Here is a 57,671-nt window from a genome sequence, read left to right as displayed (position 1 = left end):
CGGCAAGTGACCGCGGCTGCTTTTAAGAGAGATGACCCCATGATACATAAAATCCATGGCCTGTTTTGGCCCAAATCGCCCGATGAACTGTGCCCGTCCGAACCCATCCGCCGGGAGTTCCTGCGGGAATCGGTGCGAAAGAACAACTTCTCCCTGTGGATCATCTGCGCGATCATTTTTGCCGCGGAGATCTACAACATCATCCGAGTGGTGTTTCTGTCTTCGTCCGGCCTGGGGACACGGAACAATCGGATCTACTTCTCGATGTACTGTGCCCTGATCCTGATCGGGGTTTTGTGGCTGGCGCTGCGGCCCGCGCTGCGGCGGGCCGCCGTGCGCTTGCAGTGGGCCGCCCAGTGCGTTATGACAGCCCTGCTCTTTCTGTGGCACATGGGCCTCAACACGTACGACCTGTACCGCGACCCCGCCGCCCAGACCACGGTGCTCACAACGGCGCTGCTGGGGCTGGCCCTGCTGATCCAGTCGCCGCCGGCATACACAACGGCGATGTTTGCCGCGGGGTATCTGCTGTTCAGTATCGTTATGGCTCCGCTGCTGGAGGCGGGCGACAGGCTCAACCTGACCATCACCTTTGTGGTGGCTCTGGCCGTCTCCCTCACCCATGCCCATCACACCTTTGTGACGCTGAAGCAGCAGAAGCAGATCGTGGAGACAAACGCCAAACTGCAGGAACTGGTGCGGCTGGACCCCCTGACCGGGCTGCTCAACAAAACGACGGTGGAGTGCCGGGCGGAGCAGCTGCTTTGCGGCCTGGGGCCCGTCGGCGGCATGGATGGGCTGACCCTGTTCCTTGTGGACCTGGACGAATTCAAGGAGATCAACGACCGCTACGGTCATCCCTGCGGGGATCATGTGCTGGTGGAGACGGCGGAAGCCATGCGCCGTGTTTTTCCGGACGCGGCGGGCCTGGGGCGGATCGGCGGCGACGAGTTCGCGGTATTGTATGACCAGCCCTTGACGCCGGAACAGGCCATGGCCCTGAGCGAGAGACTGATGGCAGGGCTGGGGAATATCCGATGGCAGGGCAGCCCGCTGGAGGTCCACTGCAGCGTGGGCGTCTGCGTTTGCACCCGGCCCCGGTGCAGTTACCGGCAGCTGTACGCCGAGACCGACCGCGTGTTGTATCAGGCAAAGGAGGGCGGCAGAGGCCGCTGCTGTGTCTTGAAGCTGCAGCACGCGGAAAGCGCGATGGCTTGAGAAGCGTCTCACGGCCAAACGCGAGACCATACAAAACAAAGCCAATCCCCGCGGCCGACCGGGGCTTTCCCCGGGAATGGTTGCATTCCGCCCGCGGATCGGCACACAGGGTTTGAGTGTTCAGGAGGGTTTCATGAAAAAAACATACCACAGGATCGTGTCATTCCTGCTTGCGGTGATCGTGGCGGGTGCCGCTTGCTCTCCGGGAGTGTTTGCCCTTTCGGGCAGCGAGGGCCAGCCGACGGAAAGTGCGGGCAGCGTGCCCGCGTCGTTGAGCGACGGCGCGCAAACCTCGGGCGAAAGCGGGTCTGTCCCGGCGGCGACGCCCATCCCAACGGCCGCGCCAGCCCCGGAGGACACTCCCATCCCGACGGCGACGCCTGCCCCGGCGGCCACCTCTGTCCCGGCGGCCACCCCCATCCCGGAGGCGACGCCCGTCCCGGAGGCTGCCCCGGCTCCGGAGGCTGCCCCGATGCAGGATTCCCTGGAGGGGATGGAACACGACCTCAACGCGGGGTCCGACCCGGACCCTGCGCCGCTGAACCTGGAAATGCTGGTGGAAGAGCAGGGCTTCTCCGCGCTCCGCAGCGCCATGCTGCGCACCAGCGGCCTTCCCGGCAGTACCATCGTGGTGGGCGATGACAACGAGGACGGCGCCCACAGCGGCAAGCCCGACGGTGATATCGACATAATCATGAGCAACCGGTACGGGAACTGTTACCCCATCGAGGTGCGGCTGGACGTGGGGGAGCAGCTGCCGCGGGAGAGCGCCGTGCTTGCCATCAAGGCCTACGACGTGGACGAGGAATCCGGCGAGGAAGACGATGTCTTTTTCAACGGCGTGAAGATCGGCCGCCTGTCCGGCACCAACAACACCTGGAACACCACCATCCTCACGGTGCCCACGAGCCTTGTAAAAAGCGGCGCCAACTACCTGGAGATCACCATCAACACAGGTTGGGTGGTCAGGATAGACTGGGTACAGCTGCTGCTGGACGGCGGCGAAAAAAGCGGGGAGGTGGAATCCTTCGACCTGACGCTGGGCCAGGCCAGCCAAAGCTCGTCCTACACCGTTCTTCTGCCGGTGACGGTGGAGATCCAGTCCAGCGGGAGCGGGACCTACGACACAGAGTTCGCCCTGCTGGACGAGGCCGGAAACTCCGTGGCCGCCGCTTTCGGCACCGCGTCCGCCAGCGGGCAGAGCACCGTTCAGATGGCCGTTCCCACCGGCGGCATGACCACCGGCACCTACCGGGTGGTGGGGCTGCTCAAGGACCCGGACACGGAAACGATCCTCGCCCAGGACACGGTGGACTGGTATTACTACGCACCCGACCCCACCCTTCTGACTCCCACCCTGAAGGCCTCCGCCAGCCCTGCGGGCCAGGTGGCCCGGCAGGTGGATGTTACCATCACCGCCGAGCCCGCTGAGGGGATGGTCATTCAAAAACTCACCGCCGTGGAGATAGCCGGTCAGCCTGCCAGTACCACCGGCAGCCTGTCCTTCACCGTGGAGCAAAACATGATCTCCACGCAGGTAGAGGTGGAGTATACGCTGAATGGAGAGCAAAAGACGGCCACCATCCCCGCGTGGGTGAATGTGGACAACATCGACCTTGAGCCCCCGACCGTCACCCTGGGAAACGACAGGATGAAGGTGGACGCGGAGGCGACCGACGAATGGGTGCGCCAGCAGGTGCTGGAGCAGGCCACCGTTGCAGACGGGGTGTCCGAGAATGGCAATGATATGTACGCCGGCGTGGCCGACGTGCGCTGCGAGCTGAGCACCCAGAACATCGCTGTCAAAGGCGGCACTGCTACCGTTATCGCCACCGACTACGCCGGCAACGTGGCGGAAAAAGAGGTCAGCATCGAGCCCATCGCCCCGCCGCTGCAGATGGGGCAGCCCACCGCGACCCGAAATGGGCAGACCGCCAGTTTTGCCCTTGCCGCCGCGCTCCTCTCCACCGGCGGGATCGCCGCCGATGAGACCGGCTTTGTGTGGGGCACTATGCAAAATCCCACCCTCAGCCTGAACAACAGAAAATCTGTCTCCAGCCCCGCCGTGGGCGAGGGGGGAAACATCACCGCCACGGCCGAGATCGCGGACGGTGTGAATTACTATGCCCGGGCCTACGTCACAATAAAGAACGTCACCTATTACAGCCAGCAGGTGACGTTTTCCGTGGGCGCCAAAAACTATGGCACGGTGTCCATCCAAAACAACGGCAACAACACCTTCACCGTGAGCCGTAACGGCACCGACGGGGCGCAGACGGTGTATTACCGCACGGTGAACGGTTCGGCGGTGGGGGGCACTCACTTCACCCATCAGGCCGGCACAGTGACCCTGCAAGAAGGGCAGACCAGCGCCACCATCACCATCGCCGAGGCGGCCAACGGGGCCAACACCGCGTACGGCGGATATCCCGCCACCGCTTACAGCAACGCGGATCGCACCTATCAGGTGGAGATCTACCGGGTGGAGGGCGGCGCCACCATTGGCGGCGACAGCCGCGCCACCCGCACGCTGAACACCAGTCAAAGGGTGGGCCGCGCCCTGTTTGATGAATACACCGTGAACATAGACAACAAACAGCGGGGCGACTACGAAGATGACAACAAGCTTGGCTGGACCGAGGGCGAAACCGGCTCCGCCGCCCGGGAGACCGCGGAGGTAAAGCAGGAGGGGATAGAGTATTGGCGGCATACCGCCCAGAGCCTGCACTATTATCTGACTTTTCAGGCGCAGGAAGTCAACGACGGCTATCAGGCCATTCAGCTGCTGTCGGGCAACGCGCTGGATACAAGGGTCTACCCATACGAAGGAAACATTAAATTCCAAGACAACATCTCGTTGGACGCCTCTTCCGTTTATTACATTGCCCTCTTTGAACACGGAAAGAGTGGCAAAGAAGATGCGTGGTATTCCTATTCCTTTCCCACCGCCGGGACCGGTTTTCCCAGTGATTCCAAACTGACAGTGAGTCGTTACCGCAGTGGCCAGGCGGGGAGTTTCCTGACCTTCCCGCTGGACACTGCTTCCATCACCGCCGGCTTCGGCGCCAGCGGCAGCGGAAACGACAAGTGGAACACCCGGAACGCGCAGCACCACATCCAGGTCTACGACGCCAAAGAACCCGAATTGCTGGCCGTGGCCCCCATGGCGGCCGCCACCTATAAGCCCGGCGACACCGTGACCGTCTCGCTGGTGTTTGACGAGATCGTGGACGGCACGAACAGCTACCTCACCGAGGTGGCCATCAACACCAACTGGGGCCCCTTCACCTACGCTGGCGGCGCGGACACCAACGTCCTCTTCTTCACCGGCACCGTGCCGGAAAACGCCGGCGGAAAAGACCTGACGGTCACAAGCATCCTGAACCCGGACCGCATCAAGGATATGTGCGGGCCCGCAGGGGCCGCCCCTTCTTTTGATGTCAGCGGGGATACGGGTGTGGACGGGGACTTCACCGTGCCCTCCATCGCCATCTCTGCGCAGCCGGTGAGCGGCAGCACCGCCAGCGCCACGGTGACGGTGACAAAGGCCGATTCCATGCAATACGTCTGGACCCAAAGCGAGGCCATGCCGGTGAACGGCTGGCAGGATTTTGCCAGCGGGGCCACCCTCTCCACCCGGCAGCAGCCGGGCCAGACCTGGTATCTGCACATCCTGGCAGAATACACATCCACCGGCGCCGCCGCCCACAAGTTCGCAAAGTTCGTCTTCCCCAGCGGACAGACCGCCGCCCTGCCCACCCTGACCGCCACGGTGGACAACACCGGCTGGGCCCGGCAGCGCGATATCCAACTGACCTACACCCCCACCGGCGCCGCGGTGGCCGTGACCGGCCCGGACGGGACCACCTGGCCCCTCAACGGCAGCAAAACCGTCACTGCCACCGAAAACGGCTGGTACTCCTTCACCCTCACCTCCGACGGCGAGACCCTCACCCAGGCGGTGAAGGTGGAAAACATCGACGGCCAGGCTCCGGTGGCGGAGGAGTTGCGGGAACCCAGCGTGGCGGCCACCGTCTCTCCCAGCCTTTCCTTCAGCGCGGTCATCTCCGACGCGCTCTCCGGGCTGAAAACGGTGGAATACTGCTTCAGCGAGGCTCAGACCGCCCCTCAAACCGGGTGGACGATAGCAACCCCCAGCAACGGGCGCTATTTCTTTGCGTATACCGCGGACAGCGAAGAGAAAAAAACGGTGTATCTCCATCTGCGGGCCACCGACAACGTGGGCAATGTCTGGCAGCATACCTTCGGCGGATATCAGGTGCAGAAGCCGCCGACCGAGGCGCTGACCGTTTCCCTTGCCGCCTCCACCGGGATATGGACCGCCGGTGAAGTGAACCTGACCTGGAAACTCGGCGGCATGATTGCCGGCGAAACCATCACCCTTTATGGCGCCAGCAACGGGCCGGCAGTGCCCGTTTCGACCCAGATGGGCGCGTTCCCTGTGACCCAAAACGGCCTGTACACCGTGGTGGCCATGGACAGCCGCGGCCGCACCGGGGAGGCGTCCATCCCGGTGAACAACATCGACAAGGCGGCCCCCTTCGTCTCAAAGGTGGAGGTGGCTCCCGGCTGGACCAACCAGCCCAAGACCGTCACCCTCGTGGGCCTCAGCGACGATTCCACTCCCCAATACGACGCACAGGGAAATGTCACCGGTTACAGCGGCATCGGCGTTGCCTCGAAACAATACAAAATGGCCGCCGCCGGTGACGATGCGCTGACGGATATCACCGGCGACAGCTTCACCGTAGCGGAGAACGGAAAATATGCCCTGATCCTCACCGACAAACTGGGCAACAAGTCCACCCGGCTGTTCACCGTGGCGGGCATCGACACCGCCGCGCCCGCGGCTCGCCTTTCCTCCGTGCCGGCGGGCTGGCAGAACGCGCCGGTAAACGTCACCCTCACCTTCTCGGACGCGGACAGCGGCGTGGCCAGCGTGCAGACCGCCTTTGTGGAGAGCAATGCCGCTTCCCCGGTGGAGGGCGCCCTGCAAAGCCAGGACATCGGCGCCGGCCAAGTCTCCCTGACGGCGCAGCAGGGCCAGCACTACCTCTACTACAAGGTCACCGACAACGCCGGCAACGTCACCGACGGCTTTTCCGGCCTCATCCAGGTGGACGCGGCCGTCCCCACCCTCACCGTCACCCAGACGGCGCAGCAGGGAGCGGCCACGCTGGAGGTGCGCGTCAACGACAGCCTGTCCGGCGTGAAGGCCTGGTATTCCCGTGACGACGGCGCCTATCAGGAACTGACCTCCGACACCCTGACCCTGGACGCCCCCGGCACATACCGTTTCAAGGCCGTCAGCGGCGCGGGCCTGGAGAGCGCTGTGTATACCGCGGCCCTGCATCAGGTGCGTTTTGACACCCCCGAGGGTGTGGACGCCCCCACCCTTCAGCTGATCCTGGAGGGCGGCAGTGTGGCAAAGCCCGACGACCCTGCCCGCACCGGCTATGATTTCGCGGGCTGGCAGAGGGACGGCGCGGCCTGGGATTTTGACGCTCCTGTGGCCGCCTCCTTCACCCTCACCGCCGCCTGGACGCTGCACGCGCCCACCGTGGGCGTGACAGCGGCCTATCACGGCCAGAGCGGCGGCGATTTTACCTACGACGGGGGAGACCTGGTCTTCACCGCCGCCCCCGGCCATGAGGCCGGCGGGGTCAGCTACACCTATCAGTGGCAAGACGCGGGCGGTCAGCCGATCGCCGGCGCCACCGGCCCAAGCTACACCGTGAAGGCCGCGGCGGCGGGGACGCACCAGTATTCCTGCGCCGTCACCGCCATCGACGGCAGCCTTGTCTCCGCCCCCGTCACCATGGCGGCCAGCGCCACGATCCAAAAACAGATCGTGCCCGCCCCCGCACAGGACGACACGGCCTTTGTCTACAACGGCAAGGCGCAGACCTACACGGTGGCGGCCGACAGCCGCTACACCGTCAGCGGCGACGAGCAGACAAACGCGGGCGGCCATACCGTCACCGTCGCACTCGTCGACAAGGCCAACTACCGGTGGAACAGCGGCGGCAGCGAGGACCTGACCTATCCCTTCACCATCGCCAAAGCGCCGGTGCGTTTCTCCGCCACGGACACGTCCCATAACTATGATGGGTCTGAAAAGGCCGCCGTCGTGACCCCGCAGACCGATGTGGCGGACCTTGCGGTGGCAGCCGGCGATTACACCGTTCACTGCGAGCAAAACGGCCAGGCCGCCCGGCCGATGAATGTGGGCGATTATGATATCATCGTCACCCTGCGCAACGACAACCTGGCCTTTGACGGGCAGGCGGCCGATCTGCGGCAGATGCGGGTGGGCGTCCTCACCATCAACGGCGTGCGATTCCCGGCGGCTGACACCATGACCTGGCCCGCGGCCGCTCCGCTGGCCTACGGTCAGACCCTGGCGGAGAGCGTCCTCACCGGCGGCGACCAGCAGGACGCGGGCAGCTACGCCTGGAAAACGCCGGATGCCATCCCCACGGTGGGCAACGGCGGCTGCACGGTGGTGTTCACCCCTAACGACAAAAACTACAGCCCGGTGGAGCACACCGTGGCGGTGGAGGTGGCCCCCAAGGGGCTGGCTGTCGCCGGCGTGACCGCCGAAACGCGGCCCTACGACCCGGCCGGCACCGCCGTGACCCTTTCGGGCGGCAGCCTGGAAGGGGAGATCGTGCGCCGGAACGGTGAGCCGGACGATGTGACGCTGGTCGTCACCGGCGCGGCGGGCAGCGTGAAAACGCCGGACGCGGGGCAGGATAAGCCGGTCACGGTCAGCGGCTACGCCCTCGCGGGCGCGGACGCGGCCAACTACACCCTCACGCAGCCGGGCTATGTCACCGTGACCATCACCCCCGCCGAGGGCGCGGCCTCCCTCACCATGGAAAGCTGGGCCTACGGCGAAACCCCCGCCCGGCCCAAGGCGGCCTCGGCCACCAACGGCACCGATGCCGTGACCTGGCGCTACGCCGGCACCCTGGCGGACGGCAGTCCCTACGATTCCGACGTGCCGCCCACCGACGCGGGCAGCTACACGGTGCAGGCCGTATTTGCCGCCACCAACAACTACCGGCAGGTGACGAAGCAGGCGGGGTTCACCGTTGAAAAACGCGGCATCACCGTCACCTGGAACCGGCTGGACGCCGTTTACAACGGCGCCGCCCAGGCCCCGGAGATCGCGGGGCTGGTGGGCGTGCTGGCCGCGGACGCGGGCCGGGTGGAGGCGTCCGCCGCCCACGGAGCCCAGACGGCGGCGGGGACCTACTCTGCCTCGGCGCGGCTCACAGGCGAGCGGGCACATAACTACGTCCTCCAAAACGGCGCCGCCACCTTTGCCATACGGCCGGCCCCGGTGACCTTCCGGGTGGAGGGCAGCAGTGTCCTTTACGACGGCCAGAGCCACACCGCCGCCATCACGGCGCAGGCGCTGGGCCAGCCCTTTGACGGTTTTGCCATCCGCTATCAGACCATGGACGGCGCGGAGGTGACGGCGCCCCAGGAGGCGGGCCGCTATCGCATCTTGGCCGAGATCACCGACCCGAACTATCGCCACGGCGACGGCGCGGACGGCAGCGCGCAGCAGATCGGCGTGCTGGAGATTTATCAGGCCGCCGCGCCCGCCGCCTATTCCGTCACCTTCCTGCCGGGGGCGGAGGACGCCGCCGGCGCGGCGCCGACCCTGCCTGCGAGCCTTGCGGGCGGTATCCTCATCCTGCCGGGCCCGGGCGGCCTGGAGCGGGCGGGCTACCGGTTCGCCGGTTGGCAATACGAGGGCAGGGTCTATTCCGCCGGGTCTTCCTTTGTGATGCCGGCGGAAAATGTGACCTTTACCGCGGCTTGGGACGAGACCTCCTATGCCATCGACGGTTCTGTCATCTGGGAGGGCACGGAGGGCGAAAACGCCCCGCAGCCCGTGGAGAAAGTGCTCGTCACCCTCACCCGGGGCAACGAACAGATCGCCCAGACCCAGACCGGGCCGGACGGCAGCTTTTCCTTCCAGCAGGTGAGCGCCGGGCTGTACAACCTGGTGGCCACCTATGGCGGCATCGTGCAGACCCAAAAGGTGGAACTGGTCGACCGTGACCAGAACCAGTGCGTCATCCGGCTGCCCCGGGGAAACACCAACTCGGTGCTGAAGGTGCTGGACGGCGCGCCGCCGGTGGTGGTGGGCAACCTGGACAATGTGTTTACCCCACAGCCCGACGAAGTGTACACCGCGGGGGACCGCAAGCTGGTGGAAAGCGGCGGCACGGTGGAGGTGCGCATGACGGTGGCCGACGCGAGCCCCGTGCCGGACAGCCCGCTGGCCGAGGCGCTGGAAAGCGTGTCCCAGGGGTTCCGGGAGGGCCTCACGCTGGACCTGACCATGGGCAAAACGCGGCTGGATGCCGACGGTTCTTCTCTGAGCCGGGAGCCCATCGCCCAATCCAACCTGCTCATTGAGATCGTGATCCCGCTGAACGGCGCGCTGCAAAACTGCCGCAGCTACCGGGTGCTGCGGGAGCACGAGGGCGCGGTGGATGAGATCGGCGCCCAGGCCAATGCCCAGGGCGAGTATTTCGTGCTGAACGAGAGCCGCACCGCCCTGACGATCTTCGCAAAGCAGTTCTCCCTTTACTCGGTGCTCTACTCCAACGCCCTGCCGGAGGAGGGCGGCGAATCGCCCCAGATCCGGCCGGCGGAGCCGACCCCCGCGCCGCAGCCGGCCGCCCCGGCGACCGCGAAGCCGGCGGACCAGGCGGAAAAGCCGGCAGACCAGGGGGAGGAGCATGCCCCGGCGCCGGCGGCCACGCCCGAGCCGCCCCGCTCCACGCCGCCGCCGCAGCAGGAAAGTGGTGAAGCGGCGCAGGACCCCGCCGGCGCCCAGCCCGGCGGCAGGCCCTTCGCACTGCTGAACGTGGCCGCGTCGCTGCTGGGCGTGCTGCTGGCGGTCTTCGCCAGCAGCCGGGGAAAAGCGCGGCTGCTCAGTGCCGCCTGCGCGGCCGGCGCGCTGGTGCTCACGCTCCTCACCGCCGGCTGGAACGGGTTCGTCTTGGCCGATGCCTGGACGCTCCCCGTGGCGGCGCTGGCGCTGCTGGCGGCGTATTTCTCCCGCCGGGCGCAGACGCCGGTGAGTGGGGACGACCGGTAAGCGTCCTCGGAACGGCCCCTGATGGGCCAGGCAGACAAAAAGCCCGCGAAGCCTTTGTTTGTAAAGGCTTCGCGGGCTTTTCTGTGATAAAGGGGGGCTTGAATTGTCTTTGGAGTATGATGCCGCGTGATCGGTTTCGCTTGCGGCCCGCGCAGAAGAAAGCACTCCCTCGAAAGGGCGCCGCAGCAAGTGCCCGGGGCACTGCCCGGCGCTCACCGGGAAAGAGCGGGCAGAGGCGCGCCGTCCAGCACATAGCGCTGCAAAACGATGCGGGCGCCGTCCTCCTGCACAAAGGGCGCGCGGTACTTTGCCGCCGCAATGGCGGCAGGGGAGGCGTTTCCCATGGCAAAGGAGACCCCCGCCGCCCGCAAGATCTCCGCGTCGTTGTCGCCGTCGCCCACGGCCATGACCTCCTCCGGCTTGCAGCCCAGGCTTTCCGCCACCAGGGAAAGGCCGGAACCCTTGGTCACGCCCCGGTTGGTGATCTCCAGGGCAAACCAGAACGAGCGGGTCAACGTCACCGCTGCGGCAAACGGCCCCCGGGTCCAGTAGCGGCTGAGAGACGCGGCCTTTTTTCGGCTGTCCACCACAATGGTGATCTTGCTGATGGGCGCGGCGCGCACGGCGGAGTACTCCTCCTTCGACCGCAGGATGCGCAGGTAATCGTCGGTGCCCACCTTGGGAAAGGTCGGGCCTGCGTAGCCGGGGGCGATAAAGGTGTACATGACATCACGGCCGGAAAACTCAATGTACCCCCGTTCCCGCAGTACCCGCTCCCAGGCGGCGTCCACCACCTCACGGGGGAGAAGACTCTCAAAGAGGCAGGCCCCGTCCTTTACAAGGTAGGCGCCCCCGTTGCAGATAAAGGGGCCGGTGAAGCCGATGGGCCGCATCTGCGACATCATGTGCCCGTAATTCCTGCCTGTGGCGATGCCGATCGCGATGCCGCGCGCCGCCACGTCGCGGATCGTTTGCGCCAACTCCGGGGTCACCGCGCTGTGCCGGGGAGAATCCACAATGGTGCCGTCGATGTCCAGCATCACAAGGCGGATGGGGTTGCCGTTCATTCTGCTTCCTCCATGCTGTGCTGCGCGAAACGGCAGAGGAATTCCTTCGCTTGCTTCGCGGATGGGAGGTTTACCGCCGTGCGGGCTGCTTCCTCACAGTCCTGCCGGTTGAGCCGGCGCACCAGGTAGCGCAGGCGCGGCAGCGCGGACGCCGCAACGCTCAGCTCTTCCACCCCGCAGCCCACGAGGAAGGGCACCATGGCCGTGCTGGAGGCGGTCTCGCCGCAAACGCCGAGGGCTACGCCGTGCTGGCGGGCGACGGTGCCGATGTGGCGCAGCGCGCGCAGCACGGAGATCTGAAAGGAATCGTACAGGCCCTGCACCTGCGGGTTGCCCCGATCGGCGGCCATGAGGTACTGCACCAGATCGTTGGTGCCGACACTGAAAAATTCCACATGAGGGGCAAGCTGGTCCAGCACCAGAACAGCGGCCGGCGTTTCCACCATGATGCCCACAGGAATGTCCTTCCGATAGGGGGCACCCTCCGCGTCCAGCTGGCTGCGGGCTTCGTCCAGGGCGGCGCGGCAGCGCAACAATTCCTCCAGGCAGGTGATCATGGGGAACATGATCTGCACCGCGCCGTAGGCCGAGGCGCGCAGCAGCGCCCGCAGCTGGGTGCGAAACAGGGCGGGCCTGTCCAGACAGATGCGCACCGCCCGGTAGCCCAGGAAGGGGTTCTCCTCCCGCGGCAGCTGCATATAACCCAGCGCCTTGTCGCCGCCGATGTCCAGCGTGCGGAAGATGAAGGGCTTTCCCGCCATCCGCACCACCGCCGCGCGGTAGGCGTTGAAGAGCGTTTCTTCGTCGGGATAGTCCTCCTCCTTCATATAAATGAACTCGGTGCGGAAGAGTCCCACGCCGTCGCAGACGGCCGGAGAGAGCGCGTCCGCCGTGTCGGAATCGCCGGAGTTCACCGCCAGCAGGATGCGGGTGCCGTCTTTCGTAAAGGCGGGGCCGGGAGCCTCCTTTTCATAGCGCTCTTTTCCGCGGCGATATTCCGCTGCGGCAAGATCGAACGCGGCCTTTTCCCGCTCACCGGGGCTGAGGAGCACCGTGCCGTCGCCGCCGTTGATGCAGATCGTCTCGCCGGTTTTTGCAATGCCGGTGATATCTTGTACCCCCACCACGGCGGGGATGCCCAGGGTGCGCGCCAGGATCACCGCGTGGGAGGTGGTGCCGCCCGCTTCGGTCACAAAACCGCGGAGGAATTTCTTGTCGAGGTTCACGGTGTCCACCGGGGTGAGGGCGTCGGCCACCACGATCGTGGGTCCCCGCAGTTCCACCCCGCTGAGCGCCCCGCTGACACCGCAGCACAGGGCGATCAGTTCATGGGCCACTGCCTCAATGTCGGCGTATCGCTCCCGCAGATAGACGTCCTCCATGGCGTCAAAAACGGACTTTTCCTGTTCCAGCATCTGCCGCACGGCGGCGGGTGCGCTGAGTCCGTCGCGGATCTTCGCGCGGATGCGGTCAAACAGGGGCTGATCCATGGCGATCATCTGGTAGGATTCGATGAGTTCCGCCGCCTCCTCGCCGGATTCGGACAGAGTCTTGTCGTAGAGTGCCTCCAGGCGCTCGTCCAGCGCGCGACGGCTGTCCTCCAGCCGCTGCAGTTCTTCCTCAGCTGTTTTGGCCGGGCGTTCCAGCTGTTCCGGCCGGATCGAACGTTTGACCAATACGCTGCCTTCCGAAAAACCTTCGGAACAACCGATCCCGTGTAATGTGTGCATACGCGCCTCCTTTGCCGAAGCCGGCCCGCGGGCCGGCGGTTATCTGCGAAAAGGGGCGGCGGCGAAACCCACCCCGTTTCGCCAAACCGCCCGGCATGCTCTGTTTGCTGTTTGCCCGGTTCACATCGCCCCGGCAAAGAACTCGCCCAGAGCGGTGATATCCTCGTCCTCCTGGGGGCCTTCGGCCCGCAGGGTGATCTCGTCTCCGCACAGGATGCATGCGCCCAGCACGGCGGTGATGCTGTTTGCGGGAACGAATGCGCCGCCCTTCGACAAGGTGATTTGAGAACTCATCTTGTTCACCAGCTTGATGAGTTTTACAGCGGGACGGGCGTGCAGCCCCTCTTTGAATTTGACGGTTACGGTGATTTCCTTCATCGCGGTTCGCCCCTTATGCGTTGTTTTGATCGAGTTTCGCTTCCACCACGCTGCGCAGCATATCGTGCTCGGAGGTGGAGACCATGGTCATGTCCATCGCGTGCAGCAGCAGCATGGAGAAGGGGATCTCGGTGCCGCTGTTCTGCGGGCCCATCAGCTGTTCGAACTGGATCTTGTGGGCTTCGGCCAGAAGGGCCTGCGCTTCGTCCAGCCGTGCCGCGGCGGTTTTGTAGTCGCCCTTGTTCACGGAATCCAGTGCCTCAAACACCTTGCTGCGCCCTTCACCTGCGTTGGAAATCATTTCCATGCAGATCCCGTTGAGTTCCTCCATCGTCATTTTCATGGCATATCTCCTTGTTTGTGACAGAACGGTTTGAACACCCGATGCCCGGCCGGGCGCGGCGCCTCACTGCGGGGCCTTTTCGAGTTCTTTCAGCATCAGTTTCAGGATCGCGTCGCCCTTGGCAAGGCCGTATTCCCGCATGGGGATCAGCAGGAAGGGAAGCTGATCGTGCCCTTTCTCGGCGGCAAACTTGCGGATATCCTCCACCTGGCCCTTCACCTGAGGAGCAATGAGAACGATGTCCACGCTGCCGAAATCAAAGGTGCGGTAGCGCAGGCTGGCGGAACAGTTGACCGTCAGATCTACGCCCTGGTCATGGGCTGCTTTGCGAAGCGCCTCCACGATGATGCTGGAGCTCATGGCCGAGGCGCAAAGGATGATCGCGTTGATCTTTCTCATAGTTTCCTCTTTTCCCGGTGTGCCGCAGCCCGCCGCCCGGCGGGCTGCGGCGTACCGAATGTAATGGGGTTCGGCCTGTTTTCAGTATAACAGGCGGCAAAGGATGATACAAGCGCCGGCGGGGATCAGCCTTCCTCTTCCGTGGCGGTTTCCTCGGCGATGCAGCGCTTCTCGTAGTATTTCGCGAACGGATACCAGATAAAGAACATCAGCACGATCAGGATGGCCTGGGCGACCACATTGCGCCAGTCGCCGCCGGTGGAGAGGTAGGGCTGCAGCAGGGGAGGCGTGGTCCAGGGGATCTGGACGAAAGCCGGGCTGATCCATCCCAGCGCGGTGAGGATGTAGCCGTACATGGTGCCCAACAGAGAGGTGAGGAACACAAACGGCAGGAACATCAGGGGATTCAGCACGATGGGCACGCCGAACATGACGGGCTCATTCACGCAGAAGATGCCGGGCAGGAAGGACAGACGGGCCACCTCCCGCAGGTGCGCGGAGCGGGAGCGGAACCAGATGACGCAGAGCACGAGGGTCATGCCCACGCCGCCGATCATGGTCCAGCTGTAAAAGAACGGCTCGGTGATGATGTGGGGCATGGCTTTGCCGGCAGCGGCGGCTTCGGCGTTTTCCGCGATATTGGTGAGCAGGAAGGGGTACATCACGCCCCACACGGTGAAGGAACCGCCGTGGATGCCCACGAACCAGAGCAGCTGCAGCAGCAGCGCGCAGATGAAGGCGGCGTACCAGGTGTCGGACACCGACAGCAGCGGGCTGACGATGACGTTCAGCGCGGCGTTCAGATCGAAGCCGATGACCACGCGCAGCAGCCAGAAGAAGGTCAGCAGAATGGCCATGGGCAGCAGGGAAGCAAAACTTTGGGCAATGCCGGCGGGCACGGACTTCGGCAGGTGGATGACGATGCCGTGGGTGTAGGCAAAGTGCATGAACTCCACCACCACGATGGACACCACGAACAGGGTGAACATTCCCTTTGCCGAGAAGCCGGTCACATTCAGCGTGCCGGTGGCAAGATCCACAGGCGCGACGGTGATGACGTAGCAGGCCACCGTCACGATGGAAACGATGGTGGGGTCCTGCTCTTCGTACATGCGGGCCAGCTCGCTGCCCAGCGAGATGGCGAGGTACAGCACCATGAAGTTCATGGTCATGGTGTAGAGCACGTTCAGTTTGTCGGCGTGGGGCGCCATGGCCGCGGCCAGCGACGCCACCGGCAGGTTTGTCAGGATCAGTGGGAGGGAGCCAACGATGATCAGGGGGATGGTGCGGATCAGCGCGGCGCGGATGGCGGCAAAGTGGCGCTGGTTGCCCATCCTGACAAGGGGCGGCGCGAGATATTGCTCGATCCAGACGCCGAATTTGTCCATTAAGCTTTCGAACTTGCTGGTCTTCATTTCTTTTCCTCCTCGTGATTTATTTTCGTGCGCGCAGTGAAAACGCGGCGAACACCGGCTCCGTCACCGCAGGGCGGCCGTTCCTTGCTATACGCGGGTGTGAACGACCTGGGTGAAGTCGTTGTGGGCGTCCCGGTTGGGGTCGAAGCCCTGCTCCTCCGGCCCGTATACCGACAACACCTGGATGGCGCGGGTGAAAAGCAGCAGCGACTGCGTCAGGGGATGGGCGGGCAGCAGGATACGGTCCGGCTCCTCCGGCATGTCTCCCGCCGCGTCCAGCAAAAGGGCGTTTTGCGTGATGCCCCGGAGATAACGGAACGTCTTTTCGGTGAGCGTGGCAAGGGGATGGGAGGCGCGCAGCAGCACCACTGTGCTCCTCTCCGTAATGGAACGGTGCATCCCGTGGGAAAACTCTCCGATGTCGTTGAACATGGTGGGGATGCAGGCGGTCTCCATCAGCTTCAGCTGGCCTTCCAGGGCGGTGCCGAAATTCATGCCGCTGCCCAGAATGTAAAAATCCCGCAGCGCGGTGCCGAAGCGTCGGTCCTCGCACCAGCGGAGCACGCGCTCCTGCACGAGGGCGAGTTCCTCCACCTGGCCGGAAAGTTCCCGAAATATGTTCTGCGCCTCCGCCTCTCCCAGGCTGCCCCGCGCGCGGCCCAGCCGCAGCCCCAGAAGTATCAGCGCCAGCAGTGTCGCGCTGTACCCTTTGGTCTTGGCGTTGCTGTCCTCCTCGCCGCAGCGCAGGAATAGCACCCGGTCCGGCCGAACGGCCATGGGCGACTGCTCCGTGTCCGTGACGCCCAGTGTCGCAACGCCGAGGCGCTGCACCTCGGCCAGCGCCTCCAGTGCGCCGCTGCTGGTGCCCGTCTGGCTGATGAGGGCCACCAGAACTTTTTTGGGGTCCCGGCCGAGGGCGCCGGCGCTGTTATAGAGAAAGTTCGCGGGGGTGAACACCTGGACCCGGAGGCCGGCGGCGCGGGCGATCAGGTCGGCGGTGGCCACGGCGGCGTTGTAGGAGCTGCCGTGGGCGACAAAACAGATGCTCTCCAGTCCCGGCGGCAGCGCCGCGGCAACGGCGCCGATGTCCGGGTCGGCCAGCAGCCGGCGCAGCACGGCCTCCTCCTGGGCCATATAGGTCCACATGATGCTGTCGTGTTTCATCCTGCTCACAGCCTCAACATTTTTTGCGCGTTGCCGCCGAGCATCATAGCGAGATGTTCGGGGTTGCTGCAGATGTGGCGGATCTTCGACATCTCCTGGATCTCGTCGCCAAAGGGCGCGTCGGAGGAGAAGAGGATCTTTTCCGGGCCGGCGATCTCGTATGCCATCTTGATGACCGGCACATAGGCCCCGGCGGTGCTGAGGTAGAAGTTCGGGATGTCCCGGGCGAGTTCGCATGCGCGCTCATACATCAGCGGCACGCCGATGTGGAAGAGCACCACCGGCACGTCGGGGAAGGATTTGGCCATCTCCGCCCACTTGTCGGGAATGGAGAACATATCAGACTGCCCGTGCACCACCACGCATTTGTGGTATTTGCGGCAGAGCTCAAAGTAGGAGTCCATGACGCTGTGCCGGTCGGCGCTGTAGCCGAAGCGGATGGCGTTCAGCTTCAGCCCGTAGAATCCGTACTCCCGGAAACAGCGCTCCAGCTGCTCCTCGCCGTCCACATCCCAGGGATTGATGACGGCGAACCCGATCGTTTTGTCGGGATACTTCACACAGCACTCGTGGATGTATTCGTTGTTGATCGTTTCCAGCTGGGAACAGATCATGCACTTGTCAACGCCGGAGGCGTTCATGATCTCAAAGAGCGACTCGACCTTGTAATCCTCGCCTTTTTTCACGCCGATGTGGGCCAGCATATCAATGATCATGGCTTCTCACCTCTCTTTCACGCCGAACAGCCGCGCGGCGTTCGCGCCCAGCACCAGTTCCTCGGCGCCGGGGAAGTCTTTTGCCGCATTGCGGACTTTCTCGATCTCCAGGGGATAATAGCCCGCCTCCGGGGTGCCGGTGCCCAGGAGGACCTGTGCGGCGCCGGCGGTTTTGATCGCCCGATGGGCGTTGAAATCCATGCTGGAAGAGGTTTCGAGATAGATGTTTTTGTGGCTTTTCGCAACGGCCACGGCGCTGGCGTTGTCGTACTGAAGGCCCATGCGGCCCATAATGATGTTCACGTCGGGATAGTCTTCCGCGATGCACCCAAAGAAGACGGGGCTGGAAAAGACTTCCGCCGCGCCGTAGCACCAGACGGGCACGCCGTACTTTTTGCAGACGTCCAGCAGGGGATAAAAGACCTGGTGTTCGCAAAGAATGTAACCGTGCCGCAGGGGGTTCATGTACAGCCCGCGGAAGCCGCGGTTTTTCAGAGCGTCTTCCAGTTCCGCGGGCGCGTCCTCCCGCCAGGGGTTCACGGTGTAAAGGCCGATGAACCGATCGGGGTGAAGGCGGCAGGCCTCCTCCACGGAGGCGTTGTCCAGGCTTTCGGCGTAACAGTTGATGACCGCCATGTCCACGCCGGCGGCGTCCATCTGGGGCAGCAGGCTTTCGGCCTTGATCTCCGGCTTGAAGCGATGCTTGCCGACGGTGTTGGAAACGTCAATGATCAATGCGAATCACTCCTTTTCATATGCTTCGGCCGCAAAAACAGCGGCTCAGTGATCCTTTACCCAGGCGGGGCCAAACAGCATGCCCAGCATGGTCTCGGCACAAACACTTTCCAGCAGCGGCATCAGGCTGCGGCGCAGCAGCGGAAGTTTAACCACATACACGTTCTCCCGGGCGGGCAGATCGGAAGAGGTGAAAACCATCACGCGGCCGCCCTTTTCCAGAATGAAGCTGAACATCTTCAACTCCTTGGAGTTCTCCTTGAGAACAGGGAAAAACATCTGGGCCAGATACCGGTTTGCCATCTTGGCGCTGTGATACTGGCCATGGGCATAGTCCGCACACTCCCAGACAGCGGTGCAGTTGTGCAGGCCCTCCCGGTAGGCCAGCGAAAGCTGGCGGGCGGTGGCAAGGGAACTGTCGTTGGCCAGCAGGTCGAACAGTTCAATACCCTGGGCAAAATCATACATGGGGCGGGAATTCGCTTCCCAGTCGGCAAGCCAGCCCGTGATCCAGTCCACGGCTTCGTCCACCTCACCCCAGAAGCCGCCGTCCAACTCGCCGGTCAGGCTGTGCGCGATCACGTTCAGGATCAGCATGGTGATCTCGTAAGTCTTGCTTGTGATGGAAACCTCCTTGTTCGCCAGGATGGGAAGTTTGATATCCGCCATCTGGCTCAGCAGGCTTCCCTCGTTGTTGTAGATCCCCACCACCGTGGTGACCTGCCTTGCCTTTTCCACCAGCTCCACCACCTCGGCGCTGTTGCCCGACTGGGACACCGCGATGAGAAGGGTGTGCTCGTCCAGCTGGCCAAACTGAAAGCGGGACAGCTCAAAGGAACTGAAGCTGAGGCAGGGGATACCGTGCCCGGTGAGATAGCTGCGCACGCTGTCCATCGCGTAAAGAGAACTGCCCATACCGGAAAGGATCACCCGATGCATCCCCTTCGCCCGATATTCCGCCTTGATCCTCTGGATGAGGGCCTTGCCGTCTCCTTCTCGGTAATACGCGGCGGCTTGCCCCAGCAGTTCACCCTGTGTGGCAACTTCCTGTATGAATCCGTTCATTTTAACGACTCCTTTTTCTCAAATTTGGGATATGCGGGTGATGAGATGTTTAAAAATGTTCGTTTATGTTTATATAATAGCATGGCCACAGTTCTCGGTCAATGAAATCTGGGCGAATTTTCACGCAATATGTGGAAAAAAACCGGCGACATTTTTGTGTACTTCATCAGAAAGATACAGAAAATCTACTGTTTTAAGGAAAAAAGTTTGTTTTTGTGCTTTTTGTGTTGTAATTTACTCCCTGCTGTGGTACATTTAACATAACGAACCAAATAAAACCTTGGAGGGTACAACCTATGCTTCAGAACAAGCGTCTTAAGCAGATCATGGAGTTGCTGCAAAAGGAGCAGATGGCCGACATCCACCAGCTGAGTACGCTTCTGAATGTCACACCCAAAACCGTGCGCCTGGATCTGGAAAAGCTGGAAAGGATGGGGCTGCTTCAACGTGTGCACGGCGGGGCGGTCCTGTCCAAGCAGCCGCCTTCCTCTTACCCGACCGCGACCCATCGCCAGCGAAACCTGCCGGAAAAATCCAGCATTGCGCACAAGGCATTGTCTCTGCTCAACGAGAATGAGGTGATCTTGCTGGATGATGGAAGCACCTCGCTGGAACTGGCCAAACTGCTGGGGGATTTTCGCATCACCGTTCTCACAAACGACATCTTCATCATCAACGAACTGCTGTATAAAGATAACGTGAAATTGTATGTCATCGGTGGTTCATTAAAGCGGGACGGGGAATCCTATGTCATCAATGGGGAGGACGCGATCCAGTTTATCAAGAAGTACCGGGTGAGCAAGCTTTTTCTGGGCACCAGCACCATTGATCTTGACAACGGCCTGATGATTTTTTATTACGGAGACCGCTCCACCAAACGGGCCTTTATGGCCGCCGCGGACCAGATCATCTGCATGATAGATTCCTCCAAGTTCGGCCACACCGCCTTTACCCGGATCGCCAGTGTGCAGGAGATCAACACCATCATTACCGACCCGGCCCTGCCAAACAGTGTCGCGGAAAAGTACCGCGAGCAGGGGGTGCAGGTCATTTACGCCGACTGAGTTTACCTTTATAACAACTATAACAACAAACACCGGCAGCGGGCGGTCGTAGAACACGACCGCCCGCTGCCGGTGTCTGTTGGCGGCAGGAGGGATGCCGCCAGGAGGGAAACCCGTTTATTTGATGCGCTGCTTTTTGCAGCGCTCATCGCAGTCCATACCCAGCATGCCGGAGAGCAGCCAGCCCGCAATGCCCATGTACGCCATGGTGACAAAGGGACTGGTTGTGATCAGGCAGCCCCCGGTGGAACAGCCCACCAGGCAGTAGTATGCAAGGCCCGCCAGCGCGCCCGCCAGGGCAAACAGCGCCGGGCGCATCCATTTTTTCAACGCTTCTTCCATCTCAGTCACCTCCGGCCAGATATTCCTCCGCCATCTGCACGGCCACGGCTCCGTCCGCCACCGCCGTCACCACCTGGCGCAGGGGTTTGGTGCGCACGTCTCCCACGGCAAAAACGCCGGGCAGGCTGGTCTTCGTCGTCTCATCCGCCAGGATATACCCGCCGTCGTCCAGCGCCAGCTGCCCTTTCACCAGTTCGGTGGCGGGCTTTCTGCCGATGCTGACGAACAGGCCGTCGCAGGAAAGTTCGGTGGTTTCCCCTGTGCGCACATCCCGCAGCCGCACGCCGGTCAGCTTGTCCCCGTGCAGCAGCCCGTCAACGGCGCTGTTCCAGCGAAATTCCACGTTCTGCGCGCGCATCAGCGGGTCGTGGTATACCTTTGTGGCGCGCAGCGTGTCCCTGCGGTGGATGAGGATGACCTTCTTCGCCACGCGGCTCAACAGCAGCGCGTCCTCGGCGGCGGAGTTGCCGCCGCCCACCACGGCGACGGTCTTGCCCTTGTAAAACATCCCGTCGCAGGCGGCGCAGTAGGCCACGCCCCGCCCCACCAGGGCCGCCTCATCCGCAAGGCCCAGTTCCCGGGGATTGGCGCCGGTGGCCAGCACAACGACCCGGGCGCGGAATATGCCCTCGCTGGTCGTGAGTTCTTTCGGCGCGGCGGAGAGGTCCAGCCGCTCCACCTCGGCGTACACGGTTTTTGCGCCGAAGCGCTCGGCCTGCCGCTGCATCTTTTCCGCCAGGTCGAATCCGTTGACGCCGTCCTCAAAGCCGGGGTAGTTGTCGATCTCCTGGGTCAGCGCCATCTGGCCGCCCGCCGAGAGCTTTTCCAGCACCAGCGTGTCCAGCCCGGCCCGCACGGCGTAAAGGGCGGTAGTGTATCCCGCCGGCCCGCCGCCCACCACGATCATATCGTAAACATGCGTCTCGCTCATTTCAATCTCCTCACTGGCCCAGGGTCTCACGGATGAATTTGTCGATCGCCGCCTTGGAGGCCGGCGCCACGACGGAACCAAGGGCCTTGCCGCCGCGGTAGAGCACCAGGGTGGGGATCACCTCGATGCCCTCCGCGCTGGCCAGCGCGCCCTCTTCGTCGATGTTCACCTTCGCCGCCACCAGACGGCCGGCGTATTCCTCCGCGATCTGCTCGTATGCCGGGCCGATCCGGCGGCAGTAGCCGCACCAGGGCGCCCAGAAGTCCACCAGCACCGGCAGGTCCCCGCCGCGCAGTTGCCCGAATTCTTCCTTATTTATATTTACAGCCGCCATAGTAGGATCAGCTCCTTTCCGTTCTTTCAAAGTTAGTATATCCAAAACGCCGCCGCCTTTCGGTGACCACGTCACCCAAAGATCGAGAAATTTCCGGGTGAGGTGACAAAAACGCCGACTGAAAGTCCTTTCAGTGGGATGTATCACCTGCTATACTGAAAAAGTAAACAAGGTGACCGGCAAAGCCGGCGCGCAGGGTGCTGCCGGGCTATCCTCGCGTTGGTTTGGCCGGGCCTTGCCCGGCGAACGGGCCCGCACGAAAAAGGCGTTCCGTCGTGCGGAAAAGCAAACAATATATTGACTTTTTGCCGCGATAGCAATACTATATATAGTGTGTCGCGCAAATATTTCTTGGGAGGAGATCGCAATGAACGTACGCAAGCGCAGCGGCAAGGTCGTGCCCTTTGACGCTGAATTTATACGCCGTGCCATCACCCTGGCCGCCGCCGCGGCAGGGGAACACGACCCGGAAGGGGTGGATCGGGTCACCGAGGCGGTGGAGGCCAAACTGGCGGCCACCGGCCAGGAGATCGTGGACATCGAGCGCATCCAGGACGCGGTGGAGGAGACGCTGTTCGAGCAGCAGTTCTACCGCACCGCCAAGACCTATATCCTCTACCGCGTGCAAAAGGAGAAGGAGCGCGCAAGCGGCGAGTGGCAGGAGGGCATCCTGACCCGGGAGTTCCTCAGCCCCTACAAGCACGCCCCCAACCCCATGGAGCAGCTGGGCGCCTTCGTTTATACCCGCACCTATTCCCGTTACCTGCCCCAGCAGGGCCGGCGGGAATTCTGGTGGGAGACGGTGCGCCGCGCGGTGGAATACAACACTTCGCTGGCGGCCACCTCCCGGGAAGAGGCGGAAAAACTCTATGACAACATCTACAACCTGCGGCAGTTTTTGTCCGGCCGCACCCTGTGGGTGGGCGGCACGCCGGTGGCGGAAAAGTACCCCATGGCCAACTACAACTGCGCCTTCACCGTCATCAACGATTTTGTGGCCTACCACGACCTGTTCTACCTGCTGATGGTGGGCAGCGGCGTGGGGGTGCGGGTGCTGAAATCCGACGCCGACCAGCTGCCGCCGGTGCGCACCGACCTGGAGATCCTGCACAAGTCCTACGACCCGGTGCCGGCAAATGAACGGCTGGAATACACCAACCTTACCTTCCAGCGTGAGACCGCCACCCTCGCCATCGGCGACTCCAAGGAGGGCTGGGCCCAGGCGCTCACCCGGTATTTTGAACTCATCACCAACCGGGAGTACGAGGGCGTTACCACCCTGGTGGTGAACTACGATTCCATCCGGCCGAAGGGCGAGCGGCTCAAGACCTTCGGCGGCACCGCCAGCGGTTCTGGTTCCATGATGACCATGCTGGACAAGATTCACAAGGTGGTCACGGCCGCCGGCGCCCGGGATGGCGCGGCGAGCACCCAGCTGCGGCCCATCGACCTTCTGGACATTGCCAACATCATCGGCGAGAACGTGGTCTCGGGCGGCGTGCGCCGCACCTCCGAGATCGGCCTGGTGGACGCGGACGACGAGACCTGCATCCAGGCCAAGTCCAACCTTTACCGCCAGGTGAACGGGCATTGGGAGATCGACAAGAGCATCGCCCACCGGCAGATGAGCAACAACTCCATCTTCTACCGCAAAAAGCCCACTCGGGAAAAGCTGCACTGGCATTTGCAGCAGATGCGCTATTCCGGCGAGCCGGGCTGGATCAACGAGGAGGCGGGCCTCAAGCGCCGGCCAAATTTCTGCGGCTGCAACCCCTGCGGCGAGATTTTGCTGGATTCCAACGGCCTGTGCAACCTGACCACCGTGAACGTGATGGCCTTTGTGCAGCCGGACGGCAGCCTGGACCGGGCGGGCCTGCTGGAGGCACAGCGTCTGTCCGCCCGGGCGGGCTACCGCATGACCTGCCGGGAACTGGAGATGTACCGGTGGGACCGGGTGCAGAAGCGGGACCGTCTGCTGGGCTGCTCCCTCACCGGCTGGCAGGACATGGTCAACGCCACCGGCATTGACCGGGCCGAACAGGCGGAACTGCTGGATGCCCTGCGCGCCGAGGCCCGCAAAGCCGCCGATGAAATGGCCGACCAGCTGGGCGGCAACCGCCCGCTGCTGGTGACCACCCTGAAGCCGGAGGGCACCCTGTCGCTGCTGCCCACCGTGTCCAGCGGCGTGCACTATTCCCACTCGCCCTACTACATCCGCCGGGTGCGCATCACCGCCACCGACCCCCTGTGCCGCGTCTGCGAGGAGTTGGGCTATCCGGTGCTGCCCGAGGTGGGCCAGGATCCGGAAGACCCCACCACCAAGGTGCTGGAGTTCCCGGTCAAGGCGCCTGCCGGCCGTGTGAAGGGTGATGTGACCGCCATCGAGCAGCTGGAGAACTACAAGATGTTCATGGAGCACTATGTGGACCACAACTGCTCCATCACGGTGCATGTGCGGGACAACGAGTGGGACGACGTGGAGCAGTGGGTCTGGGATCACTGGGATGATGTGGTGGCCCTCTCCTTCCTGAGCTACGACGACAGCTTCTACGAACTGCTGCCCTATGAGGAGATCGAACAGGCGGAGTACGAGCGCCGCAAGGCGGAGATGCGCCCCTTCAACCCGGCGCTGCTCTGCCGCTACGAGCACGAGGAGACGGAACTGGACATCGGCGCCTCCGACTGCGTGAACGGCGTGTGCCCCATCCGCTGAGTTTTTGCAAAGATGAACGAAGCCCCGGCAGGCGGCTGGCCATATTCTTGGCGAGTTGCCCGCCGGGGCTTTCATCGTGCCCTGGGGGCGCTGACGAAAATTTCACATTTTTTCCGCGTTTTTCGGAAGAGTTTTACTTGACGCGCGGCGGGGGAAACGATAAACTGATAATAAATTTATAATAATAAAATGGGGGGGATACGATGGGAGAGATCAAGATCTTCGACTCGGAACTTCTGTTGATGGAATATCTGTGGGAGCACGGGTCCTGCCTGGCGGCGGACCTGGCCGACGCGTTTCTCAAGAAGTACAACTGGAAGAAAAGCACTACCTACATTGTTCTCAAGCGGCTGGAGGGCAAGGGAGCCATCTCCCGGGAGTATCCCAAGTACATCGTAACGCCCCTTGTCACACGGCAGCAGGTGCAAAGCGCCGAGACCACCACTCTGGTGGACAAGATGTTCGGCGGCAGCTTCGCCAGCCTTTTCGCGAATTTTTTGAACTCCGACCAGTTGTCGGACAACACGCTGGATGAACTGCAAGCCATGATCGACGAAAAACGCAAGGAGAAGTAAAGAGTGGAGCGCTGAATCGACCATGAACCGGCTCCTTGCGGTACGGAACACGGATCGTATTTTCTGCTCTCTGAAACGGCCGGGGCGCCCTTGTCAAAAGGGCGCCCCGGTTTTTCTATGGGCCGCGGCGCAAGGGCAGCAGCGGCGCCGCTGTGGCGAACGGGGGGTGCGCCCGGCAAAGGGGAGAGAGACGCAAAAAGGCCCCGCCGGCGCGAGACCGGCGGGGGAGGAGAGGAGCGTTCAGCGTCCGGCGGGCAGTTCCAGACAGAAGGCGGCCCCGCCGCCGGGGGCGTCCTCCACCCACAGCCTTCCGCTGTGGAGCGCGGCCAGTTCGGCGGCCACCGTCAGGCCCAGGCCGTAGTGCCGGGCCCCGTCCTCGGCTTCATGGCCGCGGGCAAAGCGCCGGAAAATGCGCTGCTTGTCCCTGTCCGGCACACCGGGGCCGTGGTCGGTCACCCAAAAACGCACCCGGCGCCCCTTTTCCGTGAGTCGAAGTTCCACCGCGCTGCCCGCAGGGGCAAAGCGCAGGGCGTTGTCCAGCAGGATGGTGAGCAGCTGGCGCAGCCGGTAGCCGTCGGCCTGTACAGGCGGCGGAGCTTCGCGCGGCAGGCACACCCGCAGCTCCCGGCCCTTTTCCCGGGCAAGCGGCTCCATGCCCTCGGCAAAATCCAGCAGGAAGGTGTCCGGCTCCAGCCGTTCCGGCCGCAGCCGGGCGCGGGCGCTGGCCCCGGCGGAGAGCAACAGCAGTTCGTCCACCAGCGCGCCCATCCGCTGCGCCTCGCCGTCGATCACCGAGAGATAGGTCTGGGCCTGATCCGGGCGATGCAGGGCGGCGCCGGCGTTGGCCCGGATCACCGCCAGGGGGGTGCGCAACTCGTGGCTGGCAGCGCTCAAAAATCGTTGCTGCTCGTCCATGGCCCGGCCCACCGGGCGCACCGCCCGGCCCGCCACAAACCAGCCTGCCAGCGCGAGGCCGCCCCCGCCCACGGCGGCCGCCAGCCCGAAGAGCGCCGCCAGCCGCAGGGTGTAGACTTGTTCCGGCGCGAGGGACTGCACCGCCACAAGGCTCGTCCACCGTCCGCCGGCGGTGCCCTCCATCCGCACCGCACAGCGGTAATCCCCGCCCTTTTCCGAATTCCGAATAGGTAAAATCCGCGTTCTGGCTTCCCGTGAGAGGCGGTGTGCCGATGTCCAGTCCGCGCTGTTCGGCGGCCCGCCGGGCCGCGGCAAAAAGGACCCGCGTGTCCTCATCCGCCCGCAGGGTGTGGAGCAGGGGCTGCCCGTTTTCCGTCAGCAGCAGCCTCATGCCGGTCTGCGCCTCCAGCTGTGCCAGCCAGTCGCCTTCCAGCCGGTCGTAGCGATCCCACTGGTATTGCAGCTGGGCCACTGCCTCCGCGAATGCTGCACGGCGGTTGTCCAGGTATTGCCGCCGGGTCACGGTGAAGGCGAACAGCAGTGTGCAGACCAGCACCCCGCCGGTGAGCAGCGCCGCCAGCAGGGTGATGCGGATCCGCAGCCGCCTCAGCATGGGATCGCCTCCAGCCGGTAGCCCGCGCCCCGGCAGGTGACCAGTTCCATCCTGCTGCCCACCAGCCGAAGCCGCCGGCGTACCAGATGGATGTAGTTGTCGATGTTGCCGCTCTCCACCTCACTGTCCGGGCCCCACACGTTCAGCAGGATGCGCTCCCGAGGCAGGGTGACGCCGGGGCTGCGCAGAAACAGTTCCAGCAGTTCGCACTCCCGGTGGGAGAGGGTGCAGACGCCTGCCGGGCCGGTGAGCAACCGACCGACAGGCTGCAGCACCAGGTCGCCCCGGCGCAGCTGGCGGCTGTCCTCCCACTGGGCGGGGCGGCGGCCCAGCGCCCGCACCCGGGCCAGCAGTTCTTCGGTGGCGAAGGGCTTGGGCAGATAGTCATCCGCGCCGGCGTCCAGCCCCGCCACCCGGTCGCCCACCGCGTCCAGGGCGGTGAGCATCAGCACCGGCGTGCGCACCCCCGCCTGCCGCGCCTGGCGCAGCACCGAGAGCCCGTCCATCCCCGGCAGCATCCGGTCCAGCAGCACCAGGTCGTAGCTGCCGGCGCAGAGGGCGTCCAGCGCGTCCGGGCCGGTGCCGCAGCAGTCCACCGTGTAGCCGGCGGCGGCCAGTGTGTCCCGCACGGCCCGGCACAACGCTTTTTCATCTTCCACCAGTAAAATTCTCACAGTGCCACCCGGCCTTTCCTCAGAGTGATACAATTATACTACCACGCCGAGGCTCTAAACAATCTCTAAAACTTTTAGAGAGTGCTTAGAGGCAGCGCTGGTAGAATGACGGCAATGCCAAACCGAAAGGAGAACCCGTCATGAAAAATCTTCGCAGGGCCGCGTCCGCTGCCCTTGCCGCCCTGTTGGCCGGCGCGCTGCTGGCCGGCTGCGCCGCCGACGAGAGCGGCGCCGGCCCATCCGCCACCCCCGCCGCCCAGACCACCGGCGGCTATGTGGAGGAGGACATCACCCCCGACCACAACTACAATGTGGGCCTTTTCGTGGTGGACGGCGTGCTGAACGCCTTCACGGTGGAGAATCCCGCCACGCCCCTTTCTCAGCAGACGGCCCACTGGTACGCCATGGGGCAGGACGGCAGCTGGCAGGAGGTCACTTTGCGGGACGGGTACGGCGTGCCCTACGAGGTGGCGGGCGAAACAGGGGAGCACTTCGTCATCCCGCTGGGGGAGAGCCTGCGCACCGCGAAGGTGGTGGGCCCCGCCGGCCTGGAGGAGACCACGTCCTACTACGCCACCGACTTCTACCTGATGGAAAAATCGGATTATTACGCCGGTGTCGACCGTCGCGCCCCGCTGGAATGAATGCCGTTGCGAAAAAGCGCTGCCCGTGTTAAGATGGAACAGGTCCCCGGCAAAATACGCAAAGCAAAGGGAGGCGCACCCCATGATCACACGGGAGCCGACGAAGGAGATGCTCGCGGAATGGCGGGCGATCTGGTCCTGCTACAAAGATCGGATCAGGCCAAACCGAAAAACCGGCGCACAGGTGCTGGAGTATCTGCAAGCAAGGTATCCCCTCACCGAGATCTTCGACCCGGAGGCGAGGCAGGTCATTGCCGACAACGTGACCATGAACGAATTCCTGGCGCAGAAGCTGCCGGCGGGCGCAGCACCCGACCCGCGGGCGTTTTACCTTGAGAACGCGGGGGAGGGGAGCCGATTTTATCTTCCCCAAAACCGGGACGATGCGTCGCTCTGGGGCGACGATGTCCAGAGGATCTTTGTGGGGGTCGACCTCGCCAGCGGCTTTTATCTGGTGGAGGGCAGCACGCTGCTGTGGGACGAACTGTGCGCGTTCCAGGGCGTGGATGAAAAGGACCTGCAAAAATGTGTCATCGTCGCCCAATACATCGGCGCGCTGCGCCGTTTGAACGCGATGGACCGGATCGGTGGGCAGTGACCCGCCGGCGCAAAACCTTTGCGCAAAAAAGGGCAGGTGTGCTATAATAAAGGCCGATGCGGCCGGGCCGCCAAACAGACAAAAGGACGTGGACAAAATTCAAACGACGGCAAATCAGAAGGTAAAAAATATCGCCCTCGCGGGCCTTTGCACCGCCTTTATGGCGGTGGTGGCCCCGCTGAGCATTCCCATCGGGCCTGTCAGCCTGACCCTGAGCGTGTTTGGCGTGTTCTTCGCGGGGGCCATGCTGGCCCCCGGCTGGGCGGCGGCTTCCATCCTGGCCTATATCTGCATTGGCGCGGTGGGGCTGCCGGTGTTTGCCAACATGGCCGCCGGCGTACAGGTGCTCACCGGCATGACCGCCGGCTTTTTGTGGGCCTACCCGCTGATGGCGGCGCTGCTGAGCGCGGTCTGCCGTGTCAGCAGCCGCCTGGCACTGCGCCTGGCGGGGGTGCTGGCGGCGCAGCTTATCTGCTACGCCCTTGGCACCGCCTGGTTCATGTTTGTCAGCGGCATGGGGCTTGGGGCCAGCCTGTCGGTGTGTGTGCTGCCCTTCATCCTGCCGGATTTTCTGAAGGGCCTGGGCGCGCTGGCGCTGGCCGGCACCATCCGCCGCCGCTTGCAACTGTGAAACATAAAAAAGCAGGGCCGCCCCCCCACGGGGCGGCCCTGCTTTTTTGTATGGTTCAGAAGGTGTAGGGAAAACGGGGGCTGTGGAACTCGTCCATCCGCCAGCCTTCAGCGGAGTTCACCAGCCGAATGGAAAATTCCATCGTGCTGTCGAAGGCGCCGCCGGCGCGGCGGGTGAGAAAATCCGTGTCCGTTTCCTCCGGCTGCTGCTGGATGTAATGGCCGATGAGGGTGAAGATCACGGCGTCGTCGTCCGCGCTTTCCAGGCGGTAGGTGTCGGGGCACTCGGCATAGTCAATGGCGCCGCCCACGCCGCCCACCAGCGCCGCCAGCTGCCCGTCACGGGAACGAAAGCGCGCGTCGAAGTCGAGCTGTTCCAGGCAGCGCTCGGTGAAGATGGTGCGCATCCGGGCGCGAAAGTCCTGGTAGTTTTCGTCCTGCCCGGTGATGAGCAGGTAGCTGCGCCCCTCCAGCAGCACCTCGCCGCCGGAGTCGTTGCCCGTCTGAAAGGCGAGGTTGGACGGGTCGGCCAGGTAGATCACCGTCTCCTGCGCCCGGGAAAAGACGTCCTGCTGCTCTTGCGAGAGGAACGCAAGGTCCGGCGAAGGCTCTGTGGCCTCCGGATCCGCGGGCGCGGGGGAGGGGGCGCTCTCCGGCTGGCCCGGCAAAGGAGCCACGCCGCTGTGCCCCGCCTGGACGGAGGAGTCGATCTCCAGTTCCGGCAGTTCCACCGTGGCCAGGGAATAGAGAAAAAACGCGGCCGCGGCGGCCGCGGCCTCGATCACTGCCAACAGGATCTTTTTCATCGTTTGTCGGGCTCCCTTCCGCGGGTGACCTCCCGCACGAAAAGTATAACACGGGCCGGGGTGTCTTTCATCCTCTGCGGGGCAAATAAGTTGTATCAATCCTGCAAACAAAACAGCGGGGCCGGGTCAAAAGACCCGGCCCCGTTGCCGCGGGAATCCGCCGAAAATGAAAAGCGGTTTGACTTTACACGCCGCTGTCGCCGTAGTTCGCCAGCACCCGGGCGCTGGGGTCGTCCACACGGCAGCCCTCCCAGTTGGGATTGGGCATCCAAAAGCCGGGGATCATCCGCGCGCCGCCAGGATAGAACTGTTCGAACAGTTCCCGGTAGAGCAGGCTCTCCTTGGTGAAGGGGGTGCAGTAATCGTATTTTGCCCGCCGCGCCTGGAATTCCTCGTCGGTATAAAGGCCCTCGGCGTACTCCTTCAGATCGTCCACCATGCTGTGCCCAACCGCGTCGCTGAAGGCCGCCTTCTCCCGCCACAAAATGTGTTCGGGCAGCAGGCCCTCGCCCTCAAAGGCCTTGCGCAGCAGGTATTTGCCCTTGCCGTACACGTTCATCTTGCGCGCGGGGTCGATGGCCATCACATAGCGCACAAAGTCCAGGTCGCCGAAGGGCACCCGCGCCTCCAGGCTGTTGGCGGCGAGGCACCGGTCCGCCCGCAGCACGTCGTAGCAGTAGAGTTCCCGCAGGCGTTTGGCCGCCTCCTTTTGAAACTCGGCGGCGTTGGGGGCATAGTCGGTGTATTTGTAGCCGAACAACTCGTCCGAGATCTCGCCGGTGAGCAGCACCTTCAGGTCGGTGGTCTCATGGATGGCCTTGCAGACGAGGTACATCCCCACGCTGGCCCGGATGGTGGTGATGTCCCAGGTGCCCAGCGCTTTCACCACCTCCGGCAGGACTTCCAGCACCTGCTGGCGGGTCATGATGACCTCGGTGTGCTCCGCACCGATGAACTCCGCCACATCCCGGGCGTATTTCAGGTCGATGGCGTCCACGTCCATGCCCACGGCAAAGGTGCGCACAGGGGTCTGCAGCTGTTTCGCGGCGATGGCGCAGACCAGACTCGAGTCCAGCCCGCCGGAGAGCAGAAAGCCCAGCGGCGCGTCGGCGTCCAGCCGTTTTTTCACGCCGGCGACCAGCTTTTCGCGGATGTTTTTGCAAAGTTCCTCCAGCGGCGCGTGGATGTAGCCGCGCACGGCGGCAATGTCCTCGTACTGCACAAAGCGCCCGTCCCGGTAATAATAGCCGGGCGGGAAGGGCCGGATCTCGTCCACCCAGCCCTCCAGTTCAGCGGCCTCGCTGGCAAAGGCGATGGTGCCGCCGGCGGTGGGATAGCCGTAGAACAGCGGCCGGATTCCGATGGGGTCCCGGGCGGCGATCAGGCTGCCGGTCTCCCCGTCGTAGATAACGCAGGCAAACTCCGCATCCAGATGGGCGAACATCTCGCGGCCGTACTCCCGCCACAGGGGCAGCAGCACCTCGCAGTCCGACCCGCTTTTGAACGTATAGCCCCGTTCGGTCAGTTCTTCCTTCAAACGTCGGAATCCGTATACCTCGCCGTTGCACACCACCCAGCTGCCGTCCTGCTCAAAGGGCTGCATCCCTTCCGGGGAAAGGCCCATGATGGCAAGGCGGGCAAAACCCAGATACCCGAACGGTGTTTGCACCACCCGGTAATCGTCCGGGCCGCGTCGGCGGCTGCGCAGCAGATAGTCCTGCAGGATGTTCGGCCCGATATCATGGCCGGCATAGCACAGGATCGTACACATACTTTCTCCCCCTTTATTTCCAATGCCGACGGGTCACAGGTTGCTGTAGCCCATCAGCGAGGCGTCCACCGCGCGGGCGGCGCCCATGCCCTCGGCGATGGCCCACACCACCAGCGAGGGGCCGCGGCGCACATCGCCCGCGGCAAACACCCGGCTCACGCTGGCGGCGTATTGTCCTTCGTCCGCCGCCACCACGCCCCGCGCGGTCAGCGCCGCGCCAAAGCTGGCAGGCAGATATGCTTCACACCCGGTGAAGCCGGCTGCGATGAGCACCAGCTCCGCCGGCAGCGTCTCCACAGCGCCCTCCACCGGCACCATCATCGTGCGGCCGGTGGCCTCGTCCCGCCGGGGGGTGAGCTGCTGCACCACCGCACCGCTCACCCGGCCGCGCTTATCCGTCTTGAAGGCCGACACGGTGCACTGGTAGCGCCGGGGATCATGGCCGAACAGGAAGATCGCCTCCTGCTGGCCGTAGTCGGTCTTGCGCACCCGGGGCCACTCGGGCCAGGGGTTGTTGGCGGCCCGCTCGTCGGGCGGCGCCGGCATCATCTCCAGCTGGGTCACGCTCTTCGCGCCCAGGCGCAGGGCGGTGGCCACGCAGTCGTTGCCGGTGTCGCCGCCGCCCACCACCAGCACGTTTTTCCCTTCCGCCAGCTTGCGGGGCGGCTTTTCGAAGTCGCTGTCCAGCAGGGTCTTGGTGACAAGACCGAGGAAATCCACCGCGAAGAGGATACCCTTGGCGTCCCGTCCGGGCACCGCCAGGTCCCGGGGCTGGCCTGCGCCGCCGGCCAGCACAACGCGGTCGAACCGGGCCAGCAGTTCCTCGCCGGTCACGTCGCGGCCCACGTCCACATTGCACTCAAAGCGGATGCCGGCCTGCTCCATGGCGCGGATGCGCCGGTCCAGCGCGGCTTTGTCCAGCTTCATGTTGGGGATGCCGTAGCGAAGCAGGCCGCCCGGACGGTCCGATTTTTCATACACCGTGACCAGGTGGCCGCGGCGGTTCAGCTGCCAGGCGGCGGCCAGGCCGGCGGGGCCGCTGCCCACCACCGCCACCGTCTTTCCGGTGCGCACGGCGGGGGGATCAGCGTCCACGAGCCCGTGGGCGAAGGCGTACTCCGCCACCTGCAATTCGTTCTCATGGGTGCAGACCGCGCCGTCCTGCCTTGCGCAGGTGCAGGCGGCCTCGCACAGGGCGGGGCACACCCGGCCGGTAAACTCCGGCAGGCAGTTGGTGCGCTCCAGCCGCCGCCACGCCTGCTCCCAGTTGCCGTGGAAAACAAGATCGTTCATCTCGGGGATGAGGTTGTGCAGCGGGCAGCCGGCAGTCATGCCGGCCAGCGTCACGCCCGCCTGGCAGAAGGGCACGCCGCAATCCATACAGCGGGCGGCCTGCAGCGCCTGGGCGGCAGGGGAGAGGGGACGATGAAATTCCTTGAAATCGCCCAAACGGATTTCGGGCGGGATCACCGGCCCCTCCTGACGGGGATATTCCAAAAAACCGGTAGGTTTTCCCATAACCGAGCCTCCTTTTTATCGGGTGGCCAGACTGGCGTAGAACGCCTCGATCTGTGCCTGTTCGGGTGCCACGCCCTGCTCCTCGAACTGGGAGGCGAGCTGGACCAGCCGCTTGTAATCGTTGGGGATGATCTTCTTGAACCGGGGCAGATAGTCGTCAAAGGCGGCCAGGATGCGCTGGCCCTTGGGCGAGCCGGTGTGCTGCACATGGTCGTCGATCAGCCGGTAAAGTTCTTCCCGGTCGAACTTGCTCTCCACCTTTTCCATGCTGACCATGGCCTTGTTCAGGTTGCGGTAGAGGGTGCTGTCCTCGTCCAGCACATAGGCGATGCCGCCGCTCATGCCGGCGGCGAAGTTCTTGCCGGTGGGGCCCAGCACCACCACCCGGCCGCCGGTCATATACTCACAGCCGTGTTCGCCCACGCCTTCCACCACGGCCACCGCGCCGGAGTTGCGCACGCAGAAGCGCTCGCCGGCCACACCGTTGATGTAGGCCGCGCCGGCGGTGGCGCCGTAGAGGGCCACGTTGCCCACGATGATGTTTTCCTCGGCGGCGTAGCGGGCCTTCGGGTCGGGGCGCACCACCAGCTTGCCGCCGGACAGGCCCTTGCCGAAGTAGTCGTTGCTGTCGCCGGTGAGGGAGAGGGTGAGACCCTTGGGGATGAATGCCCCAAAACTCTGGCCGCCCGCGCCGGTGCAGTCCAGGATGACGGTGTCCTCCGTCCAGCCGTCGGGGCTGTGGCGGGTGATCTCGGCCCCCAGCAGGGCGCCAAAGGCCCGGTCGGTGTTGCGCACATGCACGCTCAGGCGGCAGGGCTTGCCGGTGTTGAGCGCCTGGCGCACGTCCTCCCGCGCCATGAGCGAGCGGTCCAGCGTCTTTTCCAGGCCGAAGTCGTAGACGTCGGCCGGATTGAACACGGTGCTCTGGCCGGCCGCGTCGGTGTGGGCCAGCACCCGGCTGAGGTCCACTTCGGCGGCGCGGCCCGTGTCCCTGTGCGCCTGGCGCAGCAGGTCGGTGCGGCCCACCATCTCATTCACGGTGCGCACGCCCAGCTTTGCCATGTATTCCCGCAGCTGGCGGGCGATGAAGCGCATGAAGGTCTCCACATATTCCGGTTTGCCGCAAAAACGCTTGCGCAGTTCCGGGTTCTGGGTGGCGATGCCCATGGGGCAGGTGTCCAGATTGCACACCCGCATCATGGTGCAGCCCAGGGTCACCAGCGGAGCGGTGGCAAAGCCGAACTCCTCCGCGCCCAGCAGCGCGGCCACCGCCACGTCCCGCCCGGTCATCAGCTTGCCGTCGGTCTCCAGCCGCACCCGGCCCCGCAGCCCCGAGCGGAGCAGCGTCTGGTGGGTCTCGGCCAGGCCCAGTTCCCAGGGCAGGCCGGCGTGGTGGATGGAACTGATGGGGGCCGCGCCGGTGCCGCCGTCGCAGCCGGAGATGAGGATGACCTGGGCGCCGGCCTTGGCCACGCCTGCGGCCACGGTGCCCACGCCCGCCTCGCTCACCAGCTTCACCGAGATGCAGGCCTGGTCGTTGGCGCTCTTCAGGTCGTAGATCAATTGGGCCAGGTCCTCGATGGAGTAGATGTCGTGGTGGGGCGGGGGACTGATGAGGCTCACGCCCGGGGTGGAGTGACGGGTCTTGGCAACCCAGGGATACACCTTGGCGGCGGGCAGGTGACCGCCCTCGCCGGGCTTCGCGCCCTGGGCCATTTTGATCTGGATCTCCTTCGCGCTCACCAGGTAGCGGCTGGTGACGCCAAAGCGTCCGCTGGCCACCTGCTTGATGGCGCTGGAGCGATCCTGTTCGGTGCCGGCGCTGTCCAGCCGCTCGTCGCTCTCGCCGCCCTCGCCGCTGTTGGACTTGCCGTGCAGATGGTTCATTGCCAGCGCCAGGGCCTCGTGAGCCTCCTGGGAGATGGAGCCGTAGGACATGGCGCCGGTCTTGAAGCGGCGCACGATGGAATCCTCGCTCTCCACCTCCTCCAGGGGCACCCCCTGTGCGGGATAGTTGAACTCCAGCAGGCTGCGCAGCAGGCCGTTGCGCTCGGCGTCCGCTGCCTGGGTGTAGCGGCGGAACAGATCGTAGTTCCCCGTTCGCGCGGACTGCTGCAGCAGGTGGATGGTCTCGGGGGAATAGCGGTGGGTCTCGCCCTGGCTGCGGAACTTGTGCTGGCCCAGAGAGGGCAGGCTCAGGTCGATGGCCAGCCCCAGCGGGTCGAAGGCCCGGGAGTGCTGGGCGTCGGTCTGATCGGCGATGTCCTGCAGGGTGATGCCGCCGATGCGGCTCACGGTGCCGGTAAAATAGGCGTCGATGACCTCCTGGCTGATGCCCATGGCCTCAAAGATCTGGCTGCCCTGGTAACTCTGCAGGGTGGAGATGCCCATCTTGGAGGCGATCTTCACAATGCCCTGCAGCACCGCGTTGTCGTAGTCGTCCACAGCGGCGTAGTAGTCCTTGTTCAAAAGGCCGTCCCGCACCAGCTGCGCCAGGGAGGCGTGGGCCAGGTAGGGGTTCACCGCGCAGGCGCCGTAGCCCAGCAGGGTGGCAAAGTGGTGCACCTCCCGGGGCTCGCCGGATTCCAGAATGATGGACAGGGCCGTGCACTTCTTGGTCTTCACCAGGTGCTTGTGCACCGCCGACACCGCCAGCAACGAGGGAATGGCCACATGGTTTTCGTCCACTCCCCGGTCGGTGAGGATCAGGATGTTGGCGCCCTCCCGGTAAGCCTTGTCCACCGCCACGAACAGATGCTCCAGCACCCGGTCCATCGGGGTGCTCTTGTAGAAGAGGATGGGCACCACCGCCACCTTGAAGCCGGGGCGGTTCATCGCCTTGATCTTGAGCAGGTCAAGATCGGTGAGGATGGGGTTGTTGATCTTCAGCACATGGCAGTTGTCCGGGCTCTCCCGCAGCAGATTGCCGTTCTTGCCCACATACACCGCGGTGGAGGTGACGATCTTCTCCCGCAGCGCGTCGATGGGAGGGTTGGTGACCTGGGCGAACATCTGCCGGAAGTAGGAGAACAGCGGCTGATACTGCCCGGAGAGCGCCGCCACCGGCGTGTCGGCGCCCATCGACCCGATGGGCTCGGAGCCGCTCAGCGCCATGGCGCACACCGAGTTGCGGTATTCCTCCCAGGTGTAACCAAAGGCTTTTTGCAGCCGGGCACACTGCTCGTCGGAGAGGGCGGGCACCTTCTGGTTGGGCACATGCAGGTCGCTCAGATGCAGCAGATTGGAGTCCAGCCATTCGCCGTAGGGCTCCTTGCCGGCGTAGCGCTCCTTCACCTCGTCGTCGCTGAGCACCGCGCCCTTTTCCAGGTCCACCAGCAGCATCTTGCCGGGGTGCAGCCGCTCCTTTTTAAGAATGTGTTCCTCGGCCAGATCCAGCACGCCCACCTCGGAGGAGAGGATCAGCCGCCCGTCGTCGGTGATCGCATACCGGCTGGGACGCAGGCCGTTGCGGTCCAGCACCGCGCCCATCACGTCGCCGTCGCTGAACAGGATGGAGGCGGGGCCGTCCCAGGGCTCCATCATGGTGGCGTAATACTGGTAGAAATCCCGCCGCTGCTGGGAGATGGTGTCGTTGTGGCTCCAGGGCTCAGGGATGGTGACCATCACCGCCAGGGGCAGCTCCATGCCGCTCATCACCAGAAATTCCAGGGTGTTGTCCAGCATGGCGGAGTCCGAACCGGCGGTGTTCACCACCGGCAGCACCCGGGTGATGTCGTCGGCGCTGAGGGCGGGGGAACTCATGGTCTCCTCCCGGGCCAGCATCTTGTCGGCGTTGCCACGGATGGTGTTGATCTCGCCGTTGTGCACGATGAAGCGGTTGGGATGGGCCCGCTCCCAGCTGGGGTCGGTGTTGGTGGAGAAGCGGGAGTGGACGATGGCGATGGCGGACTCGTAGTCCTCGTCCCGCAGATCGTCGAAGAAGGTGCGCAGCTGCCCCACCAGGAACATGCCCTTATACACGATGGTCCGGCTGGACAGGCTCACAACGTAGGTGTTGTCGTTGCTCTGCTCAAAGACCCGCCGCACGATGTACAGCTTGCGGTCAAAAGCGAGACCCGCAGGCAGGTCGTCGGGCTTTTTCACAAACCCCTGGCAGATCACCGGCATGCAGTCCCGGGCTTTGTGGCCCAGCACATCGGGCCGGACCGGCACCGTGCGCCAGCCCAAAAAGGCGAGGCCTTCCTTTTCCACAATGACCTCGAACATCTTCTGCGCCTGCCGGCGGGCCAGCTCGCTCTGGGGCAGAAAGAACATGCCCACGCCATACTCCCGCTCGCCGCCGATGTCAAACCCGGCCTCGGAGCACACCCGCCGGAAGAACTTGTGGGGCACCTGGGTCAGAATGCCCACGCCGTCGCCGGTCTTTCCCTCGGCGTCCTTGCCCGCGCGGTGTTCCAGATGTTCCACAATGGTCAGCGCGTCGGCCACGGTGGCGTGGCTCTTGCGGCCGTGAATATCCACAACGGCGCCGATGCCGCAGTTATCGTGTTCAAGCTGTGGGCAGTAAAGGCCCTGGCTGCCGGGTGTTTTCATGGCAGTACCTCCCGTTTTGCAAAATAAAAAAAGACAAAAACACCAAAGCCCCTCGAAAGGGGCCTTTGACGCCTTTGTCGTGTTTCATCATACGCTCTTTGCCCGCGGTTTGTAAAGCAAATTTTGTGAGAATCGGCATTTTGCGAAAAAACAGGCCCGTAAAAAGGTGAGGCTTTAGCAATTTGCGGCAGTAAAGTGCGGGAAAACGGAATAAAATACATTATAGGGCCGTGGGAAGGGGATGTCCGTACATTTTGCCCTCCGCCCAAAAAGGGTGTTGACAAGGCGAAAAAAAGGAGTATACTTTCACCCATAGAAAGCAACGGCGCTTTCGGATGTTTCATCCGGGGGCGCCGTTTTTTCGTGCCCGACGGCATGCCGGCGGGGCGCGAACTGGAAAGGAGAGCTGTTTTATGTCAAAGAATGTGCCTGAACTGTACGGCAGCCTCGTGTTTGGCGACCGGGTGATGCGGGAAAAGCTGCCCAAGGACGTCTATAAGGCCCTGCGCAAGACCATCGACGAGAATCTGCCCCTGGAGCGCAGTGTGGCCAACGCGGTGGCGGTGGCCATGAAGGAGTGGGCTGTGGAGCACGGCGCCACCCATTTCACCCACTGGTTCCAGCCCATGACCGGCTTCACCGCCGAAAAGCACGACAGCTTCATCTCCCCGGTGGGCAACGGCGAGGTCATCATGGACTTCTCCGGCAAGGAGCTCATCAAGGGCGAGCCGGATGCCTCCAGCTTCCCCTCCGGCGGCCTGCGCGCCACCTTTGAGGCCCGGGGCTACACCGCCTGGGACCCCACCAGCCCCGCCTTCATCAAGGACGGCACCCTCTACATCCCCACCGCCTTCTGCTCCTACAGCGGCGAAGCGCTGGACAAAAAGACCCCGCTGCTGCGTTCGATGGAGACCCTGAGCCACGAGGCGGTGCGCATCCTGCACCTGCTGGGCGACGAGGCGGTGACCGGCGTGTCCACCACCATCGGGCCGGAGCAGGAGTATTTCCTGGTGGATAAGGCGATGTACGAAAAGCGCAAGGATCTGGTGTTCACCGGCCGCACCCTGCTGGGCGCTCCCGCGCCCAAGGGGCAGGAGATGGAAGATCACTACTTTGGCGCGCTGCGTCCCCGTGTGGCCGCCTTCATGCACGACCTGGACGAGGAACTGTGGAAGCTGGGCGTGCCCGCCAAGACCAAACACAACGAGGTGGCCCCGGCCCAGCACGAGTTGGCCCCGGTCTTTGACACCGCCAACATCGCCGTGGATCACAACCAGCTGACCATGGAGATGATGAAGCTGGTGGCCGACCGCCACGGCCTGACCTGCCTGCTGCACGAAAAACCCTTTGACGGCATCAACGGCTCCGGCAAGCACAACAACTGGTCGCTGATCACCAACACCGGCTCCAACCTGCTGTATCCGGGCCGCACCCCCGCCGAGAACACCAAGTTCCTGGTGTTCCTGATGGCGGTGATCAAGGCGGTGGACGAGTACGCCGACCTGCTGCGGGTATCGGTGGCCAGCGCGGGCAACGATCACCGCCTGGGTGCCAACGAGGCGCCTCCGGCTATCGTGTCCGTCTTTTTGGGCGACGAACTCACCGCCGTGCTGAAGTCCATCGAGAACGACGAGTACTTCGGCAAGCAGGAGAAGGTGGCCATGCAGATGGGCACCTCGGTGATCCCCCAGTTCTTCAAGGACACCACCGACCGCAACCGCACCAGCCCCTTCGCCTTCACCGGCAACAAGTTCGAGTTCCGTATGCCCGGCTCCTCTCTGTCGGTGTCCGGCCCCAACGTGGTGCTGAACACCGCCGTGGCCCAGGCCCTGCGGGAGTTCTACGACGAGCTGAAGGACGCCGCCCCCGACCAGATGGATTCTGCCGTGCATGAACTGGTGAAGCGTGCCATCAAGAAGCACAAGAAGGTCATCTTCAACGGCAACGGCTACACCGACGAGTGGGTGGCCGAGGCGGAAAAGCGGGGCCTGTACAACCTGCGCTCCACCCCCGAGGCGCTGCCGCAGATGGTGGCGGAGAAGAACATCCGCCTGTTCACCTCTCACAACATCTTCACGGAGGGAGAAGTCCGTTCCCGCTACACCATCCTGCTGGAGAACTACTGCAAGACCCTGCATGTGGAGGCAAAGACCATGGGCATGATGGTCCGTCAGCAGTTCCTGCCCGCGGTGCTGTCCACCATGAACAGCCTTGCCGGCGACATCGCCGCCTGCAAAGCGGTGGCGGCCACGGTGCCCTGCGGGGCCCAGCAGGGCGAACTGGAAACGCTGGCCGGCTACTATCAGGAGATCACCGCCGCCCAGAAGAAGCTGGAGAAGGATCTGGCCCAGGCCGAGGAACTGGGCAACGGCCAGGAGGCTGCCTGCTTCTACCGCGACACGATCCTGCCGGACATGGACGCTGTGCGCAAGGGCGCCGACGCCGCCGAGGCGTATCTGCCCGCCGGTTCGCTGCCCTACCCCGATTACACCGAACTGCTGTTTTCTGTGTGATTTTGGTTGACAAATCCCCATCGCAAGCTTTATAATATTTCCTCGTTAGGACAAGGGAGTCCATCGTTCCGCCTCGCTCGGCGGGGCGGTGGATTCCCTCACTTTTTTTGCAAAATCGCAGCGAACAGGGGAGTGCATCATCATGGCAAAACACATATTTGTGACCGGCGGCGTGGTGTCTGGCCTGGGCAAGGGCATCAGCGCGGCCAGCCTGGGCCGGTTGCTCAAACAGCGAGGGCTCAAGGTGGCCGCGCAGAAGCTGGATCCGTACATCAACGTGGACCCGGGCACCATGAGCCCGTACCAGCACGGCGAGGTCTTCGTCACCGAGGACGGGGTGGAGACCGACCTGGACCTGGGGCACTATGAGCGGTTCATCGATGAGGACCTGAACAAGCTGTCCAACCTCACCAGCGGCCGGGTGTACTGGAACGTGCTGCACAAGGAGCGGGCGGGCGAGTACCTGGGCCGCACCGTGCAGACCATCCCCCACATCACCGGCGAGATCAAACAATTCGTCTACGGCCTGGGCGATTACACCGGTGCCGACGTGGTGATCACCGAGATCGGCGGCACCATCGGCGACATCGAAAGCCAGCCCTTCCTGGAGGCGCTGCGCCAGATCAGCCGGGAAAAGGGCCGGGAAAACTGCATGTTCCTTCATGTGGTGCTGGTGCCCTGGCTCAAGTGCTCCGGCGAGCACAAAACAAAACCCGCCCAGCACTCGGTGCGGGAGCTGCAGAGCATGGGCATCATGCCGGACGTCATCATCGCCCGGTGCGACGAACCGCTGGAGGAGGGCATCCTGCAGAAGCTGGCGGCTTTCTGCAACGTGGAGCCGGACTGTGTCATTGAGAACCGCACCCTGGGCAGCCTCTACGAGGTGCCGCTGATGCTGCACGCCGCCGGGCTGGACGACCTGGTCTGCAAGCGGCTGGGCTTCGATACGGCGGAGCCCGATCTTTCCAAGTGGTCGGCGCTGTGCCAGCGCATCGGCAGCCTGGAAAAGAAGGTCAACATCGCCATTGTGGGCAAGTATGTGGAACTGCACGATGCCTATCTCTCGGTGGTGGAGGCTCTCAACCATGCGGGCTACGCCAACGACGCCGCCGTAAAGCTGGACTGGGTGGATTCCGAGCAGCTCACCCCGGAAACGGTGGACGCCCGCCTCGCCCATGCGGACGGCATCCTGGTGCCCGGCGGCTTTGGCGAGCGGGGCATCGAGGGCATGGTGCTGGCGGCGGACTTTGCCCGCCGGAACAAGGTGCCCTACTTTGGCATCTGCCTCGGGATGCAGATCGCGGTGATCGACGCGGCCCGCGCCCTGGCCAGCCTGCCGCGGGCAAATTCCCGGGAATTTGATCCCGAGGGCAATGCCTGCGTCATCGACCTGATGCCGGACCAGCAGGGCAACCTGCCCAAGGGCGGCACCATGCGGCTGGGCGCCTACCCGTGTGTGGTACAGCCCGGCACTCTGCTGTATCGCATCTATAACCAGAACATCATCAGCGAGCGCCATCGCCACCGCTATGAGGTGAGCAATGAGTTCCGCGCCACCCTGAGCGAGGCGGGGGTGGTATTCAGCGGCCTGTCGCCCGACGGCCGGCTGGTGGAGGCCATGGAACTGCCCGATCACCCCTTCTTCGTGGGCGTGCAGTATCATCCGGAGTTCAAGAGCCGGCCGGACCGGCCCCAGCCCATCTTCCGCGAGTTTGTGGCGGCGAGCCTTGCCCATCAAAAGTAACAGAAACAGCGCCCCGCGGACAGGCCGCGGGGCGCTGTTTTACCCGTGGTGCAAAGAAGCAGAAAAGACGAGGCCCCCGGCGTCTGCCGGGGGCCTTGTTTGCAACGTCGGCCTTACAGGCTCCGCAGCCAGGCGGTCATCTGCTCCATGGCGACGCGGGCGTTCTCCTCGCCGGAGAAGGCGGACAGGCGGAAATAGCCCTCGCCGTTCTCGCCAAAACCGCTGCCCGGCGTGCCGATGACGCCGGCCTTTTCCAGAAGGGCGTCAAAGAACTGCCAGGAGTCCATCCCCTTGGGGCACTCCAGCCAGATGTAAGGGGAGTTTTTGCCGCCGCAGTACCAGATGCCCAGTTCGTCCATGGCGGCGGCCACGATGCCGGCGGCCCGCAGATAGGCGGCGATGTCCTCTTTGCAGGCGGCCATTCCCTCGGGGGTGAACACCGCCTCGGCAGCCCGCTGGATGGGATAGGCCACGCCGTTCATCTTGGTGCACTGGCGCCGCAGCCACAGATCGTGCAGGTTCATGCCCTCCCGCGCCAGCGTGTGCGGCACCACCGTGTAACCGCAGCGCATCCCGGTGAAACCGGCGGTCTTGCTCAGGCTGCACACCTCGATGGCGCAATCCTTCGCGCCCTCCACCTCGTAGATGCTGTGGGGCAGGTCGTCCCGGATGAAGCACTCATACGCCGCGTCGTAGAGGATGACCGCGTCGTTCGCAAGGGCCCAGTCCACCCAGACCTTCAGCTGCTCGCGGGTGTAGGCCGAGCCGGTGGGGTTGGACGGGCTGCACAGATACACCAGATCGGCGTGGAGGCTGTCGTCCGGCAGCGGCGCAAAGCCGTTGGCGCGGGTGGCGGCGATGTAGGCCACATCCCGGCCGGCCATCAGGTTGGAATCCCGGTAAACGGGGTAGACCGGGTCGGGCAGCAGCACTTTGCACTGATCGCTGAACAGGTCCGGCAGGTTGCCCAGATCGCTTTTGGCGCCGTCGCTGATGAAGATGTCCGCCAGGTCCAGCGTCACTCCGAATCCGGCGTAGTGGCGCAGCACCGTCTGGCGCAGGAAGTCGTAGCCCTGTTCGGGGCCGTACCCGTGGAAGGTTTCGGCATGGGTCTGCTCCTCGGCGGCTTTTTCCAGCGCGTCGATCACCGGCCGGCGCAGGGGACGCGTCACGTCGCCGATGCCCATGGGGATCAGTTTTCGGTCGGGATGGGCTTCGCGGAAGGCCGCCACCCGCCGGGCCACCTCGCTGAAGAGATAGCTTTTCGGGATCGCGTCAAAGGAATGATTGATGATTTGTCTCATGGTCTCTGTCCTTTCGCCCCGGGGGCATAAAATAGGCAAACGACGCCCGCTGCCGACCCGCGGGGCGGGACAGCCGGAACGCCGTTGTTCCTTTTTAGAATAGCATTCCGCCGGCCGGTTGTCAATCGCGCCGCCTGCGCCGGGGCACACAAAAACATCGCCGGCTCCCCTTGACGCGGCGGCCGCGGACGGGTATAATACCATTGATCGAAACAGCAAAGGCGCTGCGTTCTCCCCCAAGGGCAACGCAGCGCTTTTTGCAATTTTCACCGCTTTTAAAGGAGGGGGATCTTCATGACCCACACCCTTGACCAACTCCTCCGGTTCGTGGAGGAAAACGACATCAAATTCATCCGTCTGGCATTCTGCGACATGTTCGGCGTGCAGAAAAACATCGCCATCATGTCCAGCCAGCTGCGCCACGCCGCGGAGCAGGGGGTGTCGTTTGACGCCTCCGCCATCCCCGGGTTTGCCAATGTGGCGGAGTCCGATCTGTTCCTCACGCCGGACCTGGACACCTTCGCCCTGCTGCCCTGGCGGCCCAGCGAAGGCTGTGTGGGACGGCTGTTCTGCGACGTGCGCTACCCCGACGGCCGCCCCTTTGAGGGCGACGGCCGGGCGCTGCTGCGCCGCACCGAACAGGCCGCGGCCCAGGCCGGCTACAGCTTTCTGGTGGGGCCGGAGTGTGAGTTTTATCTCTTCGAGACCGACGAGCACGGCCAGCCCACCCGCATTCCCTTTGACCAGGGCGGCTATTTTGATCTGGCCCCCATCGACCGGGGGGAGAACGTGCGCCGGAACATCTGCCTGACGCTGGAGGAGATGGGCATCCAGCCCGAGCGCAGCCACCACGAACAGGGTCCGGGACAAAACGAGATCGACTTCCGCTGCGCCTCGCCCCTGCAGGCGGCGGACGATCTGATGACGGTGCACACGGTGGTCAAGGCCATCGCCGGCCAGCACGGTCTGTATGCCTCCTTCCTGCCCAAACCGCTGCCGAACAAGAGCGGCAACGGCCTGCATCTGAACTTCTCGGTGATCAAGGACGGGCGCAACCTCTTTGAAGATTTCAAGGACAAACCGGATCCGGTGGCGGCGGCTTTTCTGGCGGGCATCCTGCGCCGTGTGCCGGAACTGACGGTGTTCTCCAACCCGCTGCCGGGCTCCTATCTGCGGCTGGGCTGCTGCGAGGCGCCGGGCACCGTGAGCTGGTCCTGCCAGAACCGCTCCTCGCTGGTGCGGGTGCCGGCGGCCACCGGGGCCGATTGCCGCATGGAACTGCGCAGTCCCGACCCGGCCTGCAACCCCTACTATGTCACCGCGCTGCTGCTGGAAGCCGGCATGGAGGGCATCCGGGACGGGCTGCCGCTGCCGCCTGCCTCCGACCGCGACCTCTTCGCGGGCGGCGGAGCCGGGCCGGTGTGCGCCACGCTGCCGACCAGCCTGGCCCAGGCGGTGAAGGCCGCGGGCGAGAGCCGCTTCCTGCAGCAGACTCTTCCCCAGCGTCTGTTGAACACCTATCTCGCCCAGAAGCAGCGGGCCGCTGCGGCCTACGCCGGGGCGGAAAATCCCCATGAATACGAGATGCAGATGTATTTCGACCGGATCTGACGGCAAAACTCCCCTGAAAGGCAGGTGAAGTCCATGGCAGGCGTGTGGATCGTGGGGGAGAAACAGACCCACGAGGCACTGAAAAGCGTGTTTGCCGCCGGCCGGCCGGCTGTGTGCTGTACCAGCGCGGGTGAGGCAAGACGGGGCTTCACCGCGGACGGCGGCAGCCTGATGGTCATCAACGCCCCCCTGCCGGACGAGTTTGGCCGGGAACTGGCCATTCAGGCGGTGGAGAGCGGCCTGGACGTCATCTTTTTGTGCGCCGCGCCCCAGGCGGACAAGATCGCCGCGGGCCTGGAAAAGTATGGGGTGCTGGTGCTGCCCAAACCCCTCTCCCGCCAGCAGGCGGCTTTTGCGGTGCGGATGCTTCGCACCGGCCGCCAGCGGATGCAGAAGATCATCGACCAGAACCGCCGCCTCACCAAACGTCTGGATGAGGCACGGGTGATCTGCCAGGCCAAGTGCCTGCTGGCGCTGCACGCGGGCCTCACCGAGGAGGAGGCCCACCGCCTGATCGAAAAGCGGGCGATGGATGCGCGCATCTCCAGCCGGGAGGCGGCCCAGGCGATCATCCGCACCTACGGCGAGCCATAAAAACACACTGAGCAGGGCAAAGGCGCCCGCTGGGTGAGCGGAAACAGTTCCGCCCGCCACGCCCGCCTGTGCCCTGTTTTCCATTTAAGAAAGAAAGAAGGAACCATCACCATGGAAAAACTTCCCCGTTACCTGCCCATCGACTATTCCAAATATGCCCCCGACATCCCACCCGAACAGCGGGAGACCTTCTTCGGCCTGCCCCGGGAGGTGAAGTTCTGCAAAGAGTGTGTGATGACCAACCAGAAGCCCAACAGCTGCTACGAGTTCGAGCACACCATCCACTCCAAGAAAAAGACCATGGTCATCCAGGAGGACGGCGTCTGTGACGCCTGCCATGCCTGCCACAACAAAGAGGGCAAGATCGACTGGGCCGACCGGGAGCGTCAGCTGCGGGAGCTGTGCGACCGCTATCGCAAGACCGACGGCAGCTACGATTGCCTGGTGCCGGGCAGCGGCGGCAAGGACAGCTTCTACGCCGCCCACCTTCTGAAATACAAGTATGGCATGCACCCCCTCACCGTCACCTGGGCGCCCCACATCTACACGCCCTGGGGCTGGCAGAACTTCGAGGCGTGGATCCACGCCGGGTTCGACAACTACCTGTGCACCCCCAACGGCCTGACCCATCGGCTGCTCACCCGTCTGGCCACCGAGAACCTGTTCCATCCCTTCCAGCCCTTCATTCTGGGCCAGAAGCAGCTGGCCCCCAAGATGGCGGCCAAGTTCGGCATCCCGCTGGTGTTCTACGGTGAGAACGAGGCCGAGTTCGGCAACCCCATCGCCGACAACGACAGCGCCCTGCGGGACGAGCACTTCTTCGCCACCAACGACTTCGACCATATCTATCTGGGCGGCGTCTCCCTGCGCCAGCTGGAGGAGGACTTCAAGGTGGACAAGGCCGACCTGGCCATTTACCTGCCCAGCGATACCTCCGACGTGGAGAAAAACCACATCCAGGTGCACTATATGGGCTACTATGAGAAGTGGCATCCCCAGGGGGCTTACTACTACGCGGTGGAGCACGGCGGCTTTGTGCCCAGCCCCGAGCGCACGGCGGGCACCTATTCCAAGTACAACTCCATCGACGACAAGGTGGATGACTTCTTCTACTACACCACCTACATCAAATACGGCATCGGCCGCTGCACCTATGACGCGGCCCAGGAGATCCGCAACCACGAGATCACCCGGGAGGAGGGCGTGGCCCTCTGCAAGAAGTTCGACGGCGAGTTCCCCATGCGCTTCGCCCAGGATTTCTTCCAGTACATCTCCATCGACAAAAAGCATTTCGGCGCCGCCGCCGACTGCTTCGAGCAGCCGGAAATGGACATGGATTACTTCATGCATCTGGCCGACCGGTTCCGTTCGCCCCATCTGTGGCAGTATGAGAACGGCCGCTGGAGCCTGCGGCACACCCCCTTTGAGGGCGAGAGCCTCTGCGACTACGGCGCGCCCCAGAAGGAGGGCCAGGCATGAGCCGCAAGATACGTCTCATCGCGCGCCTCGATGTGAAGGACGACTTTCTGGTGAAGGGCATCCAGTATGAGGGGCTGCGCAAGCTGGGCGACCCCCACGACTTCGCCTGCCGCTACTACGAGCAGGGGATCGACGAAATTTTGTATCTGGACACGGTGGCCAGCCTCTATGAGCGCAACAATCTGGGCAACATCCTGGAGCGCACCACCGCCGACGTGTTTATCCCCATCACCGCCGGCGGCGGCCTGCGCAGCGCGGCGGATGTGGGCGCGGTGCTCAAAGCCGGGGCGGACAAGGCCGCGGTGAACACCGCCGCCCTGCGCCGTCCCCAGCTCATCACCGAGATCGCCCGGGCCTATGGCAGTCAGTGCATGGTGCTCAGCATCCAGGCAAAACGCCGGGATCCCAACCGCCCGGAAGCGGGCTGGGAAGCCTATTACGACAACGGCCGGGAGCACTCCGGCCGGGATGTGCTGGAGTGGGCAAAAGAGGCAGTGTCACTGGGAGCGGGGGAGATCCTGCTCTCCAGCGTGGACAAAGAGGGCTTTCAGCGCGGCATGGATCAGGAACTGATCGCCGCGGTGGCGGGCTTGGTGGAGGTGCCGGTGATCGCCGCCGGCGGCGCGTCCTGCGCCGGGGACATCGCCGCCGCCGCGAAGGGCGGCGCGGATGCGGTGGCCGTGGGCAGCATCCTGCACTACGGCAAGACCGATGTGCCCACGCTGAAAAGTGAGGTACGGGCCTTGGGCGTGGAGGTAAGACGATGAGACCGATGGTAACGGTCGTGGACTACGGCCGCAGCAATCTTTTGAGCGTGCGCCGGGCCCTGGAGCACTGCGGCGCCGATGTGTGCTTTGCCACCACGCCGGAGGAGGTCTTGCGGGCCGGCGCGCTGGTGCTGCCCGGCGTGGGCGCCTTTGCGGACGGCATGGACCAGCTGCACCGCCAGCAGCTGGTGGAACCGCTGGTGAAAAAGGCGGGGGAGGGCACTCCGCTGCTGGGCATCTGCCTTGGTATGCAGATGCTGCTGGATTCCAGCACAGAGGGCGGTTTTACCAGGGGCCTGGGCCTTGTGGAGGGCACTGTGGAACCCCTGCCGGAGCAAACGGCGGACGGCGAGCCCCTGAAGGTGCCCCACATCGGCTGGAGCGCGCTGACCATCGCCCCCGGCGCGGAAAACGGCCTGCTGCGCAACACCCATAACGGCGATGAGGTCTACTTTGTCCACAGCTTCCAGGCGCTGCCCGTTCACGCCGGGGAGTGTGCGGCCACTGTGGAATACGGCGGCCACACTGTCTGTGCCGCGGTGGAGCGGGGCAGGGTGACCGGCTTTCAGTTCCACCCGGAAAAGAGCGGCCCGGTGGGCCTTGCCATGCTGCAGGCCTTTGTGGACAGCCTGTGAAGGTCCTTCAAAACAAACAGCGCCCGGCCTCTGCGCGTTGACGCGCGGGGGCCGGGCGTTTATAATGAGGGGACAACCTGCCTTTAACGGCATCAGGAAGGGAAGTGTCCGGAAATGAGTGTGATCCGAGCCGTCAAAACGGCGTATTTCAGCCCGTCCGGCGGCACAAAGCGCGCCGCTGAATTGCTTTGCGAACAGCTTGGCCTGCCAACGGAATTTATCAATTGCACCTGCCCGCCCGCAGCGCTGCCTGCCTCCATCCCGGTGGAAAAAGACGAACTGCTGGTGGTGGCGTTCCCGGTGTACGGCGGGTTCCCGCCCCGGGTGGAGGGGCTGTTCCGGCAGTTCCGCGGCCAGGGCGGGCCCTGTGTGCTGGTGGCGGCCTACGGCAACCGGGACTATGAAAACGCGCTGGCCGCCGCGGCGCAGCAGATGACAGAACAGGGCTTTGTCTGCGTGGGCGGCATGGCCTGCATCACGCCCCATGTGTTTGCTCCGGACATCGGCGCGGGCCGCCCCGACGCGGAGGATGCGCCTGCCTTTGCAGCCTTTGCCCAAAAGGTGCTGGCAGCCTGCGAAAGGTCACCGCTGCATCCCGCGTCCCTGCCCGGCGACGCCAACGCGCCCCGCAAACCGCTGCACCCCATGGGCCGCAGCCGGGACGAGCAGCGATGCACCAGGTGCGGCCGTTGCGTGCGTGCCTGCCCCACCGGCGCTTTGAGCGACCGGCTGGAGGTGGACGGCGCAAAATGCGTCAACTGCCTCGTTTGCAGCATCGGCTGCCCCGCGGGGGCCTGGCAATTCGATACGGCCGCTTCCCGCGCGTGGCTGGAGCAAAATTTCTCCGCCCGCCGCGCGGTGGAGTGGTTCGCGTAAAAAAGCCGCGCCGGCCCGGAGAACTTTCTCCGGGCCGGCGTTTTACGGTAAAGCGATATAACTTTACAAAAAAGCACGGGGGCATGGGTCAATAGGTGTGGTCACACACCTCGTGGATCTTTTCCCGCAGGGCCACAAAGTCCCCAAAGGCCAGAGGCTTCTGGCTGGGGTTGCGCAGCAGTGCGGCGGGATGCAGGGTGGCCATGAACCACACGCCGTTCTTCTCCTCGAACACACCGTGTTCCCGCGTCACCGACAGGTCGGGCCGGATCAGCCGCTGGGCGGCGATGCGCCCCAGGCATACCACGATCTTCGGGCGGATGATCCGGAACTGCTCCCGCAGCCAGGGCAGGCAGGCGTCCCACTCCTCGGGCAGCGGGTCGCGGTTTTCCGGCGGGCGGCATTTGACGATGTTGGCGATAAAGACATTTTTCTCCCGGGAGAGGTCCACCGCCGTCAGGTACTGATCCAGCAGCTTGCCGCTGCGCCCCACAAAGGGCAGGCCCTGTTCGTCCTCGTTCTTGCCGGGGCCCTCGCCAATCAGCATGACCTCCGCTGTTTTGGGGCCGGTGCCGAACACCACGTTGGTGCGGGTCTCACACAGGCCGCACTTGCGGCAGGCAAGACATTCCTGTTTGAGTTCTTCAAAATCCATCGGCGGCGCTTCCTTTCCGGCTGTCTGCAAAAAAATGCAGCGGCCCTGGGCATTTGCGCTTATTATATCACAAAAAGCGGGGTTTTGTCTTGAACTTTTTACCCTGTGTGCTAAAATAGATACGGCAAATGGAAACACCGCGTCAGCCAGCGGCGGCGCGGCGCAGGATAAAGGGAGGAAAATCACAATGAAATTTATGGTTGAGACCTCGGCCCGGCACGTCCACGTCACCAAGGAGACGCTGGAGACCCTGTTCGGCGCCGGCTATGAGTTAACGGTCAAAAAGCCCCTGAGCCAGCCCGGCCAGTTTGCTTCCAACGAGCGGGTCACCGTGGTGGGCCCCAAGCGTGAGCTGGCCAACGTGTCCATCCTCGGGCCCTGCCGCAGCGCCGATCAGGTGGAACTGTCCGCCACCGACGCCCGCTCGGTGGGCATCGCCGCCCCTGTGCGCGAGTCCGGCGACATCGCCGGCTCCGGCGCCTGCAAGCTGGTGGGCCCCTGCGGCGAGGTGGAGCTCAAAGAGGGCGTCATCGTGGCCAAGCGCCACATCCACGTCACCCCCGAGGACGCTGTGAAGCTGGGTGTGGCCGACAAGGAGATCGTCAAGGTGGCCTGCGGCAAAGAGGGCCGCAAGCTGGTGTTCGACGATGTGGTCATCCGGGTGAGCGAGAAGTTCGCCACCGCCATGCACATCGACACCGACGAGTCCAACGCCTGCGGCGGCGCCACCGAGGGTGAGATCGTCAAATAAGCGCAGAACCCTGCAACAGGGCCCGCCGGGATGGCGGGCTCTTTTTGTTGCGCCGGTGTGTTGCATTTATCAAAACTTTTGTGTATAATATATCTGTTCGGACAGAGCCAAAACCGTGCGCTGTTCGGCATACGGATGCGGGCCCTGCGCGACGGGGCGCCATGAACCATGTCAGGCGGGGAACCGAGCAGCATTAAGTGGTCTGCCGCGTGCGCCGCAGTCAGTCTGCATCCGTATGCCGAGCCGCGCAAAGGCAGGGGAGTTTCCCCTGCGGGCCTGTCCGTTTTTTGTAGTATTTCCAAGGGAGGTGCCGGCGTGTATCGGGCTTTGTACCGCAAATGGCGGCCCCGCCGCTTTGAGGACGTGGTGGGCCAGCAGAATATCGTGGCCGCGCTGCAGAACCAGATCGCGGCGGGCCGGGTGGGCCATGCCTATCTGTTCACCGGCACCCGCGGCACCGGTAAGACCAGCTGTGCCAAAATTTTCGCCAAAGCCATCAACTGCCCCCACAACCAGGGGGGCGACCCCTGCGGCGAGTGTGAGGTGTGCCGCGGCATCGACGACGGCTCCATCCTGGACGTGGTGGAGATCGACGCGGCCTCCAACAACGGCGTGGACAACATCCGCGACCTGCGGGACGAAACGGCCTATACCCCCAGCGTTTGTACCTATAAGGTGTACATCATCGACGAGGTGCACATGCTCTCCACCCCGGCCTTCAACGCCTTGTTGAAGATCATGGAGGAGCCGCCGGCCCATGTGGTGTTCATCCTGGCCACCACCGAGATCCACAAGGTGCCCGCCACCATCCTGTCCCGCTGCCAGCGCTACGATTTCGGGCGTATCCGCCCGGAGGACATCGCCGGCCGCATCGAGCATGTGGCCGCGGAGGAAAAGCTGGACCTGGACAAGGCGGCCGCCCAGCTGATCGCCCGCCTGGCCGACGGCGCCATGCGGGACGCGCTCTCCATTCTGGACACCTGCGCCGGTGTGGGCGAGGCCATCGATGAGGCGCTGGTGCGCCGGATGGCCGGCGTCACCGACCGGAGTTATCTGTTCGCCATCAGTGACGCGCTGGCGAGCGGCGACGCGGCGGCCGCGCTGGAGCAGGTGGCGCTGCTGCGCCAGCGGTCGGTGGACATGAAGCGGCTGTGCGAGGAGTTGATCGCCCACTACCGCAATCTGATGCTTGCCGCCCTGCCCGGCGGCAAGAACCTGCTGGCGGGTGTGCCGCCCGAGGAGGAAGCGCTCTACCTGCAAAAGGGTGCGTCCGCTTCCCAGCAGAGCAGCGTGCGTGCCATCCGTCAGCTGGGGGAGGCCATGGAAAAGATGAGCCGCGGCACCGACCCGCGCATCGAGTTGGAAGTAGCGCTTTTTGCCATCTCCCAGCCGGTGGCCGTGCCGGCGGCCGAACCAGTCCAGCCCACTCAGCGCCAGGCGCAACAGCCTGCGCCGTTTGCAGCGGCGCCTGCCGCGCCCAACCCCGCCTGGCAGCCCGCAGCCCCGGCACAGGCAACAGCCCCGGCCCCGGAGCAAACCGCCCGGGCGCCGCAGGCGGAACAGGCAGCTCCCCCGCAGGAGCCGCTGCCCTGGGAGGGCCAGCCGATGGAGCAGCAGCCGGTGCCGGAACCCGCGCCCCGCGCCCCGCGGCCTGCGCCGGCAAAAACGGCCGCCTCCGGCCCGCCGCAGCCCTTTGAGCCGTGGCCGCAGGTGCTGGAGGTGCTGAAGAAGCGGGATCACATGCTGCCGGCCTACCTGAAAGCCTCCAAAGCCTATTACGACGGGCGGCGGGTGCTGATCGACGGCGGTGATATGTTCCGGGAGTTCATCCGCCAGAACAAGGATTCCCAGGCGCTGCTCAAGTCGATCATCCAGGAGGTGAGCGGCCTTGCCTGCGGCATCGGACCCTACACGTCCCCCCAGGCGCGGGCCGCGGAACACCCCACGGTGGAACAGGCGCTGAAAGATCTTGAAAACCACGGCGTAAATGTGGTATACAAGGACAAAGAATAAGAATACAACAAAACAAAGGAGAAGTACCCATGAAAGCAAGACTGCCCCAGGGCTACGGCAAACCCGATGTGAACGCGCTGATGCGTCAGGCACAGAAGATGCAGGAGGATATGAAACTCAAGCAGGAGGAACTGGAGAATACCGAGTACACCGCCAGCGTGTCCGACGGCATGGTGGAGGTCACCATGACCGGAAAGCATCAGGTCACCGCGATCCACATCAAGCCCGAACTGGTGGACCCCGAGGACATCGAGATGCTGGAGGACATGGTGGCGGCCGCGGTGAACGAGGCGGTGCGCAAAGTGGACGAGGACGCCGACGCCGCCATGCAGCAGATCACCGGCGGGGCGAACTTCCCCGGCCTGTAAGGGGGAAGAGTCATGGGATATAACGCGGCCCCGCTGGAAAAGCTGGTGGAGCAGTTCTCCAAGTTTCCGGGCGTGGGGCGCAAGGGCGCCACGCGCATGGCCTATCAGGTGCTCAGCATGCCTGCGGCCGAGGCGCTGGAGTTGGCCCATGCCATCGAAGACGCCCACACAAAACTCCACCGCTGCAAGATCTGTCAGGACTACACCGAAAACGAGATCTGCCGTATCTGTTCCTCTCCCAAACGGGACACCAGTGTGATCTGCGTTGTGGAAAGCCCCCGGGATATCACTGCCTTTGAGCGCACCCGGGAGTATAACGGTCTGTACCATGTATTGCACGGCCTTATCAGTCCCATGGACGGCATCGGGGCCGACCAGCTGTGCGTCAAGGAGTTGCTGGCCCGCCTGACCGACGGCACCGTGAAGGAGGTCATCATGGCTACCAACCCCACGGTGGAGGGGGAGGCCACCGCCATGTATTTGGCAAAACTCATCAAGCCCCTTGGCATCAAGACCACACGATTGGCCTATGGCCTGCCGGTGGGGTCCAGCCTGGAATACGCCGATGAGACTACCCTGTACAAAGCCCTCAGCGGCAGGGGAGAGCTGTAAAGCATAGGAACATTACAGAATGCCGCCGCGCCCAATTCAGGCAAAGGAGAAACCGGAAATGTCCGAACAAGTGAAAACCAAGACCATTGCCCTGAACCGGCAGGCGCGGCATGAGTACTTTGTGCTGGAAAGCCTGGAGACCGGCATCGAATTGCTGGGCACCGAGGTCAAGAGCCTGCGCATGGGTCAGGTGAATCTGAAAGACGCCTGGTGTGAGGTGGAAGACGGTCAGTTGTTTGTGCACGGAATGCACATCAGCCCCTACGAAAAGGGAAATATTTTCAACCGCGATCCCCTGCGCACCCGTCGGCTGTTGGCACACAAGAACGAGATCCGCAAGCTGGCGCAGCAGGTGAAACTGCAGGGCTGCACGCTGGTGCCCCTTGCCCTTTATTTCAAACGCGGCAGGGTAAAACTGGACCTTGGGCTGTGCAAAGGCAAAAAACTTTACGACAAGAGAGAGACCGCCGCAAAGCGCGCTGCCCAGCGGGACATCGACCGTGCCATGAAAGAGCGCGGCCGCTAAGCCCGAAAGCGACGCGAACGGTTGCTGAAACAAAAGCGGGGCCACTGCCTGAACGCAGCCGTCCCGCCCGAAAAAAGGAAAAGCCCGGCCGCAAGGCCGGGCTCTTTTTAGTGCGTGATCCAAACAGTATAAATGTCAGTAGGGCATGGGGCCCCACAGGGGGCCTTATGGGCCCTGCAAGTGTTTTCGGCTGTGGCGAAAACTTTGGCGGAGGCGGAATTGACTTTGGCTGAGCACTGAAACCACCCGCGGTTACCGATTTGAGGGGAGGGTAAGGAACCTTGCCGGTGGTTGGAAAATGTGCTATACTAACAAAATTAACTGATTAAAGTGTTAAAGCGTTTCATGCAAAGGAGGGGCTCGGAATGGGAGGAGCCGAGGAAAAAAGCGACACCTATTTTCTCATGTGCGAGCGAAACTGGATTTATAATATACTCATCACTGTGGCGGGATTTTATGGAGCCTTTACCTATATGCTGCGGGGCAACGTGTTCTGCAACGCCCAAACCGGCAACATAGTATTGATGGGAATGGCGCTGGGCGTCGGCCAATGGGGGCACGCCCTCTACTATTTAATCCCTATCTCCGCCTATCTGATGGGGGCCCTGATCTCAGAGCTGGTCCCAAACCCCATCAAGCACCATCTGCCCCTGCGCTGGGATACCCTGCTGATTGCCATTGAGATGGTGGTGGTGATTGGACTGGGCTTTGTGCCCGAGTCCGCACCGGTGCAAATTTCCCAGGTGGCCATCAATTTCATCGCCTCCATGCAATACAACACGTTCCGCCAGGCGGAGGGAGTTCCCATGGCCACCACCTTTGCCACCAACCACGTCCGGCAGATCGGCATTGGGCTGGCCAAAGAGCTGAAGCACCGGCGTTCCCCGGACAAATCCCATCGGAAAAAGTTGTCCAGGCACTTTCAAATGTTGGTGTTTTTTGTGCTGGGGGCGGTGATTGGCACTGTGTTCTGCAAGCTGATGCTGGGTCGGGCCATCTGGCTGACGCTGCTCCCATTGGGGGTTGTGTTTGCTGCCCTGCTCCATGCAGATCTGACCACAGAACGGGACATGGTAGAGCGCAAGCCGGCGGGGCATTGACCAAGTAAAAAAAGGCGTGTATCCGTGGGATACACGCACCTGTGAAATGAAAAAGCAGACGCTCACAACAATGTGAGCGTCTGCTTTTTCATGGCAAGATAAAGAAAAGAAGGTGGAGAAAACAGGGAGAGGTAACCGTCAAACCGGGTGCAGCAGAGGAGTCACGGCATCGGCCGTGGCTCAGATAAAACGAGGTGATACATTTGTTTTGCATTTAGCCGGTGCCTTGGCGGGGATGAATTCCTCCGCCTGGGTTTCGGCGGATGTTCGCCCCAATTCAGGGACCCATTCCGGGACCTACAGCCAAGTAGCGGCATGGGCCCAGGCCGGTTTCAATCAAACGGTAAATGACTGCGCTGCTCTGGGCCCCACAGAAGAGGGCGGCGTTTATGCGCCGTACAAGTGTTTTCGCCGGTGGCGAAAACCTTGGGGGAGGCGGAATTGGCTTTCGACGAGCATTAAGATTACTCACGGTTATCAAAAAGAAAGACACGCTTCCCAGCATGTCTTTCTTACTTGGAACATCGCAACACTATAGATGCAAATATCTTCGTTGGAAAACGAGTGTGTAAATAGCGTCAGAGTGCAAAAAGATTTCATGATGTTTAACAGGAATGCTTGTAAGGCCCATCCAGAGTTTCTTCTTGTGGTTTTTATTTTAGAGAGCCATAGTTTATCGGCGGCTCCATTCGGATCTGAGAGGCCTGAGAGACCTGCATCTGTTTGGGGTTGACATGCTGACAGCGGTATGCTACACTACTGTTTAATAAACATATGTTTTCTGAACAGTAGTCAGCGCGAAGGAGGAGCCAATGATGACCAGGACAAAGACAGCCTTTCTCCGACGGCTGAGGCGGGCGCTGTTTTGGCGTCTATCCAGCGGAGAGACGCATGCCATTGTAGAGGATTACAGCGGCTTTTTCGATGACCGCATGGCCGAAGGCAAAACGGAGACCGAGGTCTGCCGGGAGTTCGGTGCGCCGGCAGAGGTGGCGCGGGCAATTTTGCGGGAGTCCGGACGGCGGACGCAGCCGCTGGGCTTGCTGATCATCGTGTGGGTTCTGCTGGCGGGGGTTCTCAACTGGTGGTGGACATGGCAGACCTTTAGATTTTCCAACTCGGGTTATTTCTGGTTCTATATTGCGGAGTTTCTGCTGATCCCGGTACTGTGGCTGTGCTGGCGGGGGACACTGGACAACCGCAAAGGCAATCTGCCACACCCCAGACGCTGGCGCGCCGCGGCCTTTGGCATCCCGGCGGCCGCTTGGGCTGCGTTTTATAGCTACTACGCCTGGTGTATGCTGGTCTTCGTGCCGAAGTTTCAGGTGCTTCCCTTTGAGCAACAGACCGCCGGCGCGAAGATCGGCGTGGTCATCGGAACGCTGAAGGAGGCAGGCTCTCTGCTGGTGCTGGCCGTTCTGGCAGTGCTGCTCGCGTGGGCCTGGCGGGAGGGGAGTCCCCGGCCGTTGATCGGTGCGGCTTGGTGCGTCGGATGCCTTTGCTCCATGTCTTGTCTGTACGCGTTTTCAACACGTTTGGACGAAACTGAGATACCTCTTTCGTCATTTGCCGTCTTGTTCCCGCCGCTGGCGGTGCTGCTGGCCATAGGAGTGGGCGGAGCGGTGCTGACCGCTCTGCTCATCCGGAAGGGAGGCCGCCATGGACGCACAGCTTAAACGCGGCGCGCTGGAGCTGTGCCTGCTGTCCGATGTGGCAAAGCAGGAGCAGTACGGCTATGACATTATCAAGCGGCTCCGACAGTCTTTCCCCGATGTGGAGGAGAGTAGCTTTTACGCCATTCTCCGTCGCCTGCATCGGGAGGGTTCTCTGGAGCAGTTTTCTGGTGAAACCTCCGGCGGTCCGCCCCGGAAATACTATCGGGTTACACCTCAGGGACGGAAAAAACTGGAGGAGCAGACAGCAGATTGGAGGACACTGGTTTCTATCGTAGCGCAACACTTGGAGCGCTTGTGATTTTCCGCAGGCTAAGGGGTTCTCCCACCGCGGCAAGAGGCTGGCTTTTGACAGGGATGCTTCCGATTTGCGCCGCCAACGTGCTCAGG

45 protein-coding genes and 1 other RNA gene are annotated in these 57,671 nt (G+C 63.5%); 25 read left to right on the top strand and 21 right to left on the bottom strand.

Features of this window, described 5'->3' with window-relative positions; all coding sequences use genetic code 11:
• Positions 1 to 39 precede the first annotated feature (39 nt).
• Both ACH2A7_RS00230 and ACH2A7_RS00225 read left to right on the top strand, forming a co-directional pair.
• Positions 40 to 1,218, top strand: coding sequence for a GGDEF domain-containing protein (locus ACH2A7_RS00230; protein WP_394958884.1), 1,179 nt, complete (start codon positions 40 to 42; stop codon positions 1,216 to 1,218).
• Positions 1,219 to 1,690: 472 nt separating this feature from the next.
• A complete protein-coding gene (locus tag ACH2A7_RS00225) occupies positions 1,691 to 10,366 on the top strand; it encodes a YDG domain-containing protein (protein ID WP_394958882.1) in 8,676 nt (2,891 codons plus the stop codon).
• Between the two features lie 212 nt (positions 10,367 to 10,578).
• Here ACH2A7_RS00225 and ACH2A7_RS00220 read toward each other — a convergent pair whose 3' ends face one another.
• The 10 genes from ACH2A7_RS00220 to ACH2A7_RS00175 form a co-directional block, all read right to left on the bottom strand.
• Positions 10,579 to 11,433 (bottom strand): Cof-type HAD-IIB family hydrolase, encoded by an 855-nt coding sequence (locus tag ACH2A7_RS00220; protein ID WP_394958880.1) that lies wholly within the window; start codon positions 11,431 to 11,433, stop codon positions 10,579 to 10,581.
• On the bottom strand, positions 11,430 to 13,163 hold the full coding sequence (ptsP, locus tag ACH2A7_RS00215) for a phosphoenolpyruvate--protein phosphotransferase (protein ID WP_394958878.1): 1,734 nt from the start codon (positions 13,161 to 13,163) through the stop codon (positions 11,430 to 11,432). Before ptsP ends, ACH2A7_RS00220 begins: the two co-directional genes overlap by 4 nt.
• A gap of 120 nt (positions 13,164 to 13,283) precedes the next feature.
• Positions 13,284 to 13,541 carry an HPr family phosphocarrier protein gene (locus tag ACH2A7_RS00210; RefSeq protein WP_394958876.1) on the bottom strand — a complete coding sequence of 86 codons (258 nt, stop codon included), beginning with the start codon at positions 13,539 to 13,541 and terminating at the stop codon, positions 13,284 to 13,286.
• 13 nt (positions 13,542 to 13,554) lie between these two features.
• Positions 13,555 to 13,884: a PTS lactose/cellobiose transporter subunit IIA gene (locus tag ACH2A7_RS00205; RefSeq protein WP_394958875.1), complete on the bottom strand. Its 330-nt coding sequence runs from the start codon at positions 13,882 to 13,884 to the stop codon at positions 13,555 to 13,557.
• A gap of 63 nt (positions 13,885 to 13,947) precedes the next feature.
• Entirely contained in the window at positions 13,948 to 14,283 is a 336-nt protein-coding gene (locus tag ACH2A7_RS00200; protein WP_394958873.1) for a PTS sugar transporter subunit IIB, read from the bottom strand.
• Positions 14,284 to 14,408: 125 nt separating this feature from the next.
• Positions 14,409 to 15,698 (bottom strand): PTS sugar transporter subunit IIC, encoded by a 1,290-nt coding sequence (locus ACH2A7_RS00195; RefSeq protein WP_394958871.1) that lies wholly within the window; start codon positions 15,696 to 15,698, stop codon positions 14,409 to 14,411.
• Positions 15,699 to 15,785: 87 nt separating this feature from the next.
• Positions 15,786 to 16,862, bottom strand: coding sequence for an SIS domain-containing protein (locus ACH2A7_RS00190; RefSeq protein ID WP_394958869.1), 1,077 nt, complete (start codon positions 16,860 to 16,862; stop codon positions 15,786 to 15,788).
• A 5-nt stretch (positions 16,863 to 16,867) separates the two neighbouring features.
• Positions 16,868 to 17,578, bottom strand: a complete 711-nt coding sequence (locus ACH2A7_RS00185) for an amidohydrolase family protein (RefSeq protein ID WP_394958867.1) — start codon at positions 17,576 to 17,578, stop codon at positions 16,868 to 16,870.
• 6 nt (positions 17,579 to 17,584) lie between these two features.
• Positions 17,585 to 18,313, bottom strand: a complete 729-nt coding sequence (locus ACH2A7_RS00180; RefSeq protein WP_394958865.1) for an amidohydrolase family protein — start codon at positions 18,311 to 18,313, stop codon at positions 17,585 to 17,587.
• A gap of 45 nt (positions 18,314 to 18,358) precedes the next feature.
• Positions 18,359 to 19,378 (bottom strand): SIS domain-containing protein, encoded by a 1,020-nt coding sequence (locus tag ACH2A7_RS00175; RefSeq protein ID WP_394958863.1) that lies wholly within the window; start codon positions 19,376 to 19,378, stop codon positions 18,359 to 18,361.
• A gap of 296 nt (positions 19,379 to 19,674) precedes the next feature.
• Here ACH2A7_RS00175 and ACH2A7_RS00170 point away from each other — a divergent pair, with 296 nt between their 5' ends.
• Positions 19,675 to 20,442: a DeoR/GlpR family DNA-binding transcription regulator gene (locus tag ACH2A7_RS00170; protein ID WP_394958861.1), complete on the top strand. Its 768-nt coding sequence runs from the start codon at positions 19,675 to 19,677 to the stop codon at positions 20,440 to 20,442.
• A 117-nt stretch (positions 20,443 to 20,559) separates the two neighbouring features.
• Here ACH2A7_RS00170 and ACH2A7_RS00165 read toward each other — a convergent pair whose 3' ends face one another.
• The 3 genes from ACH2A7_RS00165 to ACH2A7_RS00155 are packed head-to-tail and all read right to left on the bottom strand — an operon-like array spanning position 20,560 to position 22,049.
• On the bottom strand, positions 20,560 to 20,784 hold the full coding sequence (locus ACH2A7_RS00165) for a hypothetical protein (protein WP_394958859.1): 225 nt from the start codon (positions 20,782 to 20,784) through the stop codon (positions 20,560 to 20,562).
• A 1-nt stretch (position 20,785) separates the two neighbouring features.
• Positions 20,786 to 21,715: a thioredoxin-disulfide reductase gene (gene trxB, locus ACH2A7_RS00160; RefSeq protein WP_394958857.1), complete on the bottom strand. Its 930-nt coding sequence runs from the start codon at positions 21,713 to 21,715 to the stop codon at positions 20,786 to 20,788.
• 10 nt (positions 21,716 to 21,725) lie between these two features.
• Positions 21,726 to 22,049, bottom strand: coding sequence for a thioredoxin family protein (locus ACH2A7_RS00155; protein ID WP_394958855.1), 324 nt, complete (start codon positions 22,047 to 22,049; stop codon positions 21,726 to 21,728).
• Between the two features lie 367 nt (positions 22,050 to 22,416).
• On the opposite strand from ACH2A7_RS00155, the gene nrdJ reads away from it, so the two are divergent.
• Both nrdJ and ACH2A7_RS00145 read left to right on the top strand, forming a co-directional pair.
• Entirely contained in the window at positions 22,417 to 24,762 is a 2,346-nt protein-coding gene (nrdJ, locus tag ACH2A7_RS00150) for a ribonucleoside-triphosphate reductase, adenosylcobalamin-dependent (protein WP_394958853.1), read from the top strand.
• A gap of 203 nt (positions 24,763 to 24,965) precedes the next feature.
• Entirely contained in the window at positions 24,966 to 25,337 is a 372-nt protein-coding gene (locus tag ACH2A7_RS00145; protein ID WP_394958851.1) for a BlaI/MecI/CopY family transcriptional regulator, read from the top strand.
• 240 nt (positions 25,338 to 25,577) lie between these two features.
• Here the strand turns inward: ACH2A7_RS00145 and ACH2A7_RS00140 are convergent, their stop codons facing one another.
• Positions 25,578 to 26,435 (bottom strand): sensor histidine kinase, encoded by an 858-nt coding sequence (locus ACH2A7_RS00140; RefSeq protein ID WP_394958849.1) that lies wholly within the window; start codon positions 26,433 to 26,435, stop codon positions 25,578 to 25,580.
• Positions 26,436 to 26,858: 423 nt separating this feature from the next.
• Positions 26,859 to 27,524, bottom strand: coding sequence for a response regulator transcription factor (locus ACH2A7_RS00135; protein WP_394958847.1), 666 nt, complete (start codon positions 27,522 to 27,524; stop codon positions 26,859 to 26,861).
• A 155-nt stretch (positions 27,525 to 27,679) separates the two neighbouring features.
• Here ACH2A7_RS00135 and ACH2A7_RS00130 point away from each other — a divergent pair, with 155 nt between their 5' ends.
• The 3 genes from ACH2A7_RS00130 (at position 27,680) to ACH2A7_RS00120 (ending at position 29,412) form a co-directional block, all read left to right on the top strand.
• Positions 27,680 to 28,183 carry a hypothetical protein gene (locus ACH2A7_RS00130; protein ID WP_394958845.1) on the top strand — a complete coding sequence of 168 codons (504 nt, stop codon included), beginning with the start codon at positions 27,680 to 27,682 and terminating at the stop codon, positions 28,181 to 28,183.
• An 82-nt stretch (positions 28,184 to 28,265) separates the two neighbouring features.
• Positions 28,266 to 28,781, top strand: a complete 516-nt coding sequence (locus ACH2A7_RS00125; protein ID WP_394958843.1) for a hypothetical protein — start codon at positions 28,266 to 28,268, stop codon at positions 28,779 to 28,781.
• An 88-nt stretch (positions 28,782 to 28,869) separates the two neighbouring features.
• Positions 28,870 to 29,412, top strand: a complete 543-nt coding sequence (locus ACH2A7_RS00120) for a biotin transporter BioY (protein WP_394958841.1) — start codon at positions 28,870 to 28,872, stop codon at positions 29,410 to 29,412.
• A 55-nt stretch (positions 29,413 to 29,467) separates the two neighbouring features.
• On the opposite strand, the gene ACH2A7_RS00115 is transcribed toward ACH2A7_RS00120, so the two are convergent.
• The 4 genes from ACH2A7_RS00115 to gltB form a co-directional block, all read right to left on the bottom strand.
• Entirely contained in the window at positions 29,468 to 30,217 is a 750-nt protein-coding gene (locus tag ACH2A7_RS00115; RefSeq protein ID WP_394958839.1) for a hypothetical protein, read from the bottom strand.
• Positions 30,218 to 30,401: 184 nt separating this feature from the next.
• A complete protein-coding gene (asnB, locus tag ACH2A7_RS00110; RefSeq protein ID WP_394958837.1) occupies positions 30,402 to 31,988 on the bottom strand; it encodes an asparagine synthase B in 1,587 nt (528 codons plus the stop codon).
• Positions 31,989 to 32,021: 33 nt separating this feature from the next.
• Positions 32,022 to 33,506, bottom strand: coding sequence for a glutamate synthase subunit beta (locus ACH2A7_RS00105; RefSeq protein ID WP_394958835.1), 1,485 nt, complete (start codon positions 33,504 to 33,506; stop codon positions 32,022 to 32,024).
• 15 nt (positions 33,507 to 33,521) lie between these two features.
• Positions 33,522 to 38,060 carry a glutamate synthase large subunit gene (gene gltB, locus ACH2A7_RS00100; RefSeq protein ID WP_394958832.1) on the bottom strand — a complete coding sequence of 1,513 codons (4,539 nt, stop codon included), beginning with the start codon at positions 38,058 to 38,060 and terminating at the stop codon, positions 33,522 to 33,524.
• Between the two features lie 413 nt (positions 38,061 to 38,473).
• Between gltB and ACH2A7_RS00095 the strand changes: the two genes are divergently transcribed.
• A complete protein-coding gene (locus tag ACH2A7_RS00095; RefSeq protein ID WP_394958830.1) occupies positions 38,474 to 40,573 on the top strand; it encodes a glutamine synthetase III in 2,100 nt (699 codons plus the stop codon).
• 142 nt (positions 40,574 to 40,715) lie between these two features.
• On the top strand, positions 40,716 to 42,317 hold the full coding sequence (locus ACH2A7_RS00090; protein ID WP_394958828.1) for a CTP synthase: 1,602 nt from the start codon (positions 40,716 to 40,718) through the stop codon (positions 42,315 to 42,317).
• Between the two features lie 113 nt (positions 42,318 to 42,430).
• Here the strand turns inward: ACH2A7_RS00090 and ACH2A7_RS00085 are convergent, their stop codons facing one another.
• On the bottom strand, positions 42,431 to 43,621 hold the full coding sequence (locus ACH2A7_RS00085) for an LL-diaminopimelate aminotransferase (protein ID WP_394958826.1): 1,191 nt from the start codon (positions 43,619 to 43,621) through the stop codon (positions 42,431 to 42,433).
• Between the two features lie 294 nt (positions 43,622 to 43,915).
• On the opposite strand from ACH2A7_RS00085, the gene ACH2A7_RS00080 reads away from it, so the two are divergent.
• From ACH2A7_RS00080 to ACH2A7_RS00055, 6 genes are all read left to right on the top strand, one after another.
• Positions 43,916 to 45,232 carry a glutamine synthetase family protein gene (locus ACH2A7_RS00080; RefSeq protein ID WP_394958824.1) on the top strand — a complete coding sequence of 439 codons (1,317 nt, stop codon included), beginning with the start codon at positions 43,916 to 43,918 and terminating at the stop codon, positions 45,230 to 45,232.
• Positions 45,233 to 45,265: 33 nt separating this feature from the next.
• On the top strand, positions 45,266 to 45,826 hold the full coding sequence (locus tag ACH2A7_RS00075) for an ANTAR domain-containing response regulator (protein WP_394958821.1): 561 nt from the start codon (positions 45,266 to 45,268) through the stop codon (positions 45,824 to 45,826).
• Between the two features lie 111 nt (positions 45,827 to 45,937).
• On the top strand, positions 45,938 to 47,305 hold the full coding sequence (locus tag ACH2A7_RS00070; RefSeq protein WP_394958819.1) for an N-acetyl sugar amidotransferase: 1,368 nt from the start codon (positions 45,938 to 45,940) through the stop codon (positions 47,303 to 47,305).
• Positions 47,302 to 48,072: an imidazole glycerol phosphate synthase subunit HisF gene (gene hisF, locus ACH2A7_RS00065; RefSeq protein ID WP_394958817.1), complete on the top strand. Its 771-nt coding sequence runs from the start codon at positions 47,302 to 47,304 to the stop codon at positions 48,070 to 48,072. The genes ACH2A7_RS00070 and hisF overlap by 4 nt, the downstream gene beginning before the upstream one ends.
• Positions 48,069 to 48,707: an imidazole glycerol phosphate synthase subunit HisH gene (hisH, locus tag ACH2A7_RS00060; protein ID WP_394958816.1), complete on the top strand. Its 639-nt coding sequence runs from the start codon at positions 48,069 to 48,071 to the stop codon at positions 48,705 to 48,707. The genes hisF and hisH overlap by 4 nt, the downstream gene beginning before the upstream one ends.
• Positions 48,708 to 48,821: 114 nt before the next feature.
• On the top strand, positions 48,822 to 49,583 hold the full coding sequence (locus ACH2A7_RS00055; RefSeq protein ID WP_394958815.1) for a 4Fe-4S binding protein: 762 nt from the start codon (positions 48,822 to 48,824) through the stop codon (positions 49,581 to 49,583).
• 88 nt (positions 49,584 to 49,671) lie between these two features.
• Here ACH2A7_RS00055 and ACH2A7_RS00050 read toward each other — a convergent pair whose 3' ends face one another.
• Entirely contained in the window at positions 49,672 to 50,238 is a 567-nt protein-coding gene (locus ACH2A7_RS00050; RefSeq protein ID WP_394958813.1) for a uracil-DNA glycosylase family protein, read from the bottom strand.
• 187 nt (positions 50,239 to 50,425) lie between these two features.
• Between ACH2A7_RS00050 and pduL the strand changes: the two genes are divergently transcribed.
• The 9 genes from pduL (at position 50,426) to ACH2A7_RS00005 (ending at position 57,582) form a co-directional block, all read left to right on the top strand.
• A complete protein-coding gene (gene pduL, locus ACH2A7_RS00045) occupies positions 50,426 to 50,989 on the top strand; it encodes a phosphate propanoyltransferase (protein WP_394958811.1) in 564 nt (187 codons plus the stop codon).
• 135 nt (positions 50,990 to 51,124) lie between these two features.
• Positions 51,125 to 51,223, top strand: an RNA gene (gene ffs / locus ACH2A7_RS00040) — signal recognition particle sRNA small type.
• A gap of 81 nt (positions 51,224 to 51,304) precedes the next feature.
• Positions 51,305 to 53,002 carry a DNA polymerase III subunit gamma/tau gene (gene dnaX, locus ACH2A7_RS00035; protein ID WP_394958809.1) on the top strand — a complete coding sequence of 566 codons (1,698 nt, stop codon included), beginning with the start codon at positions 51,305 to 51,307 and terminating at the stop codon, positions 53,000 to 53,002.
• Positions 53,003 to 53,031: 29 nt separating this feature from the next.
• Positions 53,032 to 53,370 carry a YbaB/EbfC family nucleoid-associated protein gene (locus ACH2A7_RS00030; RefSeq protein ID WP_394958807.1) on the top strand — a complete coding sequence of 113 codons (339 nt, stop codon included), beginning with the start codon at positions 53,032 to 53,034 and terminating at the stop codon, positions 53,368 to 53,370.
• A 12-nt stretch (positions 53,371 to 53,382) separates the two neighbouring features.
• Positions 53,383 to 53,982, top strand: coding sequence for a recombination mediator RecR (recR, locus tag ACH2A7_RS00025; RefSeq protein ID WP_394958805.1), 600 nt, complete (start codon positions 53,383 to 53,385; stop codon positions 53,980 to 53,982).
• 58 nt (positions 53,983 to 54,040) lie between these two features.
• Complete coding sequence (smpB, locus tag ACH2A7_RS00020; RefSeq protein WP_394958803.1) at positions 54,041 to 54,508, top strand: SsrA-binding protein SmpB; 468 nt, start codon at positions 54,041 to 54,043, stop codon at positions 54,506 to 54,508.
• A 365-nt stretch (positions 54,509 to 54,873) separates the two neighbouring features.
• A complete protein-coding gene (locus ACH2A7_RS00015; RefSeq protein WP_394958801.1) occupies positions 54,874 to 55,608 on the top strand; it encodes a YoaK family protein in 735 nt (244 codons plus the stop codon).
• 815 nt (positions 55,609 to 56,423) lie between these two features.
• The gene (locus tag ACH2A7_RS00010; protein WP_394958799.1) at positions 56,424 to 57,284 is read left to right on the top strand and encodes a DUF1700 domain-containing protein; all 861 of its coding nucleotides are present in this window, start codon (positions 56,424 to 56,426) and stop codon (positions 57,282 to 57,284) included.
• Positions 57,268 to 57,582: a PadR family transcriptional regulator gene (locus ACH2A7_RS00005; protein WP_394958797.1), complete on the top strand. Its 315-nt coding sequence runs from the start codon at positions 57,268 to 57,270 to the stop codon at positions 57,580 to 57,582. Before ACH2A7_RS00010 ends, ACH2A7_RS00005 begins: the two co-directional genes overlap by 17 nt.
• The last annotated feature ends 89 nt before the right edge of the window (positions 57,583 to 57,671 follow it).

The organism is Candidatus Allofournierella merdavium, assembly GCF_944382735.1.
GTDB classification, from domain to species: Bacteria; Bacillota; Clostridia; order Oscillospirales; family Ruminococcaceae; genus Allofournierella_A; species Allofournierella_A merdavium.
Note: the sequence above shows the minus strand (reverse complement) of the source record. Positions and strands in the feature narration are given on the sequence as shown.

Coding starts and splice junctions, on each gene's coding strand:
- ACH2A7_RS00230 (WP_394958884.1), top strand. CDS start 40: ATGATACATAAAATCCATGGCCTGTTTTGGCCCAAATCGCCCGATGAA.
- ACH2A7_RS00225 (WP_394958882.1), top strand. CDS start 1,691: ATGCAGGATTCCCTGGAGGGGATGGAACACGACCTCAACGCGGGGTCC.
- ACH2A7_RS00220 (WP_394958880.1), bottom strand. CDS start 11,433: ATGAACGGCAACCCCATCCGCCTTGTGATGCTGGACATCGACGGCACC.
- ptsP (WP_394958878.1), bottom strand. CDS start 13,163: ATGCACACATTACACGGGATCGGTTGTTCCGAAGGTTTTTCGGAAGGC.
- ACH2A7_RS00210 (WP_394958876.1), bottom strand. CDS start 13,541: ATGAAGGAAATCACCGTAACCGTCAAATTCAAAGAGGGGCTGCACGCC.
- ACH2A7_RS00205 (WP_394958875.1), bottom strand. CDS start 13,884: ATGAAAATGACGATGGAGGAACTCAACGGGATCTGCATGGAAATGATT.
- ACH2A7_RS00200 (WP_394958873.1), bottom strand. CDS start 14,283: ATGAGAAAGATCAACGCGATCATCCTTTGCGCCTCGGCCATGAGCTCC.
- ACH2A7_RS00195 (WP_394958871.1), bottom strand. CDS start 15,698: ATGAAGACCAGCAAGTTCGAAAGCTTAATGGACAAATTCGGCGTCTGG.
- ACH2A7_RS00190 (WP_394958869.1), bottom strand. CDS start 16,862: ATGAAACACGACAGCATCATGTGGACCTATATGGCCCAGGAGGAGGCC.
- ACH2A7_RS00185 (WP_394958867.1), bottom strand. CDS start 17,578: ATGATCATTGATATGCTGGCCCACATCGGCGTGAAAAAAGGCGAGGAT.
- ACH2A7_RS00175 (WP_394958863.1), bottom strand. CDS start 19,378: ATGAACGGATTCATACAGGAAGTTGCCACACAGGGTGAACTGCTGGGG.
- ACH2A7_RS00170 (WP_394958861.1), top strand. CDS start 19,675: ATGCTTCAGAACAAGCGTCTTAAGCAGATCATGGAGTTGCTGCAAAAG.
- ACH2A7_RS00165 (WP_394958859.1), bottom strand. CDS start 20,784: ATGGAAGAAGCGTTGAAAAAATGGATGCGCCCGGCGCTGTTTGCCCTG.
- trxB (WP_394958857.1), bottom strand. CDS start 21,715: ATGAGCGAGACGCATGTTTACGATATGATCGTGGTGGGCGGCGGGCCG.
- ACH2A7_RS00155 (WP_394958855.1), bottom strand. CDS start 22,049: ATGGCGGCTGTAAATATAAATAAGGAAGAATTCGGGCAACTGCGCGGC.
- nrdJ (WP_394958853.1), top strand. CDS start 22,417: ATGAACGTACGCAAGCGCAGCGGCAAGGTCGTGCCCTTTGACGCTGAA.
- ACH2A7_RS00145 (WP_394958851.1), top strand. CDS start 24,966: ATGGGAGAGATCAAGATCTTCGACTCGGAACTTCTGTTGATGGAATAT.
- ACH2A7_RS00140 (WP_394958849.1), bottom strand. CDS start 26,435: ATGGAGGGCACCGCCGGCGGACGGTGGACGAGCCTTGTGGCGGTGCAG.
- ACH2A7_RS00130 (WP_394958845.1), top strand. CDS start 27,680: ATGAAAAATCTTCGCAGGGCCGCGTCCGCTGCCCTTGCCGCCCTGTTG.
- ACH2A7_RS00125 (WP_394958843.1), top strand. CDS start 28,266: ATGATCACACGGGAGCCGACGAAGGAGATGCTCGCGGAATGGCGGGCG.
- ACH2A7_RS00115 (WP_394958839.1), bottom strand. CDS start 30,217: ATGAAAAAGATCCTGTTGGCAGTGATCGAGGCCGCGGCCGCCGCGGCC.
- asnB (WP_394958837.1), bottom strand. CDS start 31,988: ATGTGTACGATCCTGTGCTATGCCGGCCATGATATCGGGCCGAACATC.
- ACH2A7_RS00105 (WP_394958835.1), bottom strand. CDS start 33,506: ATGGGAAAACCTACCGGTTTTTTGGAATATCCCCGTCAGGAGGGGCCG.
- gltB (WP_394958832.1), bottom strand. CDS start 38,060: ATGAAAACACCCGGCAGCCAGGGCCTTTACTGCCCACAGCTTGAACAC.
- ACH2A7_RS00095 (WP_394958830.1), top strand. CDS start 38,474: ATGTCAAAGAATGTGCCTGAACTGTACGGCAGCCTCGTGTTTGGCGAC.
- ACH2A7_RS00090 (WP_394958828.1), top strand. CDS start 40,716: ATGGCAAAACACATATTTGTGACCGGCGGCGTGGTGTCTGGCCTGGGC.
- ACH2A7_RS00085 (WP_394958826.1), bottom strand. CDS start 43,621: ATGAGACAAATCATCAATCATTCCTTTGACGCGATCCCGAAAAGCTAT.
- ACH2A7_RS00080 (WP_394958824.1), top strand. CDS start 43,916: ATGACCCACACCCTTGACCAACTCCTCCGGTTCGTGGAGGAAAACGAC.
- ACH2A7_RS00075 (WP_394958821.1), top strand. CDS start 45,266: ATGGCAGGCGTGTGGATCGTGGGGGAGAAACAGACCCACGAGGCACTG.
- ACH2A7_RS00070 (WP_394958819.1), top strand. CDS start 45,938: ATGGAAAAACTTCCCCGTTACCTGCCCATCGACTATTCCAAATATGCC.
- hisF (WP_394958817.1), top strand. CDS start 47,302: ATGAGCCGCAAGATACGTCTCATCGCGCGCCTCGATGTGAAGGACGAC.
- hisH (WP_394958816.1), top strand. CDS start 48,069: ATGAGACCGATGGTAACGGTCGTGGACTACGGCCGCAGCAATCTTTTG.
- ACH2A7_RS00055 (WP_394958815.1), top strand. CDS start 48,822: ATGAGTGTGATCCGAGCCGTCAAAACGGCGTATTTCAGCCCGTCCGGC.
- ACH2A7_RS00050 (WP_394958813.1), bottom strand. CDS start 50,238: ATGGATTTTGAAGAACTCAAACAGGAATGTCTTGCCTGCCGCAAGTGC.
- pduL (WP_394958811.1), top strand. CDS start 50,426: ATGAAATTTATGGTTGAGACCTCGGCCCGGCACGTCCACGTCACCAAG.
- ACH2A7_RS00030 (WP_394958807.1), top strand. CDS start 53,032: ATGAAAGCAAGACTGCCCCAGGGCTACGGCAAACCCGATGTGAACGCG.
- recR (WP_394958805.1), top strand. CDS start 53,383: ATGGGATATAACGCGGCCCCGCTGGAAAAGCTGGTGGAGCAGTTCTCC.
- smpB (WP_394958803.1), top strand. CDS start 54,041: ATGTCCGAACAAGTGAAAACCAAGACCATTGCCCTGAACCGGCAGGCG.
- ACH2A7_RS00015 (WP_394958801.1), top strand. CDS start 54,874: ATGGGAGGAGCCGAGGAAAAAAGCGACACCTATTTTCTCATGTGCGAG.
- ACH2A7_RS00010 (WP_394958799.1), top strand. CDS start 56,424: ATGACCAGGACAAAGACAGCCTTTCTCCGACGGCTGAGGCGGGCGCTG.
- ACH2A7_RS00005 (WP_394958797.1), top strand. CDS start 57,268: ATGGACGCACAGCTTAAACGCGGCGCGCTGGAGCTGTGCCTGCTGTCC.